The following is a 57,671-nucleotide window of genomic DNA, read 5'->3' as shown; positions in this document are numbered from 1 at the left end:
GTTGGAAAGCGCAAGGCGCAGATTGCCGCGATACGCCGGTCATTTGGCGATCTCGTGCTCAACGTCGATTCCGACACGGAAATCGCCAGCGATGTTGTCAGCAAGCTCGTACGCAAGATGCAGGATCCAGCCGTCGGCGCCGCCATGGGCCAATTGACGGCCAGCAACCGCAACGACAGCTGGCTGACCGGATTGATCGACATGGAGTACTGGTTGGCTTGCAACGAGGAGCGCGCGGCTCAGACGCGCTTTGGTGCGGTCATGTGCTGCTGTGGGCCGTGTGCCATGTACCGCCGTTCCGCGCTCATGTTGCTGCTCGACCAGTACGAGACGCAGTTTTTCCGGGGAAAGCCGAGCGACTTCGGTGAGGACCGCCATCTGACGATCCTCATGCTCAAGGCAGGATTTCGAACCGAGTACGTTCCGGACGCCATCGCCGCCACGGTGGTCCCGGACAAGCTCTTGCCGTATCTGCGGCAACAGCTCCGCTGGGCGCGGAGCACTTACCGCGACACGCTGCTCGGTTTGCACCTGCTCCCCGGCCTCGATCGGTACCTCACGCTCGATGTGCTCGGACAGAACCTCGGGCCGCTGCTGCTCGCCATCTCGTCGATTGCCGCGATCGCTCAGCTCGCGCTCACGGACAGCGTGCCCTGGTGGACCGGTCTGACTATCGTCGCGATGACCATGGTTCGATGCAGCGTGGCGGCCCTTCGCGCCGGCGAGCTTCGATTCCTCGGATTCGCACTGCACACCCCGATCAACATCTTCCTCCTGCTCCCAATGAAGGCCTACGCGCTCTGTACCTTGAGCAACAGCGACTGGCTCTCGCGCAAAGTAGCGAAATCAGACGATGGTAACCCCAAGGCCACGATAGAAGACGCGACAACTGGGCCAAGCCTTAACTCAGGATCGGGAACGCCTGGCTCAATTCGCAGGGCAGGTCGTTTGCACGCCTCCTCGCGGCTGATCGCGTCGGATGACGTTGCGGCCGAGGCTGACTAAGCAGTGTTTTAGGGGAGTTAACTCGTGAGTGTAGACAACACATATCAATTGTTAGAACGGGAGCTGGCTAACGACGACCCGTGGCGGCTTGACGACAATCCGTTCGAACGTAAGCGTCACACCCAACTGCTCCGGTTATCGCTGTCGAACGGCGCCGTCTCAAACGGCCTCGAGATCGGGTGCGCGGCCGGTGCATTCACAGAGAAGCTTGCTCCTCACTGCAAACGGCTCACGGTCATCGATGTTATGCCGCGAGCGATCGGTCGAGCGGTCCAGCGGACCAAGAGGTGGTCGCATATCAGCTGGGCGGCGACCGATATTCTGCAGTTCTCGACCGCTGAGTTGTTCGATCTGATCGTGGTCGCCGAAGTTCTTTACTATCTCGAAGACGTGACACGGATGCGTACCGCAATCGACAAGATGGTGAAGATGCTTGCTCCAGGTGGGCACCTGATCTTCGGATCCGCACGTGATGCCACCTGCAGGCGATGGGGGCATGTCGCTGGCGCCGAGACGGTCATCGCGATGTTGACTGAAGCGCTCGTTGAGGTCGAACGCGCGCAGTGCCAGGGGCAGTCAGCCGATGAAGACTGCTTGTTGGTCCGCTTTCGCAATCCGGAGCACTCTTCGGTCCGTCCCAACGGTCGAGCTTGAAAGGAGCCACTATGCGTATCTGCGGTATCAAGTTGACGCATGACGGGGCAGTCGCTCTGATCGAGGACGGCCGGCTGGTGTTTTGTGTCGAACAGGAGAAGCTGAACAACAATCCGCGCTATCAAACCATTGACAACCTGGATGCCGTTGTCAGCGCCTTGGCGAAGCACGGGCTGGATCCGAGCGATGTTGATCAGTTCGTCATTGATGGCTGGGATGGAGAGTTCGAATCGCAGTTTGAAGTCCTTAGTGGGCCGACGACCATCAAGCTCAAGGGCGCGCCGTATGTCGAACCGCAAGGCGATAGCCCCCTGACGTCCCGCGATCGCATCGGCCTCTTGCTTGACGGGAAGCTGTATCCTTATCAAAGCTATCCCCATGTCACTGGGCACGTAGCATCCGCATACTGCGCCAGCTCGTTTGCCAAATCTGCACAATCTGCTTTCTGCTTGGTGTGGGACGGCTGCATGTTTCCACGCCTCTACTATGTCGAGCCTCACGGCATCCGTTTCATCGAATGCCTGTTTCCGATGATAGGTCACGCCTATGCGACGGCAGGACATCACTTTGGACCTTACAGGCGGGCGGACCGGACCAGCTGGGATCTCGGTATAGCCGGCAAGCTGATGGCCTATATCGCGCTGGGATCGCCCGACGGAGATATCATCGAGACGTTTCAGGAACTCTATGAGGCGCACTTTGCCACGCAAGCTGACGGCGCTTGCCGTGAGCTTGCAGAAACCAACAGCTCAAGATCGCCACTTGAAGCTCTGCACGACTTCTTCGATGCGTGCGCACTGCGATTGACGGCCAAGCAAGCCGAAGACGTCCTTGCGTCATTTCACGTCTTTCTAGAGCGTCTGCTGGTTCGCACAATTTCCGATGTTGTGCAGCGACATTCGGATCTTGCGGGGGCGCGTAACCTCTGCATAGCCGGCGGCTGTGGCTTGAATATTAAGTGGAATAGTGCATTTCGTGGGACCGGCCTGTTCGATGTCGTGTGGGTGCCGCCCTTTCCGAACGACAGCGGCTCAGCCATCGGTGCTGCTTGCTCTGCACTGGCGGCACAGCAAGGCTTTAAAGCTCTGGAATGGTCGGTCTACAGTGGACCGGCCGTTCGTCCCAGCGAAGTCCCGCCCGAATGGGAGAGCGCGCCCTGCACAATGGGCGAACTTGCGGCAATTCTTGCGGGCGACAAGCCCGTCGTCTTCCTTACTGGGCGCGCCGAGCTCGGACCACGAGCTTTGGGCGGCAGAAGCATACTCGCAGCTGCGACCTGGGAAGGAATGAAAGATCATCTCAACGACATCAAACTTCGCGAGCATTTCAGGCCGGTTGCGCCGATATGCCTGGAGGATCGCGCGGCGGAGATTTTTAGCCCCGGAGTACCCGATCCGTACATGCTGTTCGATCACCAGACGCGACCGGAATGGCGGGACAAAATTCCGGCCGTCGTGCATCTCGATGGATCTGCCCGCCTACAGACGGTTTCCAGAACCTCTCCACATAAAGTGACCGAGCTTCTCATCGAGTACGAGAAGCTCACAGCCATTCCGCTGCTTTGCAATACCAGCGCCAATCTGCATGGACGCGGCTTCTTCCCGGATGCTGCCGCCGCGTGCGAGTGGGGACGCGTCGATCACGTATGGTGTGACGGCCTGCTTTGGACAAAAAGGCGCGCGACCCAGGAAGCGGCGCGAACAACGTCCGTCGCGATGGCGTAGCGAATGTCAACCGCGGCAGTCGACCTTTTCGAGGTGAGCAAGTCCTACAACGACAGGGTCGTCGTGGACGCTCTTTCGTTTACGGTCTCGCCGGGAGAGTGTTTCGGTCTGCTGGGACCAAACGGCGCGGGTAAAAGCACGCTTGCGCGTTTGATCCTGGGTGTTGCGTCGCCCGACGCAGGTAAGATATGCGTGCTTGGCGAGCCGGTGCCGACACATGCGCGCTTGGCGCGCCGGGGCATCGGGGTTGTCCCACAATTTGACAACCTTGATCTTCAGCTCACGGTGCGCGAGAATTTGCTCGTTTTCGGTCGCTATTTCGCGATGAGTGCGGCCGAGGTCAAAGCGGTCACGCCGTCATTGCTCGAATTCGCCCGCCTGGAGAACAAGGCGGATGCCCGGGTGGGCCAACTGTCCGGTGGCATGAAGCGGCGCCTGACGCTGGCTCGTGCCCTCATTAATGACCCGCAGCTCTTGGTGCTTGATGAACCGACGACCGGCCTTGATCCGCACGGCCGTCACCTGATCTGGGAACGCTTGCGCGCGCTATTAGCGCGCGGCAAAACGATTCTTCTCACCACCCATTTCATGGAAGAGGCGGAACGGTTGTGCGATCGCCTGTGCGTGCTTGAGCACGGCCGTAAGATCGCCGAAGGCCGGCCTCACGCGCTGATCGAGCAGCAGATCGGCTGCCAAGTCATCGAGATTTACGGTGGTAATCCGCATGAACTGCTGCCGCTGGTCAGACCCCAAGTGCAGCGCGCTGAGGTGAGCGGGGAGACGCTGTTCTGTTATGTCACGGATCCAGAACAGGTGCGCGTCCGGCTTGCCGACCGAACGGATCTCCGCCTTCTGCAGCGTCCTCCAAATCTGGAGGATGTCTTCTTACGGCTAACCGGGCGAGAGATGAAGGACTGAACGATGTGGCAACGTTTTGCGCCGGCCCTCCCTGCCAATCCATGGAACTGGATATCGGTATGGCGCCGCAATTTTCTGGTCTGGCGGAAAGTCGCTCTGGCGTCGATTCTTGGAAATCTGGCCGAGCCGATGAGCTCTCTGTTCGGTCTCGGTTTTGGCCTTGGAATGATCATAGGTGGCGTTGAGGGGACCTCATACATCTCGTTTCTGGCGGCTGGCATGGTCGCCGCAAGCGCGATGGTCTCCGCAACCTTCGAAACGATCTACGCGGCTTACGCGCGCATGCAGACAAACTGCACGTGGGACGCAGTACTCTGTACGCCCCTTACGCTCGGCGACATTGTTCTCGGTGAAGTGGCATGGGCAGCGAGCAAGGCCTTGCTTGCCGGGACGGCGATCACGATTGTTGCCGCCGGGCTGGGTTATGCGGAGTGGTCATCCATTCCCTACGCGCTACCCGCCATCGCCCTCACCGGCGTTACGTTCGCGAGCCTCGCAATGGTCGTTTCAGCCCTTGCACCGAGCCACGACTATTTCATCTTCTACCAGTCACTCATTCTCACGCCCATGATGTATTTGAGCGGGACGATCTTCCCAATGAGCCAGTTGCCAGGTTCGTTTCAACGCATAGCGGCCTTGTTGCCGCTGACTCATTCGGTCGATCTTATTCGTCCGGCAATGCTCGGTCGGCCGATCGAGAGCGTCGGCTTACATGTGGGCGCACTCTTCATCTACGCAGCGCTTCCCTTCCTCATCGCGGCCGCGCTGCTTCGGCAACGCCTGATGCGGTGAGTGGAACAAGACCTAAGGGAAGCATCGCATGCGCGAGATCAGATATCGGGGTAACGGACTTCCGATTCGCGTGCGACGCTTATGTGAGCCTCGGTACGCCAGCGAGGCCTGGTCGCCCCGCGGCGACGTGCGGCTTACTCGCCAAGCACGCGATAGGAAATAGGCCAACAGGCCTCTCAGGATGAATGGAGAACAACATGCTGTGTCTAGGACTGAGTGGCGGGCTCGACAGGGTCTATGAAAACCCGCTTGAACTACCGAACACGTTTCTGCACGACGGCGCCGCAGTACTTGTCAAGGACGGGCGCGTGATCGCTGCCGTCGAAGAGGAGCGCCTCAACCGGATCAAGCACTCGAATAAGCTCCCGAGCGGTGCGATCGAATACTGTCTTGCTACCGCGGGTGTGGAGCTGCGCGACGTCGATCGCATTGCGTTTTACGCCACCGAAGCCTATTGCAACGCGATGCTCGAACGGCTGTTCATCTCACAGCCTGAGATCTCAATTCCGCTAAATGCCAATTTGCTATTACGGCACCTTCTGGCGGCGGAGTTCGGCACCGAAATTGATCCCTCGCGGGTGTCATTCGTAGGCCACCATCAGGCCCATGCCGTGAGCGCTCTGGCGATGTCGGGTTTTGAAGAAAGCCTGGTTCTCGCGATCGACGGTTGTGGCGACTTCCTCTCGGGTCTCTTGGCGGTCGGGTCGGGCACCGAAATGACCGAGCTTATGACGTTTCCAGAGAATAACTCTCTCGGACTGTTCTATCTGGAGACGATCCGATACCTCGGCTACGGCCTGTTCGACGAGTATAAGGTTATGGGACTGGCTCCCTACGGGGATCCCGCACGCTATCGCGAGCTTTTTGCCCAATTCTATGAGCTCTCCGCAAACGGTGGCTACCGCGTTCACCTCGACCGTATCGGCCCGGCATTGCTGCGCAATATCGAGGTCCGGCGAAAGGGAATGCCGTTCACGCAACAGCATCGCGATGTGAGCGCATCGTTGCAGGAGGCGCTGGAACGGATCGTATTTCACATGCTTCGGCATTACCGTGAATCGACCGGAATGAAACGGTTGTGCCTGGCTGGCGGGGTGGCCCACAACTGCACTTTGAACGGAAAACTCCTGTATGCAGGCCTCTTCGAAGATATTTTCGTGCAGCCGGCTGCGCATGATGCCGGATGCGCATTGGGCGCGGCGCTGATGGTGTCGAACGAGGCCGGGCAGCCTGCGCCGCGTGAGCGACTCCAGGCGGTTTATTGGGGGCCAGATGTCGGCAGCGACGACAGCATCGAACAGGAACTTAAGCGCTGGGCCGGACACCTGGAGATTGAACGGACCGCTGACGTCGCCACGAGAGCAGCTGAGTGGATCGTTGATGGCGCCGTGATCGGGTGGGTACAGGGCCGGTCCGAGTTCGGCCCTCGTGCGCTCGGCAACCGCAGTATTCTTGCGGACCCGAGGCCCGCCGCAAACAAGGAGCGGATTAACGCGATGGTCAAGAAGCGCGAGAGTTATCGACCATTTGCACCATCGGTTCTGGAGGAGGATGCGAGCGCGTTCTTTGAGTTGCCGGATGGTCGCGCAGAATATCCCTTCATGAATTTCGTCGTTCGCGTGCGCGAATCCAAGCGTGCTTTGCTGGGGGCGATCACCCATATCGATGGTACGGCTCGGCTGCAAACGGTTTCCCGCACGAACAATGCCGCCTATTGGGAACTCATCAACGCGTTCAAGAGCCGGACAGGCGTCCCGATTCTACTTAATACGTCATTCAACAACAATGCCGAACCGATCGTAGATTCCGTTGCCGATGCGATTACGGCGTTTTTGTCCACCGAGCTGGATGGTCTTGTGGTCGGGTCCTTCCTCGTCAAGAAGCGGGCAACAACGCTCGAAAGCTGGACTGAACTCGCTGTATCACTGCCGCCCCATGTATCGCTTTACCGGGTTCGCGCTCATGCGGACCGAGAACGTCAGGAGACTGTCTGCGAGATCCGCATGGGCCACTCCAGCCATGACAGCGTGCGCCTCTCGCATGACCTATTCGACATGCTGATGCAAATAGAGAAGGAAGCTGTTCTTGCCGACCTTCTCGCAAGGGTCACCTCTGACAGGACTAGGCGCGAAGGACTCGTGAACGAACTGCGCGGGCTCTGGGATCAGCGCCGTATTCGGCTACATCCTGCCCGGTCGTAAAAGGTGAGCAATGCGGAAGAGGGCTCCGTGGAAGCCTTTTGCATGACCTGCCGATCGCGGTGCCGTGGAGGATAGGCTTGCGGGTTGATCGCCTTGTGTCCTGGTGAGCAGCGGTCCATTGGCGGGGACCGGAATCGCAGAAGAGTAGGTACGCCACACAAAGCTGATCTTGCGCAACGAGAAGGGTTTGATAATTTGACAAAGGAACGCTTTGTTATTTCTCGGAGGCGTACCGGCTTTGGTGATTGCCTCTGGTCGCTGGCGTCAGCCTGGTCGTACGCGCAGCGGACCGGGCGGACGCTCGTCATCGACTGGCGCGGTTCCTGTTACATCGACCAACCGTTCAGCAACGCCTTTCCGGTGTTCTTCGAGCCGGTTGAGGACATCGCTGGAGTGCCGGTGATTTGCGATGATCGGGTCAACCAGCTCTCGTTTCCCGGACCGTTCTTCCCGCGGTGGTGGAATAGGCCATCGATCGACTGCATCAATCGCCCGGATGAGCAGATCTTCCGAGAACGGGACGAACTGACCGAACTGTTCCAGTCAAGAGACGATAACGAAGCCAACACCATTGTCTGTGACGCTTGCCTGATGTGGCGTTGTGGCGAGGAAGCCGAACGACTGATCTTTCGGAACATCAAACTCAGGCCTGAAATTCGAGCACGGATCGACGCGTTCTTTGGGGAACACTTTAGCGGCCATAACATCATCGGCGTTCATGTTCGGCACGGCAATGGCGAAAATATCATGGAGCATGCGCCGTACTGGGCCGATTCGAAGCTCGCCCTTCGTCAGGTCTGCATGGCAATCCGCAAAGCCAAGGCTTTGCCATATCCGAAGCCTGTAAAGGTCTTCCTGTGCACGGACAGTGCACAGGTGCTCGAACACGTATCGGTTATGTTTCCCGATGTCTTCGCCGTACCAAAACGTTTCCAGGCCGATCGCGCAGGGCCGTTGCATAGTGCGGAAATGGGAATTGAAGGTGGAGCTTCCGCTCTCGTCGACATGTATCTTCTTGCGCGATGCGCTACCGTGATCCGCTTTCCCCCAACCAGCGCCTTCACGCGCTACGCCCGACTGCTCGTGCCACGCATTATTGAATTCGATCTGAGCAATCCGGAGCATCTGACCATGATCGATAACCCATACGAGCATTTCGCGGCTTCATGAAGTGCCGCGAGTCTGCTCGAGCCCGGGCAATGGTGGGCTAGATCATCTGCCTGATACTGCTGGCGTGGACACCATCGAGTTTCGCAACCTGTCGCAGAAATGGTGTATGGCGGCTTCCGTCCGCAAGCGATTGCTGACCGGCGCACTATTACGGATGCGGTGCGGCTGCTAAGGTGAATTCCGGCGAAGCGTAGGCCAATGCCGGCAAGCGCCGGCGGCCTTGCCCCGCAATGCTTCGGGCCGTCAGGTGTCGCGCGGAAGGTTATGGCTCGTCATCATCGGGTCCAAACCGGCATCGCTGCCAGACCTTGGTAAGCACGGCAACGCCGGTCTGGGCCGCCCGGAGAACTCTAGCGTAGCAGACGGTCACGTCAGAATGTCCCAGCACCAAGGAGGTACGTCCGCTAGATGGATCGCCCCTGTGGACTATCCTTTTGCGGTCGGTGCGTTTTCTTGACGACGGCCGTGTTCAACCTGCGGTTTTCGAGTCCTTTCGGCTGTAGCTGATGAACAGCACGATCGCAGGCCGTGGACAGCGGAACTGATTCGGATCTGCGCTCGCGATACAAGGGATGAAAAATCTCGGACGAACTGGCCATTGGTCCTGATCTCCGCCAAGGACAGTTGATCTATCTCCGCCAACCCCAAATGAGCCACAGACCACCCGTGGAGTGCGACGCAGTCAGCTCGCCCTGGAATCACCAGGCTCTCGGCTCGAAGACGTAGCGCGCGCATTGGGCGGCTCGCCCGGGGAGCTCGACGACAAGCATTGCTGCGGCGTTGCTGCTGTCGAAAAGCAAACAGGCCAGATGTTCGGAACCTGCCATTTGGGTCGCAACGGTTCGCCGCTTGTGCCCTGCATCGCTTTGGCCCGGATCCTGCAGCAGGTGCACATCCGAGGGAAGCGGACGGGAGCGGCGTGTGAATCTAGGTCTACCAGATGACAAAGCGGTCGCAGCTCAATCGCCGGAAACGGACCCTGGCAGTCCAGTTCACGCTCGCGCCGGTCGAGCGGGCCGCCCGCTGCGTGACCCGAAGACGCTGGTATTGACGGGGGCATCGCGCGGTATCGGTCGCGCTACCGGAAAATTGTTTTCGGAAGCCGGTTGGCGCGTCATTTCTTGCGCGCGCCAACCATTCGACGCGGCACGCTGCCCATGGGACTCAGAGGGCGACAGCTATATCAAAGTCGATCTGAGCGACCATCGGACGCTGCCGCGCGTGATTGCCGAGATCAAGGAGTGCCTTGCCGGCGCACCATTGCATGGACTGGTAAACAATGCCGGAAACTCACCAAAAACGCCGAACGGTACCCGGCTGACGTCGCTGGCGACCTCAGTCGATACTTGGATGAGCGTGTTCCACCTCAATCTAGTGGCGCCGATCCTGCTCGCCCAAGGTCTGTTCGATGAGCTGAAAGCGGCTTCAGGCGCGATCGTCAATGTGACTTCGATCGCCGGCTCGCGGGTGCATCCATTTGCAGGGACGGCATATGCGACTTCGAAAGCTGCGCTCGCTTGTCTCACGCGCGAAATGGCGCACGATTACGCCTCTCATGGCATTCGCGTCAATGCGGTCGCGCCCGGAGAAATCAAGACGGACATTTTGTCGCCTGCCACGGAAGCACATCTTGTGCCAAAGATCCCACTTCGCCGAGTGGGTACACCCGAAGAGGTCGCCAAGGTCATTTTCTTCCTATGTTCAGATGCGGCAAGTTATGTCACTGGCGCCGAAGTCCCGATCAATGGCGGACAACACTTGTGATGAATTCGCCCCTGGCGAAGCCCGGTTAATCTGAACCTCATGGATGGAACTCATTTTGGCCAGGGCGAATCCGCGCAGGGGGTTGGAAGAATAACGCAGCAAATCTAGTCACTGTAGGTGCTGCCGACGTGATGAAGAGGCGTCATCTCTCGCCCCGCCCTGAGAACCGGATGTCAGATCGAGGGGGCATGCAACACGGGTCCAACAAGTCCGATCAAGGTCATGGGAGGATCAAGAAAGGAACGGAGAAGTCGTTATGCTGGACAGCGTTTCCCTGCGCGAAACACTAAACTTAACCTCCGACGCGGACCGTTCCGGTTTTATTGTGCCGTCGCAAGAGAAATCGCTAAGCACGATCTTTGAAATAGCGCACACGCTGACCGGCCTATCCCGGCTCGAAACCAAGCTGACGAGATTCATCGAGCGTCTGCAATCGCTCGTGCAGATGCGCCGCGGCATCGTGTGCCTGTTCGATCATGACGGGGTGCCGGAGATCATCGTGGACGAGGCCCGGAGCGAAGGGCGCGATGAGCGCTGCGGGGTGTCCTTGCCGCGTGCAGCAATTGATCAAATTGTCGCGACGGGGCGGCCGCTCATTGTCGAGAACGTAGCGCTGCATTCGGCCTTCAGTCCTTCGGACGTCGAGATGCTAGATGCCGCTGGTAATAGGCCTGTTGCGTTCATCGGCGTTCCCATAGACATTGACGAGAAAGTTGTGGGTACGCTGAGCATTGACCGCATCGCGGACAACGGGACGCGCGCGCAGCTCGAGGACGACCTCCACCTGCTGACCATGGTCGCTCGCCTTCTGGGCCAGACGGCGAAGCTGCATTGCTTCATTGTGCGCGATCGCGGGCGCCTTATGGACGAGGAGTTCCGGCTGCAGAAGCAGCTGTCCGAACCCAAGCCTCATGGGCGGGAGCGTAAGAATGTTCAAGTCGACGGAATTATCGGCGACAGCCCGGCGCTGCGCGCGTTGCTTGAGAAGATCGAGGTGATCGCAAACTCCAACAGCACAGTTCTGCTGCGTGGCGAATCGGGTACCGGAAAAGAGCTGGTCGCGAAGGCGATTCACGAGCGTTCAGCGCGCGCCAAACGGCCTTTTATCAAGCTGAATTGCGCAGCCCTGACTGAGACAGTGCTAGAATCCGAATTGTTCGGTCACGAGAAGGGAGCATTTACGGGCGCCTTCAATATGCGCAAGGGTCGCTTCGAGCTCGCCGACAAGGGAACGTTGTTTCTGGATGAGATCGGTGAGATCTCGGCGTCGTTCCAGGCGAAGCTCCTGCGCGTGCTTCAGGAGCAGGAATTCGAGCGAGTGGGCGGCAATCAGACGGTCAAAGTCGACGTCCGCGTGATTGCAGCCACGAACAGGAATCTTGAAGAGGCGGTGGCGAGGAAGGAGTTTCGTGCGGATCTCTATTACCGCATCAGCGTGGTTCCTCTGCTACTGCCCCCGCTGCGCGAAAGACGCAGTGATATTCCGCTTCTCGCCGCTCGCTTCTTGAAGAACTTCAACAATGAAAACGGCCGTGCTCTGGTGTTCGATTCAAGTGCGATTGAGGTCCTCATGAGCTGCGAATTTCCCGGTAATGTCCGCGAGCTCGAGAACTGCGTGCAGCGGACCGCGACCCTCGCGCAAGGATCGTCGATCGTAAGACATGATTTTGCATGCTGCCAAGGGCAATGCCTGTCGGCCAAGCTATGGAGGTGTGGACCGGAGGAAATGGCGCGACAGCCGAGCCCGAATTTCTCATTGCCCGCGAGGCTGAGCATGCCGCCGCCAGAAGCTATAACAGCCGTTCCGCCGGTCAGTAGCGAGCTGACACCGCTAGGGCCCCCGGGGCAACCCGCAGTGGGTGCTGGGAAACTCGCCGATCGCGAGCGCGTCATCGCAGCCATGGAAAGATCCGGGTGGGTACAGGCGAAGGCGGCGCGCCTGCTTGGACTAACCCCGCGCCAGATTGGCTATGCCTTGCGAAGACACGGTATCGAGATCAAGCGCTTCTGAGCAAAGCGTCGGGCTCGCTCCTCGCTCGGCCGACTGGGACAGGAGAGCGTGGCAAGAGGCGATTGCCAGCTCTGATGCATACTGCGGATGCTAGCCTTATGCCTTGCTTGGGATACGCTCGCCGGTGAAGGATAGGACGTCTTCGCGCTGAAAACTGGCTTGGCGTGGAACCGGCGCGTGGTTGCGGCTCCGTTGCTCCCGTAACTCGGATCAGCTTAAGATCACGCCCATGCTCAAGCCGTCGCAATTGCGCCAACGGACTCGCCGTCAGTCTTTGCATGCCTTCCTCATCGGCGAAATGCCTAGGGTGGTATGACATTTGCTGCTCGTCGGGAGCCGGCTCAGCATCCTAGGAGAAGTACATGCACAGCATCGTCTGCATCAAACAGGTCCCCGACTCCGCTCAAATCCGCGTGCACCCAGTTACGAATACGATCATGCGCCAGGGCGTGCCGACCATCATCAACCCATATGATCTCTTCGCGCTGGAAGCTGCGCTCGAGCTACGAGATAGGTTCGGCGGCGAAATTACCGTCCTCACAATGGGGCCGCCATCGGCCGAAGACTCTCTCCGAAAGGCACTGACATTTGGTGCCGATCGAGCTGTCCTGCTCACCGATCGTAGCTTCGCGGGCTCCGATACGCTGGCGACGAGTTACGCGCTGGCGTGCGCGATTCGCAATATCGGGAGGGAATATGGCCCGCCGGATGTCATATTCACTGGCAAGCAGACGATCGACGGCGATACGGCGCAGGTGGGACCTGGCATTGCAAAGAGGCTCGGGGTCCAGCAGCTTACTTATGTTTCCACAATCAAAGCGTTGAACTTTAAAGTACGCACGATCGAGGCGGAACGGCGCTGCGAAGGGGGCGTCCAGGTGCTGCGTTCCAAGCTGCCGTGTCTCGTCAGCATGTTAGAGGCAACCAATCAAATTCGCCGCGGTGCAATGATAGATGCGTTGCGTGCCGCACGTGCTACAATCGTAAAATGGAGCGCCCAAAACGCCGGCGTGGATGACATGGCCAAATGCGGTCTGAGGGGGTCGCCGACAGTCGTCAAACGTGTTTTCGCGCCCTCCCCACGAGCGGAGAAGGCGACGTGGGTGGAGGCGGCCGAGCAGCCGGCGCAAGCATTGATCGACGCCATGTTCAATCGCAACCCTATGCTCGAAACGGAGCTCGCACAGCTCGCGCGCGGTGCCTCATCTGCGCAAGCTAGCGGTGCGTGAAGTCGCGGCTGATCGAGCGGAGCCGGCGATGGCCGGATCGTGGTCATGCATGGGCCCGTCGCTCGGTTGCACGAGGCTGCATCGATCTTGTCGGCCGTTCCTCGCCAAATACGATAAGAAGGGTGAGCATTCAACTTGCGTATCTGAGCGCCGAGAGGCAGGTATTGGATCAATCTACCAGACGTCTCGTTACGTTAACGTTTGGCGACCTGCGACACACCAATTCACTGGGGAATTCATGCAGTCTGAAGACGTGCCCGTTCAGTTTGTGTGGCAGCCGCACAGAATGCCCGCCAATTTCAGCGCGTGGACCTTGCGCGAGGGATCTATCCCTCGCGCGAGATCTGCCGTGTTTCACGTGACTGCAAAGTGCGAGCATTATCATCGCGCCGTTCGACCACAGAACGAAATCAAGGCTGGCGATAATGTTCAGCCATTCCCGGTCAACGCCAGCTCGTCCCATACTGCTCGAGATCGCGTAGGAAGAACCGTGACCGGCAGAGTGGCCCGCCCACCACCGTGAGATCACCGCAAGGGCAGTGACGCACCAAGTTCAGTTCGGTCTTGGCCCGTCAACGTCCCCGTGGGGGCGTGCTAATGCGTGGTAAATTGCGCGGTTACGGCCTTGTTAGACCGCGCGGGACGCGACGGCGTCGCAACTCTCTTGGTGCTTCCTGGATAAATCGTGAGTACGGCGATGATGCCGAGCAAAGCTGCAAACATCAACCAGAAACCGGGCGAAGCCTTGTCGTCGGTCCTATCGATCAACCAGGTCGATGCGAGCGGCGTAAACGTGCCAAAGAGAGCTGCGGCGAGTGCGAAGGCCAAAGAAAAGCACGTTGTGCGAACGTGCTTCGGCACGATTTCGACCAAAGCGCCCAACATGGCGCCGCTATAGGTCCCAAAGTAGAACGAGAACATCATCTCCACTACCAGCATCTTGCCAAAGCTTGGGTCGGTCACAAGCCAAGACAACGCCGGATATACAGTCACCAAGGCGAGGCCGGCAATGGTCAGTAAGACCGGCTTCCGGCCGATTTTGTCTGAAATCGCGCCACCGATTGGGTTCCAGATGAAGTTGGTCACGGCGACCATAAGCGTTACCAAGAGCGTGTTCTGCGACGACAGCTGCAATACGTGCTTGCCGAACGTAGGCGTGTACACGGTGACGAAATAGAAGGTCGTGGTCGTCAGCATCGCGATCATCATGCCAAGAAGGACAACGCGCCAGTTCGCAACCGTGGAGGCAAAGACCTCGCGGGCCGTTGGGTGGGTCTTCATGGCCAAGAATTCCGGAGTTTCGTCCAGCGTCCGGCGCAGGAAGAAGATAAGCGGAACGATCAAGCAGCCAAGCAAGAACGGGATCCGCCAGCCCCAGGCTGCAACCATTTCGGCCGGAAGTGCTTCGCTCAAAAAATATCCGATAAGAGCCGCGACAAAGATCGCAACCTGCTGGCTCGAGGACTGAAACGATGTGTAGAAACCGCGATTGCCCGGAGTGGCAATCTCGGAAAGGTAGACGGAAACGCCCCCAACTTCAACGCCGGCAGAAAAGCCCTGCAACAGCCGTCCGAACAGCACGATCACGGGTGCGGCAATGCCGATCGTCGCATAGCCGGGACAAAAGGCGATGATGATGGTGCCAATCGCCATGATCGAAAGCGTAATGATCAGGCCTTGCCGACGGCCAATCTGGTCGATATAGGCTCCAAGCACGATCGCGCCAACAGGTCGCATCAAGGCACCCAGCCAGAACACACCGAAGGTGTTAAGCAGCGACGCGGTTTCGCTTGCTGATGGAAAGAACGCGTTTCCGATGGCACTGGCGTAGAACCCGAACAAGAAGAAATCGAACTGCTCGAGGAAGTTGCCGCTCGTCGCACGTAAGATGTCGCCAATGCGCAATTTGGCATTTGACGCGTGCTCAATGGACGCTGGTGACATGGCGAGGTTCCTCTCGGTTTGAAATGGCCGGTTCCGAGAAAATCTCACGCCAGCCGAGTGCAGTGTCACGGCCGCGAATCTGCCATTAGGGCACTGTCGACCAACCCGTAAGCGCCTGACGTTTCCGGCATATTTTCGGCAATTGCCGCAATGTCGCATGGAGTTTTCGGCTTTATTCCGCTCGCGCAGCAGGAGTAGCTCTCAAGCTACTGAAACATCGGGCGATTCTAGGTGACAAGGTTGTTGTTTGCGGCGTGGCGGGTTTCTCATCGAGCGCATCGACCTGGAATGAACGGGAAGCACGCGATTCGTGGCATACGCCGCGCGGCGCGCGGGGAAGAGCTTCGTGAGACAGGTCGCGCTAGAACAACTCGCCAGAATGCGATTGGGGCTGAGCCGGACTAAACATGTCACCCGATGTCCAGCGATTTGGGTTGGACGGAAAAGGTTTGGTGAGCGTGCTGGCGATCAAGCCCGTCCGCTAGCGCCGATCGCCATGCTCGGCAAGTGCCACGTTGTCCTTCGAAGCGAGGCGCGCCTCGTACATCTGGCTTCCACGCCGCATGAAACACCTGGTTGTTCGTCACCAATTATAACCTGGTCCAAGCAATCGGAATGCCGCGATCGGTCATATGCGACTCCTTGTTTGCCGGAAGACGCGCCAGCCTCTTAACCCGATTGGCCGTAGATTTTGCGCAGGAGTCCCAGCTTCCCGACCATGAACCGGCACAACCAAATACGCCATGCGATGGCGTCGGGCCTGGAGCTGGGCGGCACATCACCGGGGCTTTGCGCGCCCTCGGTAATGACCCACGCCGATTCCAGGTGGCATTGCCTTGGCTTATTCGACGGTGACCGATTTCGCAAGATTTCGCGGTTGGTCGACGTCCGTGCCCATCAAGTTGGCCGTGTGATAGGCCAGGAGCTGCACCGGAATTGCATAGACAATGGGCGTAAATGTCGTCCCCATCTCCGGCAGCACGATCGTCGCGAGCGCATCCTTGGACACCTCCGCGGCTCCGCTAGCGTCCGTTATCAAGATAATCTTGCCGCCGCGTGCGGCGACCTCCTGCATGTTCGAGATGGTCTTTTCGAAGAGCCGGTCGCAAGGAGCGATGACAATTACGGGAACGCTCTCGTCGACCAAGGCGATGGGGCCGTGCTTGAGCTCTCCAGCCGCATAGCCCGCGGCGTGAATATAGGAGATTTCCTTCAGCTTCAGTGCCCCTTCCAGCGCCAGTGGAAACGACGTGCCGCGACCAAGATATAGCACGTCACGCGATTTGGCGATGTCGCGTGCGAGCTTCTCGATCTGCGGCTCGCTGGTAAGCGCCGCTGTAACTAGCCGGGGAATTTCAATCAGCGTTCGCACGAGATCGATCTCGTCGCTCTCCGACAATTCACCCCGCGCCTTGCCCGCGGCGACCGCAAGCGCCGCCAGGACGACCAGCTGGCATGTGAACGCCTTGGTCGAGGCAACGCCGATTTCAGGTCCGGCGAGTGTCTGCAACACTATCCCGCTTTCGCGCGCAATGGTCGAGCCTAGAACGTTCACGATTGAGAGCGTATGCAGGCCTTGAGACTTGGCGTAGCGCAGGGCGGCCAGCGTATCGGCCGTCTCGCCGGACTGCGAGATGAAGATAGCAAGATCTCCCCTGCGCATCGGTGCCTCACGATAGCGAAACTCGGAGGCGACATCGAGCTCGACCGGAATACGAGCCAGCCGCTCGAACCAGTATTTGGCGATATGGCCGGCATATCCTGCCGTACCGCAAGCCGTGATCGAGATATGTCCGATCGCATTGAAATCGAACGGAAGCTCCTGCGGCAGTGCGACGCTCTCGTTGGCGATATCGACGTAGTGCGCCAGCGTCTGCCCGATCACCTCTGGCTGTTCGTGGATTTCCTTCGCCATGAAGTGGCGGTAGTTTGCTTTGTCGACGAGAACCGACGACGTGGCAGATTTCACCACCTCCCGGCCGGCGACTGTGCCTTGTGCGTCGTAAATCATGGCGACGTTGCGGTTGAGCACAGCCCAATCGCCGTCCTCAAGATAGGTGATCAAGTCGGTAAGGTGCGCGAGCGCGATAGCATCCGATCCGAGATACATTTCGCCTTCGCCATGGCCGATCGCAAGCGGTGAGCCCTTCCGCGCGCCGATCATGAGGTCGTGGTGCCCCTTGAACAGGATTGCAAGCGCAAACGCGCCCACTAGCCGCGGCAGCGACGCTTTTACTGCGTCCTGCGGCGAGCAGCCATTTTTCAGATATGAGTCGATAAGATGCGCCACCACCTCGGTGTCTGTTTCAGAGGCGAAATAGGCGCCATGCTGCTTCAGCTCCGCGCGCAGCTCGCGGAAATTCTCGATAATGCCGTTATGGACGACTGCAACATTGTCCGTTGCGTGGGGATGAGCATTATGCTCGGTCGGCTTGCCATGGGTCGCCCAGCGCGTGTGCCCAATCCCGGCATGGCCTGAGACCGGATGGCGGCGAACGCGTGTCTCAAGGTTCCTCAGCTTGCCCTCGGCCCGCCGAAGCTCGATATAATTTCCTTTGAGCGTTCCGATGCCTGCTGAGTCGTAGCCGCGATATTCCAGTCGCTTAAGTGAATCGATGAGTCGATCCGCGACCGGACCGCGCCCCAGGATGCCGACAATCCCGCACATGCTAATCAGTTTACCTCAAGTTCATAACAGAGCGTGCCGCAAGGCGCGCCTGACCAATTCGCTCGCTCTAGCAATGGGCCAGTCTAGCCCGGGCCTGCCCTCGATCGGGGCACGCGTCACCCGGCGGTGCGCGAGCTCCAAGCAACACGTGGAGGCTTGTCGAATTCGCCGGACGATCCTAAAGCAACTTTCTGGGAACCGAACAATGAGCGCCATCGGCGGCTAGCAGCTGCATGGTTCTGTCCTTTTGTCCGATGTAGCCGATGCCACCAAGAAGGCCTGGTAGGCCTGCCGCATTCCATGTGTGAGCCATGTCCTCGCGCGCCAGCCGAGGCTCGCGAGACGGCTGACGTCGAGCAGCTTGCGCGGCGTGCCGTCGGGCCGGGAGCTATCGAAACTGATCTCGCCGATATAGCCGACGACTTCGGCGACGATGCGGGCAAACTCGGCGATGGCGATGTCCTCGCCGGTGCCGATGTTGATCAGGTCCGCGCCGGAATAGGTCTTCATCAGGTGCACGCAGGCATCGGCCATGTCGTCGACATAGAGGAACTCGCGCCGCGGCGTTCCCGTACCCCAGACAACCACATTCTTCGCGCCCGCCACTTTCGCCTCGTGAAAGCGCCGGATAAGGGCCGCGACCACGTGGCTATAATCGGGATGATAATTGTCGCCGGGGCCGTAGAGATTGGTCGGCATCACGCTGATGAAGTCGCTGCCATATTGGCTGCGATAGGCCTCCGCCATTTTGATGCCGGCGATCTTGGCAATCGCATAGGGCTCGTTGGTCGGTTCCAGCGGGCCGCTCAGCACTGAGTCCTCGCGTAGCGGTTGGGCGGCCAGCTTCGGATAAATGCAGGACGAGCCGAGGAACATCAGCTTCTCGGCACCGTTTTGATGCGCGGCATGGATCACATTGGCCGCGATCGCGATATTATCGTAGATGAACTGGGCGCGCAGCGTGGCGTTGGCGACGATGCCACCGACCTTGGCGGCGGCGAGGAATATGACTCGCGGCCGCGTCCTCGCAAACCAGTCGAACACGGCGGCCTGGTTGCAGAGATCGAGCTCACGCCGGTCCACCGTCACGAGATTCACGTCCTCGCGCGCCAGCCGGCGCATGAGCGCGCTGCCGACCATGCCGCGATGGCCGGCGACGTAGACGCTCTTGCCGTTGAGCTCAAACGAAGCGTTTGCCATTGGCCGCATCCCGTTTTGCCTCCGCCAGATCGCTCCCCACCATCTCTTCGACGAGCTCCGCAAAGGTCCGCTTCGGCTTCCAGCCGAGCACCTCCCGCGCCTTGCTGGCATCGCCGATGAGAAGATCGACCTCGGTCGGACGGAAATAGGTCGGATCGATCTTCACCACCGTCTTGCCGCTCCTGGCATCGATTCCGGTCTCGTCGACGCCTGCGCCGCGCCACTCGAGGCGACGGCCGACCTGCGCGAAGGACAGCTCGACCAGCTCGCGCACCGAGCGCGTCTCGCCGGTGGCGAGCACGAAATCGTCGGGCTTGTCGGCCTGCAGGATCATGTGCATGCCCTCGATGTAATCCCTGGCGTGACCCCAGTCGCGCTTGGCCTCGAGATTGCCGAGATAGAGCGTCTGCTCGAGCCCCACCTCGATGCGCGCCACGCCGCGCGTGATTTTGCGGGTGACAAATGTCTCGCCGCGAATTGGGCTCTCATGGTTGAACAGGATGCCGTTCGAGGCAAACATGCCGTAGGCTTCGCGGTAGTTCACCGTGATCCAGTAGCCGTAGAGCTTTGCGACGCCATAAGGCGAGCGCGGATAGAACGGCGTGGTCTCCTTCTGCGGGATCTCCTGGACCAGGCCGTAGAGCTCGGAGGTCGAGGCCTGGTAGAACCGCGTCTCCTTCTCCATGCCGAGGATGCGGATCGCTTCCAGGAGGCGCAGCACGCCAATGGCGTCGGCGTTGGCGGTGTATTCGGGGCTTTCGAAGCTGACGGCGACGTGGCTTTGGGCGGCGAGATTGTAGATCTCGGTCGGCCGGATCTGCTGCACCAGGCGGATCAGATTGGTCGAATCCGTCATGTCGCCGTAATGCATCAGGAACGGCACGTCGCCGACATGCGGATCCTGGTAGAGATGGTCGACGCGTGCGGTGTTGAACGAGGATGAGCGCCGCTTGATGCCGTGCACGACATAGCCGAGCGACAGCAGATGTTCGGCAAGATAGGCCCCGTCCTGTCCAGTCACGCCGGTGATGAGAGCGACCCGCCGTTTGTTTGCTTGGTTTGACAAATCGTCTCTCTGCGCATGTTAATGTCGTCCCGCGATCGACGACCTTTAGTCGCGTCGGCCTCCGATCCGGAAGCGTCACGCTCTCGAAGCACCGAATGTGGACGTGTATAGACATTGCATCGATCGCTCAACTGTACGGAGGTAAACGTTCCACATCGAAACGGTTTTGAAGGACTATACGAAAGTTTGCAATCCGGCGGGTTTCGTTCGCCTTCCTCGGCCGTCGCTCCATTGCTTCGGTGCGACCAGTGGAATTACGGCGCGGACAAGTGGTGAGCGACCCGCCGGGACCGAGAAGCCGTTCCACTGTCTTTGCTTGCTCAACTCGCGCGGCGAGCCAGGCCATAGGATGGCCGCCTCGGACATGCGACCTGCTCGAAAGGGCCGATCGTTGGGCTGCGAATAAGGCAGGCATGCAATCGGGCTCATCGAGCTGTCGATGCGTATATCGAGGAGGCGTTGATAATCTCCTAGGCCTGAACCCTCCTGAGATTGCTCAGCAAGCTGTGAGCCAGCTCATAATCCGACCAGCTTAAATCATTGCAGCCGGGCATGACGAAGACGTCGCGATAGGAGGATGCGTACCAAACATTGTGCCAAAGTGTATGCCTACAGCTGCTCCGTTTCGGCGCGAGCAAACTATTTGCAGGTTCGCGGTAGGTGGATCACGACCACCTGTATGGCCTCCAACTTCCATTCCACTCTGAGCAGCGAAAAAGGCAACCTCCGACATGAGCAAATCTCAAATCGGGCAATCGCCACGCGGCGACGCTGCTCCGATCTTCGCATCCGGTTCTCCTGCACTCGCCGTTTAATCGCAAGATCTTGCAATGAATCGCTGAGGCTACCTCACTGAGGCGTTTCGAGGCATCGCGGGCGTTCTGCAATCTGAGCTCCAAATGACACACTCCCAATTGGTCCCCGGAAGCTGTTGTACGGCCAGGCGCGGTCGCCAGCTGCATTGAAGACCTTACAACCTGACGCTACGTTCGATTCAAGCACTTATGTCGAGAGTCGCGCATTTGGCGCGGGATCTGACGCGAACCACCAATGAGTCCAATCTCCACTATCATTTTGCGTTGGCGTGGTGTTTCCAAGCGGGCGTTCTCAACCGAGAAGAATGCAGTGAAGCTTACTCGACGCGCTTGCGTTTGTTGCGATTGGTTTGTCGCATCTCAGACATTGACAGAGCGGGCGGCATTGACGGCAAATGAAGTGCTTTTGCGAAAGCCCGCCTACGGGATCTTACGTAGGGCATGTGTCGCATTCTCTTGATCTAAAAACTGCATCGTCTTTTGCATGAAGCAGAAGAAGCCATTCCCCGACGCCAAACATTGGCGAGGCCGTGCGGAAGCGACGCGAGTAAAAGCGGAGTCGCTCAAGGACAACACATCCAGACACAGGCTCCTCAAGGTCGCTAAGGAATATGATAAGCTGGCTCGCCTGGCGGAGAAGCGGCAGAGAAATGAGGTTGACTGGCAGTTCTGATCGCCGCCGGAACGCACGGTTGCATCGAAGGTCAAGGCGTCGTGATCGCAGCGCGGAAGCCTCTCCGTTGGACGGCTCTAGCGAAAACGCCCTCATACGGTAACGCCAATGAGCGAGGCTGCTCAATGAATGCGGTCCGCGCGTCCGAGCCGCTGCCCGTGAATCGATTATGTGAGTTGTGGTCCGCCACACAGATTTCGCATTGACGGTGTCTCAGGCGGCAAGCCGGCTAACCGCTGGACATGAGAAGGAATGAGATGAAAGCCCACCGTCAGACCGTCGCAAGGGCGAAATTACAAGCCTCTCACGCGACGAACTGGCGAAGCATTGGCGTCAATTTGCATCGTCTGCTGAAGCCGTCGACGTGTCTTTGGGTGACAAAGTAGCCGGTTCGCCGGATCACGCCACGCGAATTGGCTTCCGCCGCCAAATTTGGCCGTGAGGCGTTTCAGTCGAGCTCTGGCATCTTGGACCAAACACGGATAGCTCAACGCCATAACGTCGCGGCTTATTAAGGCGAGGCGGCGAGCAAAAGCTCCTGCTAGCGGGCTTCCGTAGCCAAACCATCGTAGATGTCTGCGCGGATCGTCTGCATGAGGCAAGTTCGCAACGAAGTCACGCATGACGAGAAACTTCAAGCGAAAATCGTAGTCGAAAGGCCAACCACAACAGAACTCTCCGGTGGACAATTCCGGACAGAACCGATGTTCTTCATCCAGATAAGTTCGGTGCAGATGATCAGGAGTATTTGGGGCTGCCGATGCCGGGGTGGCAGCCCCTCGATATATCAGTCGCACGACACGAGCGGTGCCGGCGTCAACTCTACCGGAACCACTCCGTTACAATCCGATCTCATCTCCGACAGCAGCGGGTTGCGCGACCCATGATCTGGCGGTCAGGCCATCGCGACATGCGTTGTCAATGCGACAGCACCACATGCAACAATCGCGACAATTGACGTTTACGCCCGCGCTTCCAGTATCTGCGGCTCTGCTCTTCGACTGGCCGTTCCTATGGCCCGATAGGATCGCTCAGATGAGGGCCCGACGCATCCGGGCCCGCGAACGAAACTCGTTCCGTTCGCATCAGCGCCGATTTCTCCGCGGGTCGTCTCACACCTCTTTGGCACTCTTCGCCTTCTGGGGAAGAGACTGCAATTCAACTCACGTTCGTTCCATGTGCTCTCTCTTTCGTTTCGTTGCCGCCAGTGTTATCTCGTATTTTGCTTCGGGCTCTGTCCTCGACGGGACGACTTCATCGTCTGGATTGGCTTCAGCGCCGATCTACACGCTTTCTATCGCGGCTCCTGCCGCTCTTCGTGCTCGGCCGCGTTGGGCGCAACGCCGGTTCCCGATCGACCCATAGCGCGAGCGAGGCGCCAAGCACGCTGATAGATTTACTGATGGGTTCAATCACAAGGACGGGAGAGGCAGACCGCAGCCATCACTTCGACGTCCGCAATCCGGGCGAGCCAGAGGTAACGGGGCTTGGTTATTCTCCGGCTTTCTCGACAGCGGCAGACCCTATAGATTCTCTGCGATCGCTTGTGACAGCAGTGAGATACCGAGCGAATAGCGAGATCGTTCGTGTGTGCGAATCGAGGGTGCTTCTGCCGCTGTGTCCCGCCAACCAATCGTCGAAGAGCTTCCTCCGGGCAGCCCCTAGATCCGCATTTTGGATCAGTGTGTCCCGCGTTGGGTAGAGTCTCTCCCGGAAAGCTGGCCGGCCTAGGAAGCTGCCATTTCGCCAAAGAGTGATGCGAGCCTCTTTCGCAAATTGCGGATGAGCTTCTGTGCCAAAGTGCGGGCGCTTCACGATCCTGGCCTCGATCGCAGCAAAAGGACCGATATTCAAGCGAATGGTCTCGGATGCGTACCGGCCGTTTTTGTTGTAGATGTTGGTTGGCAGTTGCCGCCAATTGCGCAGCGAGACGCTCGTTTGCAGTAGGTCGAGCCGGAAGAGGCAGATGGTATTGCCGCTTTCGCAATGGCGTGCTGCTCCACATGAGACGAGGTCCGTCTCGCCCCAGAACCGCGGAGCGGGAAACGAGGGGGCGAGTGGGGCGGGCCCTCTTAGCCTCCGGACCAAATCAGGGGCGACCTGTCCGACTTGATCGGCGGCGGTGGCCCGGTGGACATCCAGCTCTATCGTCAAAGGCCCGAAGTTGTCTTCATTAGTACCCAGAAGGCTGGAAAGGATATCGACGTGATGATAGCCGGAATGACAAAGCATTCCATAGCCATACCGATATGGATGATCTTGGCGGGAGAGAATCTCCTCTTCCGTGTTCCAGACTCCCTCGTGATGCTCGATGCCAATATAGGTGATGGGCGTGCCGAGCTTACGGGAGGCGTGGCGCGCATAACGTCCAATCAGGTCGTAGACTGCGTTGTATCGGCGCGGGGCCATCACGACGCAGCGCCCGCCACTCCGGTTAGAGATCGCCTTGAGTTCCGCCGCCTCCCCAACAACTCGGTCCACTGCAGGGCGCCCATTCGACCCCATTGGAAGCACAACCGGCTTGTCGACCAGACAATCAAGACCAAGTCCAAGTGCCGCGCGAAGGTAGTCCAGATGGGCCTTCGGTTCGGTCGAGACAATGACTTTAGAGCTTGGACTTGCCAACGCTCTGAGAGCGTCCTCCCCCTCGCCGGAGTACCAGATGCCCTGTGGTCGGAGATCGGGTACCCAAGAGATACTCATCGGCTTGCACGCGCGCGTCTTGAAAAAGGCATGCACAGCATTTTTCGTGCTCGCGAGCTCAATCACATGGAATCCCGAGGCTCGCCTGCTGGCGACGGCGCTCTCGATCAGAGGAATATACTTAGCCATGGCGTGAGGACCGAGCCCGACGAGTACAAGATCGTTCATGTCTTCTGATCTCCTCTCGCCTCGTCCCGATCAGAACTTCGGACGCCAACCGGTCAGAGTTTGGGTCGATCCGACCGCAACCGAAATGGCACTCCTTGCAGAACCGACCGTTCCGATCCAAGGCTCGTCGGTCATCCGCAGGCAAGCGCGCGATTTTCGATATTCTTCAGAAGGGCCACCTGCGAGGGGCAGTGGGCGCAGCCGCTGTCCGCCCGGTAGTGCTTCAGCGCCGGAGAGGTTCGCCAAGCCGTATCGAGATCGAATTCAGGGGATCGGATGTTGCCGACAAGGAACGCCTCGCTGTCCGGATCCCCAACGACGTAGGGACAGGGGTAGAGATCGCCATTTGCCGAGAGGTAGACAGAGGTGATGCCGCAGTCACATTTGGTGAATTTAACGTTCGGCCGCGGCTGGCTTGTATCAACAAAAATCGGAGGTGGCAGCTCAAGGCGGGCCGCGGTCTTTGCAGCCGTTGCGATCAGAGCCTGCTGCAACTCTCTGATCTCGTCAGCCGACCCTAGGAGCGCTTCCTCGTTGTCCAGGGCGACACCTGAGGCGAACATCGGCTTAATTCTGAAGGAACCAACGCCAATCGAGGACAGCAGTCGATACGCGTCCAGCGCTTCAGCGATGTTCTGTCGATTGGCCGTCATCCTGGCCTGCACCAAGACCCCGCAATTGGCTGCTTCGGACATCTGACGGAGTGCGGAATCGTAAACACCCGGCTTTCCGCGGAAGCGGTCCACAGTGTCCCGCTTTGCGCCGTCGAAGCTAAATTGAAGGGTGAGCTTCCCGGGATCATCGAAGATGGAGACCACATCAGAAATTGGAACTTGGCCAAGCCCCGCTGTATTTAATTGGACTTGCATCCCCCGTTTTTGTCCATGCGCGAGCACGGCTTCCGTTCGCGGAAACACGACTCTGAGAAGCGGCTCACCACCCGTCACTGAGACCTTTGTCAGGCCATACCGGTCGATAAGCAGATCGATAAAGTGTGTCATCTCATCGACCGACAACTGCGACGGCTCTAAACGTCTCTTGTACTCGTCTCGATACTGTTGGGGAACATAACAATGCTTGCAATGAAGGTTGCAATAAAACGATACGCAGAGTCTCAGATGGTCAAACACAATCGGAAGCCGCTTGTCGGGTGGCATCGGGTGCTCCTCGGTGGTCTGACCGCATCTTGAGCAAGGCTTGGGCCACTCCCAAGCAGAAGATTCTTGACGATTTTCTTTGGCACTATGTCATGCTCAAAACAAACCCGTCGCGTTCCGCGCAAGAGCCTCGTTTGCTTTCTGACAGAACAGAGTGATCGGGCGGGAATGCGATCACGACAGAGGCTTGGGTTGAAGCGCGACCGCCCGGACGATCGATGGCACACAAAGCAACCGGTGGTTCGTCACAGTGATTTTGGACGTTTTGATACCGAACCATTCGAGGATCGGCTAGCCTTCCAGCGGCACGAGGATTTCGATGCTTCTGGGGACGCCCGGTTGACGTCGGATGAAGCCATTTCCTTCGAGGGTGACGATCATCTGGCGGACCGAAGGCGGGCTGACGCGGAAATGGCGCTGGATGTCAGCTTCGGCGGGCGGCTGTCCGAACATGTATGAATAGATATGGATAAAAGCGAGGGAGTGCCCCTGCTTCTCGGTGAAGCGCGCGCCTGATTTTGGACTCATCGTTGGATTCGTCCCAGCCTCCAACAAGGAGGCAAAGCATGAATGTACGTTATCGTGTCGAATTGAGCCAAGCCGAGCGCGATGAACTGACGGCGATGCTCGGCGGCGGCAAGCACGCCGCCCGCAAGCTCGAGCGGGCGCAGATTTTGCTGGCGGCCGACGGGGGCCGCTGCGACGCGGAGATCGTCCGAACCGTCCGGGTCAGCCTTTCCACCGCCGGCCGGACCAAGCGCCGCTTCGTGGAAGGCAATCTGGAGCGGGCCTTGAGCGAGGAGCCGCGTCCGGGCGCCGAGCGCAAGCTGACCGGCAAGGAGGAGGCCCTGCTGGTGGCGACCGCATGCACCAAGCGCCCGTCAGCCGCAAACGCTGGACGCTGACGCGTTTGGTCGACACGATGGTCAAGCTCGCCGATCACGACAGTCTGTCGGGCGAGACCGTGCGTCGCCGGCTGGCCGAAAATGACGTCAAGCCGTGGCGCAGGGACATGTGGTGCATTCCCCATATAGATGGCGAATATGTCGCGTCGCATGGAAGATGTGCTCGATCACTATGCTGAAGCGCCTGATCCTGAGCGGCCCCTGGTCTGCTTCGACGAGACCCCGTCCAGCTGATCGGCGAGGTGCGCCAGCCGGTCCCGGCCCAACCGGGACGACGCGAGCGGTACGATTACGAGTATCGCCGCAACGGCACCCCAATCTCTTCGTCACCTTCGATCCATATCGAGGTTGGCGCAACGTCAAGGTCACCGACCGCCGCGCCGCCGTGGACTATGCCCACTGCATGCGTGAACTCGTCGACGTCCATTATCCAGGCGCCACCTGTATCCGTGTCGTGCAGGACAATTTGTCGATCCACAAGCCTGGGGCGCTGTATGAGGCCTTCGCGCCCGCCGAGGCCCGACGTATCCTGCGCCGCCTCGAATTCCACTTCACCCCCGAAGCACGCCAGTTGGCTCAACATGCTCGAGTGCGAGATCTCCGGGCTTCAGCGCCAGTGTCTCGGCCGCCGCATCGACGACCCCAAAAGGCTCCGAAACCAGATCGCCGCATGGCAACGGCGGCGAAACCAATCCGAGCTCGCATCAAATGGATGTTCACAACCGACAAAGCCCGCGCCAAACTCGGCCGCGCCTATCCAGTCACCGCCAAGGAGTCAACATCGCTGTGATGAACCATTAGTTGCCTGAGTTAGCGGCGCCGAGGAGTGTTGTTGCGCGTTCCTCGATGCTACGAGGAAATCCTGCGTGAGAGGCGGCTATGAGCCTGATATGAGCGCCATCCCGGCGCAACTCACCGATAATTCTCGTTTAATACCGGGCAAGAGTGTTGCTTTGCGGAGCTACGCACGATGGTGTCGTCTATATGATTGAGCGAAAGTCTTGGGGGGTTGTGGAAGTCGAAGGCAATAGCGGCCGCAACGGCGCGCCGGTCCGCCGCGACTGGGAACGTGCCGAGGCGGGAGAGCTTTACGCGCTGCCATTTGCCGACCTCCTATTTCACGGCCAGACCGTTCATCACGACAATTTCGATCCAAACCACGTCGAAACCGCAAGTTTGCTCAGCGTCAAGACCGGCGGTTGTCCTGAAGACTGCGCCTACTGCGCACAGGGCGTGCATTACGACACTGGCCTGAAGGCGACCCGCTTGATGGATCGCGCGGATGTGGTCGCCGCCGCGCAGCACGCCAAGGCCGCCGGGGCGACTCGCTTCTGCATGGCCGCGGCCTGGCGCAATCCAAAGGACCGCGATCTCGATCAGGTCTGCGACACGATTGCCGCTATTAAACGTGTTGTCATGGAGGCGTGCGTAACGCTCGGCATGCTCACGCCAAAGCAAGCCGCACGACTCGCCGACGCCGGCCTCGACTTTTACAATCACAACGTCGACTTCGCTGAGGTTGTCAAACCAATAAAGGTGCTGCGCGCAAGCGATCAGCGTAGGTGAAAAATGCAGATTGTCTTGATGAAGGGAACGATCCATTGCGCCTCGGTAACCGAAGCCGACCTCCACTATGAAGGCTCGATCTCGATTGATCGCGGGCTCCTGGACGCGGCCGGTATCCTGATCAACGAACGCGTCGAACTCTACAATCTTGAGACGGGGGCACGCTTTGCAACGTTTGTGACAGAAGCGCCACAAGGATCCGGCACCGTAGACGTGAACGGTGCGGCGGCCCGACTGGCGATGCCCGGAGATAAGATAAGTATCGTCGCATACGCGTCATTTGACGAGGGGGATGCAAGACTCTTCAGGCCGCGAATTGTGCTGGTTGATCGAGACAATCGCATCCTGCCGGTTTGAAGTCAAAACAGCCAACGCGGGAAGGCCCTGTTCTTCGCCGCCAGTTGGAGTTTTGCGGCGTCCATCGTTGCTCAGCGAGTGAAGAATGAGTTCCGTCATTGCCGCTAAATCGTCCAGCTATGTGGCAGGCTTGGATGCGCTTCAAGAAGACGATCGCCTGCGCGGTATCATGCCGCTCATCGGGACCGACTTTTCATCAAGCGATTATCTGGCTCTGGCGAATGCGCCGCGCATGAAAAAGGCCATTCTGACCGCGCTGGAATCCGGTACTCCGATCGGAGCCGGCGGATCACGGCTTCTGCGCGGCAACTACGAGGAGCGCGAATGCCTCGAGGCAGAAGCCGCGCGGTTCTTCGGGGCGCAGACCGCGCTCTTCTTCGGCTGTGGCTATTTTGCAAGTTTTCCAGTGCTGACAAGGCTGCTGCAACGGCACAACCTGCTTGTCCTTGAGTCTCTGGTTCACGCCAATACTCATGAAGGGGCGCGAACTCGCCGAGCCGCTTTCAGAATCTGCGCCCATAAGGACCCGCAGGCTATCGAGAGCGAAATTCGCGACCGGCGTGCCGCGGGCGGAGCGGGGCAGGTCTGGATCGTAGTCGAGAGCCTCTACAGCATGGATGGCGATTTCGCACCGCTTGAAGATCTGCTCGCGATTGTGGACCGGCACGATGTGTTCTTGGTCGGGGAGGAGGCGGATGCCACCGGTGTTTGTGGCGAGCAAGGACGAGGTCTCACAGCGCCCTATGAAGGACGCGAAACTCTCCTCGTTGTACATACCTGCGGCAAAGCGCTGGGAGCTGCCGGGTCGCTTGTCACCGCCTCTGGCGTGCTGCGCGACTTCATAATCAATCGCTGTCGCCTGCTTGTCTTCGCGACCGCTCCTTCGCCGTTAATGGCGGTGGCCGCATGGGAGACTCTGTCGATCCTGCAGGAGGAGCCGGAGCGCCAACGGCGGCTGGCGAAGCTTGTCGCGCTCACCCATTGGGAGACCGTTGCGCGAGGCGAGAGACGTCCTTCAAACTCGCTGATCCTGCCCTATATCGTTGGCGAGAATGCCCGCGCCCTGAGGCGAGCCCCCGCGCTACAGGCTCAAGGATTTGACATCCGAGGACTCAGACCGCCAACGGTGCCGGCCGGCACGGCCCGTTTACGAATTTCACTGACGCTCAACGTCGGAGAGGAAGAGGTACGTGCGATGCTCGATGCGCTCGCTGAGGAGACGAGGGACGGATCTTGATGAGTCAGCGGATCGTGGTGACCGGCACAGATACGGGGATAGGCAAAACTGTCTTTTCGGCAGGCCTTGCCCATCTCCTCGGCGCGAATTATTGGAAACCAATTCAGGCCGGTCTTGAAGGAGAGAGCGATAGCCAGCTGGTCGCACGACTGGGCGGTCTGTCGGCCGATCGGATCATTCCGGAGCGTTACCGCCTTACAACGCCCGCTTCCCCGCATCATTCCGCCGAAATAGACGCAATTCGCATCGATCCCGATTCGCTCGTGGTGCCGGATACCGGGGAGCGACTGCTCGTCATCGAAGGCGTCGGCGGACTGATGGTGCCGCTGACTTCCAGCGCACTTTACATCGACGTCTTCGAGCGGTGGCGGCTTCCCGTCGTGCTTTGCGCCCGCACGCAACTCGGGACCATCAATCATTCTCTGCTGTCGATAGAGGCCTTGCGAAAGCGCCAGATCGAACTTCTTGGGATCGCATTCATCGGGGAAAGAAATTCTGAAACTGAGAGCGCAATTTGTGACATCACGCGGGTGCGCTGGTTAGGACGGCTGCCCTGGATTTCTCCTCTGATGGCAGACAGTTTGCAGGCTGCCTTCAAGGGCTCGTTTATCCCCGGCGATTTCAAGCCTTGATGCCAAACAAGAGGTGGCCAATTTGGCATCCATTCACGCAGCATGCTCTTGACAACGAAGACCAAAGTTGTGCGTGGCGACGATGCTTATCTCTACACTGCGCCCATCGAATCAAAAATGAAATCTCATCCTGGTGGGTCGTCACTCACGGCCCCTTGCCAGCCGCAAATCGTGAGCGCGATTCAGAAGAACCGGTGCCTGCAAGCTGAACCAAATCATTTTCGCCGGCTACACGCACGATCCGGCTGAAGAGCTCGCTCGGCTCCTTTTGAACCTCGCACCCCGAGGCGTCGAACATCTTTTCTACCCGGATAGTAGTTCAGCCAGCGTGGAAGTCGCCGTGAAGATGGCACTCGGCTATCGGCACCATACAGGCGAACAGCGAACACGCATCGTTGTCATGCAACACTCCTATCAGGGCGACACCTTCGGGCGATGTCAGTTGGGGCCCGCGGTATCTTCAACGCAGCGTACGGCCATTTCCTGTTCGATGAGACCTCAATCCCGTTCCCTGCGAGCTGTCGTGAGCAGGCGACGCTTGATGCGCTTGAGTCAGCATGTCGAAACGAAAATCCCGCGGCTTTATCGTCGAGGCTCTGGTATCAGAGGCAGGCGGAATGTTGATGTACCCAGCTTTGAAGCTAAGAGAGATGAAGCGCATCTGCGAGGCGTCGGACATTCTGTTCATTGCCGATGAGGCATGACGGGCTAAGGCCGCACCGCAATATTCTTATGAGAGAGCCTTGCCATAAAAGGTGCGGCCGGCCGGGAGAGCGCGGGCTTCGCCGGCCGGTCCAGAGTGTCACCGTGCGTTCGTTTTCAATCCGATCGCGTCATTGCGATTGGGTACCCTTTGATCAGTATGGATGCCTGCGCGAAATCGCCACGAGGTGATGAAGGTATGCACCCATTGGTGCCGGCTTGTTGCGGAAGTTCCTTCGTCAATTTGATTTGAGGAGAGCGGCCTGGACGGCGGGTCTTATCAAGAGGCGAGGCACGCGAAGATGGTGGACACGTCATCCGCATTCTGGAGTGTGCGGCCAACCGTGCGAGCGCCGGTGCATCTTTCCTATCTCGCTCGCCTGGATCACGGTCGCTTCGGAATGTGCCTGCAGTCCGCCGAAGCCGCGGCTTTGAGCGCCATAAGCCAATCAACAGCCATACGGAATGGACATGCCGCCTTAACGTGGGCTTTGACACGTAGATCGGAGCCTCATAAGGACATTCACTGTATCGCCGCTTGCGTGCATCGTCTCCAGGCTGCCGTTTTGAGTCGCAGAATGTTTGGATGGTGGAGCCCCAGAACCACGTCGCAGAGGAACATCTTGAAAGAGTTTGTCTGCTGATCGCGCAATCATTGGAAACTTTGTGCTTTCCAGCTTCTCAGTGACGCGCCTTTTCGGCCTCCCTATTGATAGAGACCATTTGCTCTTCCAAGGGAAGGCCATTTCTAGAGACATGCGCTGCCGGGTCAGATCGAACATGAGTCACATTTCGCAGCTGTCAGTTGAGCGCGTCACGATTCCAGTTCTGCAACGGTTCAAAGAGGAAAGGCGCGCCATCGTCATGACCACGGCTTATGATGCGGTCACGGCACGTATCGCCGATCCTGTGGTCGACGTCATTCTTGTTGGCGATAGCGTCGGCAACGTATGCCTTGGGTTTGATGACACTTTACCGGTCAGCATGGCGATGATGAATCACCACCTGGAGGCGGTCGCGCGGACAAAGCCTCGGGCCATGCTTGTAGCTGACATGCCGTTTCTTAGCTTTCATCTCAGTACCGACGACACGATACGCAACGCTGGAGGCTTCCTGCAGCGTGGCGCCGACGCCGTCAAGCTTGAGGGAGGGGGTAAACGTGTCGAGATGATCCGAGCCTTGGTGAATTGCGAAATTCCCGTGATGGGCCATCTTGGTCTCACGCCACAAAGCGTCAACGCGATGGGTGGCTTCAAGGTACAAGGTCGGAACGCGGACGATGCCCTACGTCTGCTTGATGATGCGCACCAGCTACAGCAGGCGGGATGCTTTGCTGTTGTCCTCGAAGGTATTCCGGCTGAGCTCGCTGCACGAACGACTGAATCTCTGGCCATACCAACGATTGGGATCGGAGCGGGTCCAGGTTGCTCAGGCCAAGTTCTAGTGTTCCACGACGTGTTGGGGCTCTCAGGAAGCCGTTATCCAAAATTCGTGCGTGTTTATGTAGAGGGCCATCAGCTGCTGCAGGAGGGCCTCTCGCGCTGGGCAGCTGATGTCCGTAGCGGAGCATTCCCTGCGGCGCAGGAGTCATATCGGATTCCGGACGGCTTGCGCGGGGCGATCGTAAACTGGACGCCCTCCAAGACAAGCTAGTGCAATGTCCAACATGCGAACGAGCAAGTACGGTCGGGGAACTGCGCAGCGCCCCTGCAGAGGAGCGCCGGTCCGATAGCGAGGCGGGGTCCGCTGCGACGATAGGTTGCGCCGCACGATCGTCATCTCGCCCTGGCCGAAAGCTCCGTTATCACCGTTAGTGAGCGCCTGCCTCGCACCCGCCCCAGTTGAGACCAAATAAGGATCTCGGCAGATAGTCTCGTGACTTCCCAAACGGTGAGAGGCCGTGACGCGAAGCGGGTCGGGTTCGTCTCTGCGCCAGATCCCGGGAGACTTGTGCGGCTTTATTTGAGACCTCGTCGAACCGCCGAACCCGCCAAGCCTCTGCACGCTTGCATTTTCGCGGCCTTGCAAAGTACGTATGCAGCCTGTTCTATCGTGCAGCCATTGTCGCATGCATTGGACTAAAGGGTCCAACAACGCGCGGTCGTGCGCCGCATGGTCGTGAATCTAACTTCCGATCGAGATCGTCACCGTTTCGAAATGGTGAGGAGCCGACAGGCTCGCGATGAGCAATCGGATCGCCTCATCGAACAAGAACCGCTTGTTGGTTGCCGAGGGCCTGTTACTTCGGGCAGCTGCGGGCCTAGACGGAGATTCGAAAGACTGGGAGGTCTCGGGTTCAGTACGGCAGTCGAAGAACCATCTTGCTGAGTGTGAATGGTTTGCGTTCGATCTGCGTCGAAAACCGGCGGCTAGACGACTGGTACCGCGACGCTAATCTCACGACACTCGACCGTATAGGATGGACGGCAATGGGCTGAGTTCGCCGGTGCCATACAATCCGAGAGCAATACACGCTCGATGGGGTTGCTCTTATGCCGATCATCGCCTCGACGGCGGCACGCCGTTGCCGCCGGATCTGGTTCGAAAGCTATTCCAGCCGCGTCACAAGTCGATGCTATCGGTACCCTGCCGTACTCAAACGATCAATTGGATACAGCTAGTTCATTGCAGGTTTGGCTTGCGGGAGACCTGAGCGTGGTGGCATTCCAAGGACGAGCTGAGACAGATATGGAACGCCTCGAACGATCGAGCGGATCGTTAGGGCGATCGCAATGATCGCGGCCCCGAGCACACCCGCGATGATCACCCGGGTCGTGAGATCCCAAAGTTCTCCGAATTGTATGAAATCCATGAGACGGAACACGGTACCCTGGACCAGGTAGAGCAGCAGCGTGGCCTGGCCCAATTCCACAGCGATAAAGCGGGCCATTCGGTTTAAATGGCCAAAGCGCCAGCATTGCCGCAGGAGTTCGATAGCGACTGCTGACGCAGCTGCAGAGCCAACAAACATCAGAAGCACGTCTTTAGTTGACCGAAAGTCGCGAATTACCCCAAGATTATTGTAGATATAGGTGCTCTTGCCCCAAGCTAGAAAGCATACGCAGGTCACTATTGAAAGAAATACAATCAGGACCGGCTTGTGATGTCGCAATGCACTCGTCCGTCGTTCTCTCGATTGAGCAAGCAAGAAGCCGAAGCAGAAGAACGGGTAAGTGAATCTGATCAGCGGTGATATGGAGAATGTCAGAGGCGCGAGCGCGACCAGTATGGCTGAGCCAGTTATGACCCACGATCGGCGGGTAAGCCTGGTAGAAATCTTGATGAGAAGGTAGGAAATAAACGTGGCCCAGATGAACCAATAGGTGCCGGCGAGATCGTCTACAAATTCCAAAAGTCCGCTCGTTAGGCTGGTCGCGCGCCCCAACGCCGCTAACTTAGCTGTCTCCATTATCACCCACCAAAATAGCATCGGCAGCAAGAGCTGCTTCGCACGGTCGCTGGCGGCTCGAGTGAACGGCTTTTGAAGCAGCGATCGAGCAGAAAGATATCCGCTTATCGCCATAAAAAGTGGCATGTGAAACATATAGATCGATTTGTAGTACGGCGAATACCAAAACGCGTCGTCTCGGTAGATGACATACTGGATCAGGTGCCCAACAATCACCAAAACAATGAGTGCACCTTTCGCGAAATCTAAACTGAGATCTCGATCGTATGCCTCTGTCCTGCGCGAACTGGGGACGTTCGTTCCAGTCACGGGTCGCAATCTATCAAACATCTAGATATCTGTTGTTGACGAGCCGGCGGCCCGTTGTCCGCTTCTTCTGCCTCATTTTTGATCCAAACGAAAGGCGATGGCGGGAGTTTTTGGAAGAGGAATACGCTCAGCTTGTTAGGCCTTCCGAAAACTAGCTGTGGGCCGCGCATGTCTGAATGCCTCGGGGACCTTTGTGGCAAAGACAAGATATCCAGTCTGAGACACGGCTGTAGCGGCACGGGCGCGGCATACAACTTGCAGACGCGTTTGTGGGAGGAAGACTGTCACGCTCAGTCTCCCACTCGGCCCGACGCATCTCAGACCCGGCAGATGCGTCGGGCTTTGTCGGTTGGCCCAGCATAGTTGACACTTGGTCCGTCACTTTCGCTTGACGTCGAGGTGTTCACGCCAATAGGGGCTTCTGATAGCTGAGACGCGAGCACCCCCAACATTGGCGTTTTGGCAGCGTGCTACGGGCGCACGCCGATAGCGGTGCTCTGCAGTTCTGGAGCAAAAGCCGAGGACCGACCTTTCTGATTGGGAGGCTTGTTCGGTTTCGTGTAACTGACGCCGTCAACCACGCGTGCCTTGACGACTTTCGTCGCGCCATCTCTTAGTGCAGCTTGTGGCTTGGCGTGCATCCGCAAAGGCCTTAGTTGGATCGTACTCGCAGGATGATTGATAGCGAACCAGCTCGACCAGAGTCGCTCGCGATAGCGAGGTTTTATGGTCAAAGAGATGCTGCTCCCACTCAGTGTTGTGGACCAAGAAGGGCAGCAGCCGTTCTTCGCGCATCAGCCGACTCGGCGGATCACAGACAGCAGTGGCCTTGAGCGTCACCTCCATGATCACGGCTTCAGAATTCCCGAACGTTTCGGCGGCAAGAAGGGACTCGCGCCAGTGACTTGTGCGGCGATGCTGTCGCGCGCAACAGTTTCTCTCGTGTGCCTACAAATTAGCTTCCTCGGGCTGAATTCAACGTTTCGGTCAACGACTCCTCGAATATGTCTAGGCCTTGTCCCAACGTGTCTTGGTCGATCGTAAGTGCGGGCAAGAACTTCACAACCTGATCCGTCGGTCCGCATCGCTCGATAATCAAGCCCTTCGCAAACGCTTTACGTGACGTCGCCTCTGCGATCTCTGTCGTTTTGCAATCGAAGCCGCATACCATGCCCCGTCCACGAACGGCAAACTTGTTTCCGTGCTGATGCGCGATAGCATCGAGTCGACGTCGCATAAGTGCGCCCAAGCGTTGGACCTGGTGCGAGAACGTCTGGTTACGCCAATACAGGGTTAAGGCCGCTTTGCCAGAAACGAGTGCAAGATTGTTTCCTCGAAACGTTCCCGTGTGCTCGCCTGGTTCCCATGCGTCGAGCGCTTCTTTGATCAAGAGCATCGACAACGGCAAGCCGTACCCGCTCAGCGATTTCGACATCACAACAATGTCTGGCGACAAAGCAGCGAACTCGAAACTGAAGAACTCGCCTGTACGACCACAGCCCATTTGGATATCGTCAACTATGAAAATAGCTCCGACCTCTTTTGCCAAAGCCTGAATTGACTGCAACCATTCCTTACCGGCGACGTTGATGCCTCCCTCTCCTTGCACGGTTTCGACGAGAATGGCGGCTGGAAGATCAATACCGCTGCTCTCGTCCATTAATACCTTTCGCAGGTAATCCGCCGCGGAACCAAGATACCCATCATACGGCATGAAAGTTGTGCCAGTTAAGGGAATGCTGCTGGCTTTGCGGTAAAAGCGGTTACCGCTCGCAGCTATGGCTCCCAAGCTTTGGCCGTGATATCCATTTGTGAAAGAAATGACGTTGTGACGTCCTGTGATCTTACGCGAGAGCTTTAGAGCCGCTTCAACCGCGTTAGCTCCCGTAGGCCCCGTAAATTGAAAGCGGTAGGAAAGATTCCGTTCACGAAGGATGACAGAGCTAAAGGTCTCCATGAATTCGACCTTTGCTGGAGTGGCCATGTCCAAGCCGTGGACGACGCCGTCCGACTCCAGGTACTCGCTGATTGCTGCTTTGATCTCCTGATTGTTGTGGCCATAGTTTAGCGCTCCAGCGCCGGACAGAAAGTCAATGACCTTTCGGCCACCCTCTGTGAACATAATCGAGCCGCGGGCCCGACTGAAGACAGCAGGAAAGGAACGTGAGTACGACCGCACGTTGGACTCTAGCGTTTCGACGGTCTTCATTCTGCGCGGCCCGTGTATTCCAACCATGTGGTCGTCTCCTCGACAAGAAAATCTGCCCCGACGGATAAGCGCGGCCAACATCGTAAAGATGGACAAACGGTCATCGCGCGGTTCTACGCCTCTCGACGGCCTTTGGGTCGCGCGTAACGCGTCTGAAAATCAGCTCCAGCGATTTACCTGAGAACCATGCGGAACAAAGCTACTATGTCTAGTAGTGTTGTCCACATTTAGCGAACGCCACTGGCTAAAGTCGTCTTTCGCGGACAGGCTTGCTTAGCCGCGCGCAAAGAAGTTGCGCATGCCGTGCGGTTAGCTTGCGTTACGACAAATTCTGTAAAGGAGAAAGAATGGAATAAATTTCATCGTGACCCAGAAGGGTCCGATGCGCGCCCGTCGGTAGCAAAGGCATGGCTTGAGATCACATGACCGGCGGCATTGGAATAGTATTGCCGCTGCGACGGATGCGTAAGATTCGGGTGCTTCGGCCCGCCGAAGGACGCTGGGATCCAACGGACGAATCTCACGGTGCAAACTGTGGATCGTTCGGAAGTCCAACGTGGCCTGCAGCCTTTTGTGACTGCGGCGATCGTCTTGAAAGGATGCATGATTGGCCGTGATCGGCGCGTCATGCTCCCCCACACTCCGGCGCCGGACTTCGCTGGAGCACTCGCAAAAGTGTCGGGTGAACCCTTTTCGGCGAGGTCCTGCCTGGCAAGCCGCTGCTGTGGTACTTTCGACCTAAGCTCAGCATCGCTGTTGGTGCGCACCTTTGTTAGGTCGCCTCGTCTGATTACGCGATCATGTCAGAGGCGTTTTTGTCAGGAGCCCCACGCTGCGAGTGCTTCGATGAGATGCCGAAAGCACAACAACAGCGACAGGAATGCGGCAAGACGGAAAGGCGATGGTCGCCACCAGCACGAGGTAAGGACTGGCAGCGGCACATTGGGCGCCGCGCGGGCGCGGCGTGGTCCAGACTGCCTCCCCATCTTTCACGCATCCGTTCCGCCACGATGCTCGCGCAGCGCTTCATCGAGGCAGGCTATCAACTCAAGACCGACAAAGGGTTTGGCGAAAAAGCCAATTACGCCGACGCTCAACGCGCGGGCTCGCGTGCGATCATCCGCGAAGGCAGTAATCAAGATGAATGGCGCAGCGTGACCCTGGGCCCGCATCTGTTCCAAAAGTTCAAAGCCGCTCATGGTGGGCATCTGCACGTCTGCAATGACACAGGACGTGTCATTCAATTGAGACGACCGCAAGAAGTCCTCAGCCGATGCAAACGTATGAACGATGTGGCCCTGCGATTTCAGAAGGTTGTTCAGTGCGGCACGAATCGAAGGATCGTCGTCGACAACGGAAACAGTTGAATACCTGGACAAGACAACCCGTTCTAGTTGGGCGAAGGCGGTGGCAGAAGCATGACGGCCAACTGAAGGGTGCGCGTGTTCGATGAAATTGTAAAATCATACTTAGGTTTGTACCCTGGAACGGTCGGTCCCAATTCCCAGCCTCTCACTCATCCTGATCAAATCGGCTAGCGATCGAGCGCCCATCTTCTTCATCATGTGCCCGCGATAGATTTTTACTGTAATCTCGGCGAGCCCGAGTTCCGCGGCTACCTGTTTGTTCAATAGGCCAGCGGCGACCAGTTTCAAGACATCCTGCTCTCGTGGACTTAGGGCCTCAAACAAGGACTGCAGCCTCCCGACCACCTTGTCTACACCCCGCCTCTTCCGATCCTGTTCGATAGCTGCGACTACGCCATCGAGCAGTTCCTGATCGCGAAACGGCTTGCTGAGAAAATCGATTGCTCCACGCTTCATGGCTTTGACGGTCATCGGAATATCGCCATGAGCGGTGATGAAAATGATGGGAATGTGAATCTTCAGTTTGGCTAACTCACTCTGGAGCTCAAGCCCGCTCGATCCTGGCAGCCTGATGTCAAGCACGAGGCAGCTAGGAACATCAGGAAGCTCGCTCTGGAGCAGTTCCTGGGCCGATCCGTAAGCAACGACATCTAGACCGATCGAACGAAATAGGTTGACCAGCGATTCCCGCATTGAGAGGTCATCGTCGACGACGAGGACGCTCGGCCTCACCTCCGGCCCTTCGACATTTGCGGCTTCCTTCCGCGGTTCAGAGCGCTTGGTCACGATAAGAGCCTCACTTGTACGATTTACAGTAGAAATATCGTGTCACAACGACCTTTGATTGAGACATGCAGCCTTTCGCGTAGGCTAATCTTTGAAATTTTCCAGGTGCGTGACTGGTTAGCCATTCGCACCAGCGTTGCCCATTACAGGAAAGTCTAGCAAAAACCGCTCGAGTGGTCGAGAACTGCCTTTCGCGTCTCTCCGCCGTCGCGTTGGACCAGCCTGCGGCATCGATCAAATCAATGAACAGCCGGTCGAGAAGCACCGAATCCAGGACTTGCAGCGCTCGCTGCAGCGAACGACTCATTTTGCGGCTGAAGGATCAGAATGCCCGGCGCTTTGGTAGTTGAACGTGGGGGCGCGAATTGGCGCGATTGTGCCTGTGCATGCGCCGATCCCGCCGGCGTTGCGATCGGCAACTGGCGTAGACGATCGCACCCGCACTAAGGAAAATGGAAACCAGAACGAGCAGCAGCGGCATCAGCACATGAACTCTTTTTTCCGTCGTCAGAGCGCCTGTGAGTTGCGTCTTTGCGAGGTCGGGGAAAGCATCTTGCATCGACTTCGTACAACCTGACGCAAGGTGCGATTCAAGTCCTTTCCGTCATCATGTTTGTAGGAAATATGCTCGAACTCGAGCTGCTGCAGGGACGCTCACGTTTGTTCGTCTCGTTGCTTCCTTTACCAGGCTCGCCCCCAAGATCAGGCGGCGTAATCTGAATGGAGAGGCGGGATACACTCCATTCGGTGTCCGGCTGTGGACCAGTGCGGCAAAAGGCAGCATTTGCTCTGCTGCATCAGCCAAACAACCGCTGATCCCAGCGAAGAATCATTCTCCTAAGAACTGGCGGACATCAGAGTTCCGTGTCGGGCAGCCTGGAGATCGGCTCTTTGACCTACATAGGACCGACAAAACCCGGCCCGAGCGGTCAACCTGAAGCTATTGTCAGACCTACCAACAGCTCATCGATCCGCTAGGCGGGGTCATTAAAGGCGGCCCGACGCACTCCGTCGAGCAGAAAGTGCGTCGGGTTCGCCCCACATCGCCAGTACATCCGTGGTGATGTTGCCACCAATGAAGCAACCAGCGTGGCAAAACTGAGGCTCGCTCACCAACGTAGAGTAGGTCGTGACTTCCTGCGAATTCGTACCGGTCGGGAAGGGCTTGAACCGTTCGTAGCATCACGTTGTACGATGCCGGTGTAGATCTATCGAACTGGCAAACTCCGATCCGGCACAGTTCTGGTTGGCAAAGACTTGGATAAATGTTGTCACAGTGCGCGTGGCGAGAAGAAGACGTTCCGCTGTTCTTCATTTAATTGCCTTTTCCTTCACCGGTTTTGGGGTAGCTTACGCCTCGCTTGAACAGCGGTTTAACCAGCATGAACTTTCTCAGATCTATCGAAATCGCCTGGCCGGCAATCGCCCTCCTGAGAACCGAAGCGAGCGGCATTCCGATCGGTGAGAGCCTGTACGGACGCTTTGTGAGCATCAGGAGTGCCTTTGTCGCGGATCAGTTGCTCGAGCAATGGGAGCAGGAATGAAGAGGATAGTTTTGGCGCGGTTTCGTTCACAGTGACTTGCAGATCTGCCCTTGATGCTGTGGTTCGGAGTCGATGACTGCGTGGCGCCTTCCAACAACGGAGCCAGGAGTGAATGTCGATCTCGAAAGCAGCACCGCGCATGTCGGCGGATTTCTAGCCTGAGCGCTGTTGCGGCGCTCAGGCCGATGCAGCCGTCAGAAGCCGGCGTCCAATGGCCTCGCGCGTTGCGCCGATCATGGGCAAAACCGATCAGCGTTCACATGTCATTGCCTGCTTGAGCGGTAGCAGCGACCTGGGGCCCTGCTGCAGGTCGGGCAGTGCGCCGCTGGCGGTCGGGTAACGGCTACGAGCCGTTCCATAAAAAGGGAAACTCGCCTCTACACCGCGCCAGTCGGGAGCGCCCGCCGCCGATGCTGTGCAGGCCCGGCCTGCGCGCCGGATTGGGCTGGATTGACACGATCGGGCTGCCAGGTATTGGGGGGTGTAAGTTGCATCTTGTGTGCAGCGGTCCAGTCTTTGGCGGCCTTGATCGGTACTCGCGCCCTTTGCGAAGTCCCTTCACAAGCTCGCCCCATATGTGTCAGATTTTGGCTCAATCCTTATTGACTGGGCGGGCAAATGCCGCGGGACCCCCTCAGCCGAACTCTGTTCGGCTCAAATGTCGACAGTGACATCCAGGACATCCAGCCCCTATGGGAGGACGGTGATCGGGCGTTCTGCCGTGCGTGCCGTCGGCAAACCCACGGCAGCAGCGCTGTCGTGCTTATTGTGCGGCCCACCGCAGAACACCCAGCGACGCTTGACCGCCTCGCCCACGAGTGTGAGCTGAGGGAGGAGCTAGACGAGGCATGGGCGGTGCGGCCGTTGGAACTTATTCGGGAAGCTGGTCGGACTATGCTTGTCCTGGAGGATCCATGCGGCGAGCCACTGCTAAATTTACTCGGGATCCGTATGGAGCCCAAGCCGTTCCTGCGCCTCGCTGTTGGTATCACGAGGGCCGTGGGCAAGCTTCACCGGAGCGGCTTGGTCCACAAGGACCTGAAACCCGCTCACATTCTGGTCAATTGTCCTGACGAACAGGTGCGACTCACTGGGTTTGGTCTGGCTTCCCGTCTTTCCCGCGAGCGCGTGCCGCCTGGGCCTGCCGAGTTCATCGCGGGCTCGCTGCCCTACATGGCGCCCGAACAGACCGGACGCATGAATCGCTCCGTCGACTGTCGCAGTGATCTCTATTCACTTGGCGTGACATTCTATCAGATGCTGACCGGCGCGCTGCCGTTCACCGGCTCAGATCCCTTGGAGTGGATCCATTGTCATATTGCAAGAAAAGCAACACCGCCTGTCGAGAAATCGCAAAACCTCCCGGAGCCAATCTCTCAGATTGTGATGAAACTCCTCGCGAAGACCGCCGAGGAACGCTACCAGACTGCCGCTGGCCTTGAGCACGATCTGCAACACTGTCTGGCAGCATGGGCCAACCACGGTCGCATCGACACATTTGAGCTCGGCGCAGACGACACACCTGATCGGCTGCTCATCCCCGAGAAGCTCTATGGCAGAGCCCGCGAGATCGAGACCTTGCTTGGCTCTTTCGATCGCGCGGTGAAGAGCGGCGCGCCGGGGTTGGTGCTGGTTGCCGGCTACTCCGGCATAGGTAAGTCCTCGCTTGTCCAGGAGCTACACAAAGTACTCGTGCCCTCGCGCGGGCTGTTGGCATCAGGCAAATTCGACCAACTGAAGCGCGATGTTCCCTATGCGACACTGGTGCAGACCTTTCAGAGTCTTGTGCGTCCTCTTCTCAGCAAAAGTGAGGGCGAACTCGCGACTTGGCGGCAGGCGCTCCGGGCGGCGCTCGGCGCGAATGGACGGCTGATGATCGACTTGATCCCCGATCTCAGCCTGATCATTGGCGAGCAGCCCGCGCCTGCTGAGCTTCCAGCCCGGCAAGCGCAAAATCGCTTCCAGCTCGTGCTTCGCCGCTTTATCGGTGCTTTCGCCCGGCGAACCCATCCATTGGTGCTCTTCCTCGACGATTTGCAGTGGCACGATGCCGCAACGCTCGACCTGATCGAGGATCTTCTGACTCAGTCGGACCTGCACCTGCTGCTAATTGGAGCTTACCGCAGCAACGAAGTTGATGCAGGCCATCCACTCAAACGCAAGCTCGAGTCCATCAGGAGAGCCGACGTAAATCTAGAGAAGATCACGCTGTCGCCGCTCACTGCAGACGATGTCGCGCAGTTGGTCGCGGATACCCTTCGCTGCGGACCAAAACGCGCTGCCCCGCTTGCAAAGCTGGTGCATCAGAAGACGATGGGCAATCCGTTCTTCGCCATTCAATTTTTGTCTGAACTGGCCGAAGAGCAGCTGTTGACGTTCGATCACGAGTCGGCGCGCTGGCGTTGGGATCTTAAGCGCATTCACGCAAAAGCGTACACCGAGAACGTCGTCGATCTGATGCTCGGCAAGCTCATCCGGCTGCCCGAAGAGACGCAGGACGCGCTGCAACAGCTGGCCTGTTTCGGCAACATGGCCGAGACGGCAGAGCTTGCGATCGTGCTCGAAACGTCACAGGGACAGGTGCATGCGAGGCTATGGCCGGCGATCCGGCAGGAACTGGTCTCGCGCCAGGGAACAGTGTACCGCTTTGTACACGATCGCGTTCAAGAGGCGGCTTACTTGCTGGTGCCGGAATCCTCGCGCGCTCCTGCCCATTTGCGGATCGGTCGGATGCTTGCGGCACATGTCCCTGCGCACAAACGTGAAGAGGCTATCTTCGATGTTGTCAGTCAACTCAATCGAGGTGTCGCGCTAATCGCTTCCGGTCAGGAGCGAGAGCAGCTCGCGGAGTTAAATTTAATCGCAGGGCAGCGTGCCAGGGCGTCGGCGGCCTACGCCTCGGCACTGACATATTTCACTGTCGGTGCTACGCTGCTCGCGCGGGATTCGTGGCAAAGGCGCCAGGAACTTGCATTCGCACTGGAAACCAGTCGGGCCGAATGTGAATTCTTGGTAGGCCGGCTGGACATTGCAGAGAGCCTCCTCTCCGCGCTGTGGAAGCACGCTTTGAATGCGCCCCAACGATCAACGGTCGCATGTTTGCGGGTCGATCTTTACTTGGCGCTCGGTCAGCACGGCCGGGCAGTGGCCATAGGTCTCGAATATCTTCACGACGTCGGGATCGAGTGGTCGCCGCATCCGAAGGACGAGGAGACACTAGTCGAATATCAGCGGATGTGGTCACAGCTGCCGGACGCGATCGAGGATCTTGCTAGTTTGCCTGGAATGACAGACCAGACCTCGCTTGCCACGCTGGCCGTCTTGACGCGGATTCTTCCGGCCGCTGGATTCACGGACGTGAATTTATCCGCTCTGGTCATCTGCAGAGCCGTCAGCATCAGCCTCGAATACGGCAACACTGATGCTTCTTGCACTCACTACGCATGGCTGGGCCGAATCTCGGCCGGCCGCTTCGGTGACTACCAAGCGGCAGATAAGTTTGGTCGTCTTGCGTGCGATCTGGTTGATCGCGTTGAGTTCTCTCGCTTTCGGGCTCCGGTCTATTTGGCCGTCGGAGGCAACGTGATCCCGTGGACGAAGCCCCTAAGGGACGGACGAGTTTTGATCCGGCGAGCGCTCGAAGCTGCGGTCAGCATCGGCGATTTCATCTATGAGGCGTACAGCTTGGTTCATCTAACCGCAAATATGATGATGGCAGGAGATCCCCTGAAAGAGGTGCAGAACGAGATAGAGAAAAGCCTTGCTACGATACGGAACAGAAAGGTCAAGTTTGCTGCTGATGCCATGACTGCACAGCTCGCAATTATTAGAACCATGCGCGGCCTCACGCGCTCATTCGGTACCTTCGATGATCAGCAGTTTGACGAGCTGGACATCGAGCGATCATTTGAACGCAGTCCGGAGCTATCACCGAGCGAAACCGTCTACTGGATCCGCAAACTTCAGGCGCGGTTTCTGGCCGGCGATTATCCTGCAGCTATTGGTGCTCGCTCGAAGGCAGAGCCCGGATTGTGGACCATCCCGACAGAGTTCTTGATCGCGGAGTTTCACTTCTATGGCGCGCTGTCTCACTCGTGTTACTGCGACGGGCTGTGTGAAAGCGAACAACAGCAACATCGAAAAATGATTGATGTCCATCACAGACAGCTGCAGATATGGGCCACAAATTGCCCCGAAAACTTTGACAATCGGGCATCCTTGGTCGGGGCTGAAATTGCGAGGCTGGAATGCCGGGATGCAGACGCAATGCGACTGTACGAACGCTCAATCCAGACCGCAGGGCGTAACGGTTTCGCCCATCACGCGGGGGTCGCTGGTGAACTTGCAGCGCGCTTTTATGCAACGCGCGGTTTTGACAGGATCTCCCGGGTTTACCTGCAGGACGCCCGGCATGGCTACCTTCGTTGGGGAGCAGATGGTAAGGTGCGTCAACTCGACGAGCTACATCCCCATCTCAACCATGAGGAGACCACTCTTGCCGTGAATGGCATGAGGATCGGAGCTCCGGTTGAGCATCTTGATCTGGCGACGGTGACAAAAGTGTCGCAGGCGATTTCCGGCGAGATTGTGCTTCAAAAACTAATCGACACGCTTATGCGGACTGCCATTGAGCAGGCTGGCGCCGAGCGAGGTTTGTTGATTCTGCTGGATGGAGGCGAGCCACGGATCGAGGCGGAAGCCACAACAGTAGCGGATGCGCTGCTTGTAAAGGTGGATGAACAGCCTGTGACTCCGATGGCTCTTCCCGAGTCCGTGCTGCATTTCGTCCTACGTGTCCGCGAAAACGTCATTCTCGAAGATGCTGCCGCCCAGCCTTCATTTGCGGAAGACCCGTATATCCGCGAGCGCAAATCGCGTTCTATTCTTTGCCTGCCACTGATCACGCAAGGCAAGCTGATCGGCGTACTTTATCTGGAGAATAATCTCGCCCCGCGCATATTCTCGGCTGCCCGCAACTCGGTGCTGAAAATGCTTGCCTCCCAAGCTGCAACAGCGCTGGAAAACAGCCGGTTGTACAGCGAAGTGCAGCAACGGGAGGCGAAAATCCGGCGCTTACTCGACGCTAACGTCATCGGAATCTTTATCATCGGCAAAGGGGGCGAGATCATCGAGGCAAATCAAGCCTTCCTCGCGATGGTTGGATACGACCAAGGGGATCTTCTCGCAGGGCGAGTGAACGGTCTCGACCTGACGCCTCCAGAATGGCACGAGCGCACAATGGATGCTCGGACAGAAGCAAAAAGGACCGGAGCTGTTCAGCAGTTCGAGAAAGAGTATATTCGGAAGGATGGCAGCCGCGTGCCGGTGCTAATTGGCCTCGCCGTATTCGATGAGCGACAGGACCACGGTGTTGGCTTCGTCCTCGATCTGACAGAGCGAAAGAGAGTGGAAGCGGAGGCCCGTGAAAGCGAACGACGTTATCGCGAAACTCTGATGGGCCTTGCACACGCCAATCGGATCACGACAATGGGACAGCTGGCCGCCTCGATCGCCCATGAGGTCAACCAGCCGATTGCGGCGATCAGCAGCAATGCGGGGGCAGGGCTAAATTGGCTCGCTGCTCAACCCCCAAACCTGGAAGAAATTCGGCAGACCTTCGGTTTAATTGTCCGTGACAGCATGCGCGCTGGAGACGTGATCCGCCGGATCCGCGCTCTTATGAACAAGGCTCCGATACAAACGGAGCTTCTTGCAATTGACGAAGTGATCTTAGAGGTGCTGTCCTTAGTTGGCGCGGAACTCGCAAAACATGATGTGTGGGTGCGAACCCGACGACCTGAGGCGTTGCCGCTCGTTCGAGCAGATCGCGTTCAGGTGCGGCAGGTGATTCTCAATCTGATCACGAACGCCATCGAGGCAATGAGCGAGATCAACGAAGGCGAGCGCGAATTACTGATCGCTACGCGGACTGATGGCTCGAATAATGTATTGGTCTCTTTTCGGGATACGGGTCCAGGACTCGATCCAAACAGCGCAGACCGCGTGTTCGAGGCGTTTTACACCACGAAATCCGAAGGCATGGGCATGGGTCTGGCCATTTGCCATTCTATTATTGAGGCGCACGGGGGCCGAATGTGGGCCGGCGCCAATGATCCTCGCGGAGCCGTCTTTCAGTTCAGCATGCCCGTTGCGCCGGAGGGCGTGGATCGGGCGGAACAAGTCACTGGAGCGTCTTAGGTCGAGTGCGTCGTCGAGCAGGGGGCTCCGGGAGCTCCGATCATCTTGACAGAAGTAAGCTGCGCGACGTTGATAACAGAGACATTCGCGTTTCATGCTGCCCGTCGGGAGAGTTGGCGCGACCGCAGATTATCGCGAACTGTCAGAAACTCTACAATCCGACCACAATGTCAGATTCCAGACGCTTCGCTGGCTCTTTGCAAACCTCTAGAGAATTGCGAAGCCATCAAGCGCAATCAGAACGACTCCTGCAGACGCAATGTTCGAGATGCGCATGCGAACCGTCCCATGGGCTGCCACTGGTACATCGTTTTTCTTCTCCGGAGTTGGCCTCGTAGCCTTGGGCGCCACGGCTGCCGCTCGCGATAGACGGCGCGCGTTCGATGGCATCATGCACTCTTCTGTGCTGCGTAAGGCACCTGACGCAAGCAGAAACCCACCGGCGCAGCACGTCGTTGTGCAGACGGAGGGCAGTCGAGGAAGTCGAGAAAATCCACGTGGCGCCGGGTTCGTTTACAACAAGCCGTTCGGGTTCGTCATCCTTCGGAATGAGGTGAGCCGCACGACGCCTTCGTCAGGGTCGCTGTTGGATAAGCCCTCGATGACGCCGGCGCGATCCGCCGTATTGCAATTCCGGCTCATCTTCCGCGTGCCATCGAAGAACCCAGCGAAAGTCGCCATGGCCTCGCCTGTCGCGCGGCGATCAGGATGGAAGAGCGCGTCAATCAAGGTGAGAGAGTTTCGCCGGGCTCGTGACGAAGGGAGGGCGTAGCCCGACCGGAGTTACGAGCCCGGCGTCGGCGCGATCCGCTAGGGACCGCGCCGACTGGTGATCGCGGCCGGCAGGTTATGCAAGTGGTTCTTCCGCCAAGAGGAATCACTCGCTTGCCCGGCCGACACATCACAGATCACCAAATGAGGCTCTACATGAAGAACCGTCAGACCGACAGCCCGCCAGTGGCGGCGGCCAAGGCATCATTCAGTGCGGCGACCGCTTATCGGATCGAGAGAGATCCCCGACTTCCGTCGCAAAAGAAGGCTCCCCGCGGCCGGCGACGACCGGACCCGTTGAGCGAGGTGTTCGAGACCGAGACGTCCCGATCCTGAAGTCGGCACCTGGCTTACGCCCGGTCGCGGTCTTCGAGGAGATGCTCCGACGTCATCCTGATCTCGGCACCGGTATCCGTCGTACCGTGGAACGTCGTATCCGTGCCTGGCGGGCGATCCATGGCGAGGAGCAGGAGGTAATCTTCCGCCAGATCCATGAGCCTGGCCAGCTCGGCCTCTCCGACTTCACAGACATGGGCGAGTTGGGTGTTACGATCGCGGGCGCACCGCTGGATCATCGTCTCTATCACTTCCGTTTGGCCTATTGCGGCTTCGAGCACGCTCACGTCGTGCTTGGCGGCGAGAGCTTCGTTGCCCTGGCCGAAGGCCTGCAGAATGCCCTCTGGTCGCTCGGTGGGGCGCCGCGGGAGCATCGGACCGACAGCCTGTCGGCCGCATTCTGCAATCTCGATCGCGATGCACGGGATGATCTGACGCAGCGATACGAGGCCCTTTGTGCCCATTACGGCATGCGGCCTTCCCGCAACAATCGAGGCGTAGCCCACGAGAATGGCTCGATCGAAGGGCCCCACGGTCATCTTAAGCGAGCAATCGCGGACGCCTTGCTGCTGCGCGGAACTGTCGACTTCGACGATCTTGCCACCTATCGCGGCTTCATCGATGAGATCGTCAGCCGCCGCAATGCCCGCAACGCCAAGCGGATCGATAGCGAGCGCGTGGTATTGCAGGAGCTGCCCGATCGCCGCACCTCCGACTACGAAGAGGTGATCGTCCGCGTGACGTCTTCGGGCGGCTTCACCCTGCGCAAGGTGTTCTACACGGTCCCATCGCGCCTGATCGGTCACCGGCTGCGGGTACGGCTCTACGACGATCACCTCGACGTGTTCGTCGGTGGCACGCATCTCCTTACCTTGCCGCGCGGGCGGCCGCATCCCAACGGCAAGTACGACCAGGTCGTCGATTATCGGCACGTGATCCATTCCCTGCGGCGCAAGCCAATGGCGCTGCTCAATCTGGTCTATCGGGACAGGCTGTTCCCGCGCGAGGGCTATCGAAGAACCTTCGACCGATTGCGCGAGCGCTTACCGGACAAGAAGGCCTGCCGGATCATGGTCGATCTCCTCGCGCTCGCTCATGAGCGCGGCTGCGAGGCCGAGCTCGCCGATCAGCTCACGGCCGACCTTGACGCCGGCCGACTTCCCGAACTCAACCGGCTGCGCGCTCACTTCGCTCCTGACCCCGCCCACCTGCCGAACGTCGTGGTGCAGCTCGCGCCGCTTGCCACCTACGAATGCCTCATTGGTACCGCCGAGACCGGAGGTGCCGCATGAGCGTGGCCAACACCGTTGATACCGTGCGCCTCAATCTGTTGCTCAACGAGCTCCGCCTGCCGGCCATCAAGGTGCTGTGGGCGCAACTTGCCGAGCAATCCGACAAGGAAGGTTGGCCGGCGGCCCGCTTCCTGGCCACCATGGCCGAGCACGAGATCGCCGAACGCGGTCGCCGGCGCACCGAACGTCATCTCGTCGAGGCCAGGCTGCCAGCCGGGAAGACCTTCGACAGCTTCGACTTCGAGGCCGTGCCGATGATCTCGAAGGCGCAGGTGATGGCGCTCGCCGCCGGTGACAGCTGGCTGGGCAAGGGCGCCAATTTGCTCCTGTTCGGGCCGCCCGGCGGCGGCAAGAGCCACTTGGCGGCAGCTATCGGCCTGGCCCTCATCGAGAACGGATGGCGCGTCCTCTTCACCCGCACCACCGATCTCGTGCAAAAGCTCCAACTGGCTCGCCGCGAGCTTAACCTCGAGGCCGCCATCAACCGCCTTGATCGCTTCGATCTCCTGATCCTAGATGATCTTGCCTACGTCACCAAGGACCAGGCCGAGACTAGCGTGCTGTTCGAACTCATCAGCGCACGCTACGAGCAGCGCTCGATGCTGATCACCGCCAATCAGCCGTTCGGCGAATGGAACAAGGTCTTCCCGGACCCTGCCATGACGCTCGCCGCCATCGATCGTCTCGTTCACCACGCCACCATCGTTGAGATGAACGTCGAGAGCTATCGCAGACGCACCGCGCTCGACCGAAAACGCGGTCCGGGACGGCCGACTTCGCACGCGACACCCAAAACCGTCGCTGATTGACGCTCCGCGACAATCAGAGTTCAACAAAACTCTTGCGCGCGACAATCTGCGCGGCAATCATTACTTCGCCGCGACACTGACTCGCCATCCAGTTTGCCGCGCCTTCCCATCCAGATCGACGCGCTACACTCGCCAGTCGGCGTCAGCTTCCACTGCAGATTCGAACGCGCCAAGCGCGCACAAATGGTGCCCATGGAGCCTTTGCTCGTCGAGTACTACGGGCAGCATCGCTCCAACACGCCCTTCGTGAGTGGCGGTGACCCCGTGGCTAACCGTGCCTCGCGCCCTTTCCGATGAAGGTCGGCGATGTCGACGGCTCGGAAGGCGGGCGGCGTGTACATGGGCGAAGCTCCCCGGCAGCCCGGCCGACAGCCGGGCGACTCCTGATTTGAACTGGGGTGCGTCTCATGCCGTATCACAGAAAGAGCCAATCTGGGTACTTTCATTCCTCCGCGCGTGCTCGCGCTGAGGGCAGCTAACTGATGATGTGTCAACGGGGGATCGACGAGAGCGCTTGCAAGCTGTTCCAGCCGTCGTCTTCGAGCCGTGCCCGTTACGGCCAGCCGTGGGATAGCATCTTGCTTTCATTCTGACCAAGCTCTCGAAGCATCGACCGCTGCTTTCATCGGCCGTGAGTGGTTCAATGGCTACCCAGATCCGTCGCAGCTGGTACGGAGCCTGCGGCTGCACACTTCGGCTGTTGTTTAGCACGGTTCCAATATTCCGTTGCTGCCTTATTGAGGCCGATGTGATGGCGTTAACGCCCCATGCTGATGGCCCATTCCAGTTCAGCATTTCAGTTCGATAGTTCAGTTTCTCGCATGGATTTCCGGGTAGCAGAGAGAGCATATGTCTATGAAAGACACGATGGAGCACATCAAGCGTTCGTTGCGCGTGCTCGGCGGACTTGCTGTCGCCCTCGGCATCTCTTCCGTGCTCGGGTCGAACAATGCGCGATCGGAAGCCCTCAAGGGCTTTGGCTCTGCAGCGACGGGCGGCCTCGGAGGCGAGATAGTTCAGGTCAGATCAACCGAAGCTCTGAATCATGAGTTATGTCGTTCGTACAGCTTCGGGCAGTGCAATGACAATAGTCCGCGCGAGATCCAGGTAATCGGAACCATAGACTTTACCGGTACGGAAGGGCGAGGCGAGGGGCAGGGATGCCAATACGGCCGCACTTGTTCGGCACCTTACAAGCGTGAGTCCCTTCTCCTTATGGATGGCAACGACGCGCATTGCGATCGCAAGGAGAAGACGTTGGTCGGCTTCGACAGGGCCGGCAAGCGCCCGCTGGAAATTGGCTCAAACAAAACAGTGATCGGTGTTGGCCCGAGCGCTACAATCAAAGGGAAGGGACTGCGCCTGAATGGGGTCAGCAACGTCGTCATTCGCAACCTGACCATCAGTGATGTCAATCAAGGCGTGATATTTGCGGGCGATGCTATTGCAATTGCACGAGCCGACCTGGTTTGGATCGATCACAACCGATTTCATAATATCGGGCGACAGATGATTGCCGGCGGCTTTGGCCCTACGACGAATATCGCGATTTCCTGGAACGACTTCGATGGTAGCGATACCTATTCCTCCTATTGCAACGGGGAGCACTATTGGAATCTCCTGTTTCTTGGTGTCCCGCAGACGATCACCATCGCAAATAACTATTTCCATGAGATCTCGGGGCGGGCGCCGCACATCGACGGGGCCCAGGCCATTGTTCATCTCGTTAACAACTACTTCCACAACACGAATGCGCAACAGAGCGGCGGATTCTTCCATGCGGTGGATGCTGGATCATCTGTGCAGGCACTGATCGAGGGTAATTACTTTTACAACATTGAAACACCCGTAAAGGCTGGTAGTGGACATATCTTTGGCTTCTTTGACAAATCCAGCGGGACCGCGCAGGACATCTGCCTTACCGTGCTCGGACGTCGCTGCATCGAGAACATCGCGACCCCAGTGCCGCGGATCAATGGCTTTCGCCTAGATGAAACCGTAATTCGGTCGTTTGGGGCTCTTCCAAAACCATCTATTCCTCTTCCATTTCGAGCGGATGATGTTCCGGCTGTGATCACGGCCGGGGCAGGCCCCGGACACCTTGGGAGCCGGTGATGGCTCGTTCGCAGACGCGGCTCGAGACATGGCCGATTGCCGCAAACAGTTGAGTGGAAGGCGCATACTGGACGAGAACGGCACGCACGGCTGGCTGCCCGACGTTCCACGAGGACCGTACGCCCTTTCTCTTCGAGTGCCGAGCGGTACAATTCCTGTCGATTATGCGCCCTATGCTTTTCCCCGCCGACCCAGGGCTCGCCTCAAATGCTTACGTCCGGTTTTTCACGGGTTCGGGTTGGAAAGAGGAGGGGGCAGCATTTCGAATTATCATCCGATCAGCTAGCTGACGGACCTTCACAGCTTCGTTTTCCGACTGGCATGGTGCTTGCTCGAGAGTACCGTAGCGCGATGTGGGTCGCCTTCGAAACCAAGTGACATGCGCCCTCGTCCGTTTGAAGAATCCGCAACGCTTGGAGAAGTTCGCAATGAGAGAAACGGCTTCGACTGATAGTGTCATTCCACCGACCGACGTCGTCAAGCGCGCAGCGCGCATCGGTGTTGAAATCGGAAATGTCAAGCTCTCGGGTGATTTACCGAGCCAAACCGTCGCTGCGATCAACAGCTTGCTGCTCGAACACAAGGTGATCTTTTTCCGCGATCAGGGGCATCTTGATGACGCGGAGCAGGAGCGCTTTGCCGCTTGTTTGGGAAGGCTGGTGCCGCATCCGACGCTCGGTACCATCAATGGAACGACCTCGATCATCGAGCTTGATTCCGCGCGCGGAGGTAGTCGGGCTGATGTATGGCACGCCGATGGAACGTTTCTCGCGGCCTATCCCAAACTTGCGGTTTTGCGAGCCGTTGTGATCCCAGCATCCGGTGGCGATACGATTTGGTCGAACGCTGTGTCCGCCTATCTGCATCTGCCACGACCGCTCCAACGGCTTGCCGACGAACTCTGGACCGTTCACAGCAACGCCTTCGACTACGCCGGGACCTGCCGTGTTCGCGAAATCGACCAGAAACATTTTGATGAGGTCTTTACCAAAACGATCTATGAGACCGAGCATCCGGTGGTCCGTGTACATCCCGAGACCGGCGAGCGCGCGCTGGTTCTCGGCGATCTGGTGCAAAGGTTTATCGATATCCCAAAACGCGACGGCCAGAAGCTGTTTGATCTATTCCAGTCCCATATCACGGCGCCCGAGAATACCGTACGCTGGAGCTGGAAAGACGGCGATGTCGCGATTTGGGATAACCGCGCAACGCAGCATTATGCGGTCAACGATTACGGTGACCAGCATCGCGTCGTCCATCGTGCCACAATCGATGGTGACGCGCCCGTCAGCGTCGATGGTCGATGCAGTGTAACGCGCGTCAAGACGACGAAGCACCCGTCCACGAAGGTTGCCTAGCAGTGTGCGGCAAATTCACATAATGCACCGGTCCTATCGCATGTTCGCACGAGTTAATGTTTGCGAAGAGCCGTTAAATCGGGCACGACGCCACGCGCAATTAGATGGTAGGAGCTAACGCGCCGCAGAGGCGGGAGGCGACCTCCTTGCTGAAGTGAGATGCTAAAGCTCATCTCGGCCTGGCGAAGATGATTCAGGCATCAAGCGGCGCAAATCCGGCCGCGTCCGGTTGAGTTGGCCGCGGAAGGGGAGACGTTCGCGGGTCGGACCAAAGAGTTTTCCTCAGACCGCCCCCTTGGCCGAGCGCGAAATTGTACTGACCTTCGACGATGGCCCCGGCCGCCGCACACGGAAAACGTCTGACAGCGCCGCGCGCAGGAGTACGTCCGGGCCACATTCTTCCTGGTCGGCAAGTCGTCGGCCCAATTCCCGCGCTCGCGCGGCGGCTGGCCGCAAAAGGCCACACCATGTCGCACCACGGATGGTCGCATTCGATGGCGTCGAAGATCAGCTTCGAGAAGGCGAAAGAGGACATCGACCGCGGGATTGCGGCTGACGAAATGGCGCTCCATGGCATATCGACAATTGCGCCCTCGACGCCGTTCCTCCGCTTCCGCAATTTCGACTCGACGCCTAAGACGCTCGATCTGCTCCAGGATCGGGGCATTGTCGTGTTTGGAGCGGACTTGTGGGCCAGCGACTGGGAGGAAAGACCCCAGGCCAGGAGTTGAAGCTCATCATCAACCGATTCAACGCTGAGGGGAGGGGCATCATTCTGTTTCACGACGCAAAGGCACATACCGCCGCGATGATGCCCGCCTTCCTACGGTAGCCGCACGACAAAGGCCATCACGTCGTTCACATCGTTCCGACGGCGCAGCTGCAGAGGAATGCCGATACGCATTGATACGGAAATGTCACGGCGGCCGCAGAATGGAGTAATCCCGAATGAACTAAACCTTCGTTCATACTAGCCGGCGCAGTGATGGAGGCGAATCGCGCCTCAGCCGTTTCGGGCCCGTGTCACAGGAAGGCTGGGAACCGCAAAGCGACGTAGTAGCTTATTTCGACGTCTGCATCATTCTTTGCCGTTTGCGCGCTGGCAGGAGTGCTAGGCGCGCTTTGCCCGGCACCTCCATCGTGCAGCAGTACGTGTTCTGGAATGGCAGTAGCCCGCCGCGTCATCGGTAACCTAAGCTTTCTTCTGCTGAAATGCCGACACCGTCTTACGCTGTAACCCGTGTCCGCAAGCATTAGAACAGTCTTCCAACAGCAGATTCGAAGGGAATGATAGAGACGATCTCGCACGATACGGCCTGACGATACTCTCGGAAAGCATTGAACCGAAATGCGATGGCTCGCCGAGAACCCGGCTTTGTCAGGGGGCATATTCGATTCGAAGAACACGAGAGAAGCTGGCCTCAATCGCGAGCTGAACGACCAAATTGCACCCGTCATCGGATGTCCGAGATGTTCTACGTCGCGGCAACAAATGGCGCGTCAGACGAGAAATTAGAGAGAACTGATTGTCTGAACATAAGAAAAACAGTTTGTCTTGGACTCGCGCGTTGGACAGGTTTCTGAGAGCATTGATTTCGGGCAATGCTGCTGGTCAGCGACGCTCATGACCCTCGCGCGCAGCCATCGCAATGGGGCCGCTGAACGTCATTGCTCGGAATTGGACCGGAAACATCGCTGGTCGGCCTGCCGCTCGAGCTGCTGTAAAGTGGGGAAAGTAGGTCCAAATCCGTGTTCGCACGCGGTCAGCCACACTGCTGCAACGTACGAGTTTGGACACGATGTGGGGCGATACGCAGGTCCAAATTTCGAGAGCGCTCCGTGCGACTATTACAATGTTCGACAAGTTATCTTTCGATTTTCTGAGATATTTGTGGCTGGGAGCGACACGAAGACGCTATCACCTCAGTGTGACCTGAGGCGTCATCTGACCGTCAACCGTGCGGCATATCTGTTCGAATCGGGTGCTACGGCAGCCCCTGCGCCGATGCGCCGCCGGACGAGGTCGTATGTTGGTTCAACGTGGAAGAGGTTATGACATGGTGACCACGCGTGAAGTCTCTGTCGATGACGCCACAACGGTGACCCACATGGTTGCTGCTCTGCTTGCCGAACTTGAGGGCGGACAAAAGCAGGGCGGACTAGATACCCAGCTTGTTGTCGACCTACTGGCCATGAAAGAGCGCATCTATGGGTTTCTGGCATTCATGGAGGGACGCCCGGTCGGCCTCATTATGTTGTCGGAAAGCGCCGCCCTTTTTGCGGGCGGAACCTACGGCATTATCACCGAACTCTACGTGGTGCCGGAGCAGCGCTCGATTGGGGTCGCGATGCGTCTCATTGAGGCTGCGGTGGGCCTGGGTACGCTAAAGGGCTGGGGCCAGCTTGAGGTGGGGGCGCCGAGGCAGCCCATATGGAGCCGTAGTCCCTGCTCAGCATTGTACTTGAAGGCCGGCTTTGCAGAAATCGGCCCACGCCTCAAGTTGCCGTTACGGGGCTTAGCTAGTCATCGTGCGAAACGTAGTGCAGCGGGGAGATCGCGGTTAGCTCCTCGGCGGCAACGCGCGCCAAGCCGCTGTATCCCGGATTCGTCTTCGACATTTGCGTGAGCGTCGATGTGCCGGCACCCTGTTGGCTCGCGATGGATTTGGTGATGCCGGATTTGAGTCCGCCCGCCAAATCGGAGAGCACCGGCGCATCTCAAAGCCCTCATTCTGAGTGAACTGATCCGCGCGCCCAGCTCGAAGGGACATGAACGCTGCGCCGCGCAGGGCCAGCCTCTGCGCGGCGATGAAACATCTGTACCTGGCCAGTCTCCCAGGGCGTACGGATCGGACGGCTTACGAAAGGCTCACGAGCTCGCCCCATCCGTTGACCTGTTCTTGGCCGATTTAGTATTCTTCGCGCTCACTTGCGCTGGCGTCGCACTGACGAGCTGTTCGTACACGAGTATATGTCGCGCCCTCGGTGTTGATCAAAAAGACCCGTGCATTGGGGCGATCGGATCTTCCACGTAAATCGCGAGACCACTTCCTGAATCTCGGCAGAGCTACCGGCGACCTGTCTTGCTGGGCTGGTAAACCCGAGGTACCCCGCAACTACGTCCCACGTCGAATGACATGCGTCGGGCCGTGCTCCGCCTCGGCAAGCGGATAGGCTGGTTGGCCGCTAGAAAGGGCGTTCAATAAGGATACTGAACGCAGGCGTGAGCTTGCCGCGGTGAATTACGTTTCCTTGTGACCCTTCGCAGCTTGGGCGCTGCCAGTGCCGATTGTGGCCGCGCTGTTTATTGGACTTCACGTGGCAAGTGGCAAAGCCGTCGTCATCCAGAGTCGCCAACTGCAGGATAATTTATCGACCCACTCGGCCGGCGCCCTGAATCAGACTACGGCTCGAGTTCCACTACACCCAAGCACGCAAGCTGGCTCAACATGGTCGAGATCGAGATCGGCGTCCTGCGCGGTCAGTGCCTGGATCGCAGGATCGACAATCCCAAACGACTGCGCCGCGAAATCACAGCCTGGGAGCGAGGGCGAAATGCCGCCCGCTCACGCATTAAATGGATGTTCACAACAGACAACCCGCGCCAAATGGGTCGCGCCTATCCCGCCACTTCCAAAGAGTCAAAACCTCTGTGCCGCGGCATTAGTGCGATCCTTCCTCAATTGCCGCGCTAGGGGCTTTGTTCAATCTACCAACAAAATTGCAGGGTTTGGTGGCCTCAACTGAGCTGGTCCCGTTTGTCTGAACAGAATCTCCGCGTCGATAAGTGGAGCCTCTGCCGGGGTTAGGCCGCCGCGCGGAGCGGCGGAAGGTTGAAGTAGGCTTGATCCGGGGTCATGTCGTCAAGACTCGAATGCGGACGTCGTCCGTTGTAAAAATCGAGATA

General features: G+C 58.3%; 36 protein-coding genes and 4 pseudogenes (1 of these 40 running past the window's edge). 27 read left to right on the top strand and 13 right to left on the bottom strand.

From position 1 onward, the window contains the following. The 10 genes from nodC to ABID58_RS33485 all read left to right on the top strand — a co-directional run. Positions 1-1,005, top strand: the 3' portion of a protein-coding gene (gene nodC / locus ABID58_RS33530) for a chitooligosaccharide synthase NodC (protein WP_354037193.1). It extends 351 nt beyond the left edge of the window; 1,005 of the gene's 1,356 nt are visible here — the last part of the coding sequence; its start codon lies beyond the left edge, outside the window; its stop codon occupies positions 1,003-1,005. Positions 1,006-1,029: 24 nt separating this feature from the next. Continuing rightward, on the top strand, positions 1,030-1,659 hold the full coding sequence (gene nodS, locus ABID58_RS33525) for a nodulation methyltransferase NodS (protein WP_354037192.1): 630 nt from the start codon (positions 1,030-1,032) through the stop codon (positions 1,657-1,659). Positions 1,660-1,670: 11 nt separating this feature from the next. Then, positions 1,671-3,383: a nodulation protein NodU gene (gene nodU, locus ABID58_RS33520; RefSeq protein WP_354037190.1), complete on the top strand. Its 1,713-nt coding sequence runs from the start codon at positions 1,671-1,673 to the stop codon at positions 3,381-3,383. Positions 3,384-3,386: 3 nt separating this feature from the next. Then, positions 3,387-4,301, top strand: coding sequence for a nodulation factor ABC transporter ATP-binding protein NodI (nodI, locus tag ABID58_RS33515; RefSeq protein WP_148774889.1), 915 nt, complete (start codon positions 3,387-3,389; stop codon positions 4,299-4,301). A gap of 3 nt (positions 4,302-4,304) precedes the next feature. Further along, on the top strand, positions 4,305-5,093 hold the full coding sequence (locus ABID58_RS33510; protein ID WP_148774890.1) for an ABC transporter permease: 789 nt from the start codon (positions 4,305-4,307) through the stop codon (positions 5,091-5,093). Between the two features lie 197 nt (positions 5,094-5,290). Further along, complete coding sequence (locus tag ABID58_RS33505; protein WP_354037206.1) at positions 5,291-7,294, top strand: carbamoyltransferase family protein; 2,004 nt, start codon at positions 5,291-5,293, stop codon at positions 7,292-7,294. Positions 7,295-7,489: 195 nt separating this feature from the next. Further along, entirely contained in the window at positions 7,490-8,464 is a 975-nt protein-coding gene (locus tag ABID58_RS33500; RefSeq protein WP_354037188.1) for a nodulation protein NodZ, read from the top strand. Between the two features lie 921 nt (positions 8,465-9,385). Further along, positions 9,386-10,228 (top strand): SDR family NAD(P)-dependent oxidoreductase, encoded by an 843-nt coding sequence (locus tag ABID58_RS33495; RefSeq protein WP_354037185.1) that lies wholly within the window; start codon positions 9,386-9,388, stop codon positions 10,226-10,228. A gap of 256 nt (positions 10,229-10,484) precedes the next feature. Continuing rightward, the gene (gene nifA, locus ABID58_RS33490; protein WP_354037183.1) at positions 10,485-12,239 is read left to right on the top strand and encodes a nif-specific transcriptional activator NifA; all 1,755 of its coding nucleotides are present in this window, start codon (positions 10,485-10,487) and stop codon (positions 12,237-12,239) included. 362 nt (positions 12,240-12,601) lie between these two features. Further along, positions 12,602-13,468 carry an electron transfer flavoprotein subunit beta/FixA family protein gene (locus ABID58_RS33485; RefSeq protein ID WP_354037181.1) on the top strand — a complete coding sequence of 289 codons (867 nt, stop codon included), beginning with the start codon at positions 12,602-12,604 and terminating at the stop codon, positions 13,466-13,468. 594 nt (positions 13,469-14,062) lie between these two features. Here ABID58_RS33485 and ABID58_RS33480 read toward each other — a convergent pair. From ABID58_RS33480 to ABID58_RS33450, 7 genes are all read right to left on the bottom strand, one after another. Further along, entirely contained in the window at positions 14,063-15,412 is a 1,350-nt protein-coding gene (locus tag ABID58_RS33480; RefSeq protein WP_354037180.1) for an MFS transporter, read from the bottom strand. 841 nt (positions 15,413-16,253) lie between these two features. After that, on the bottom strand, positions 16,254-18,080 hold the full coding sequence (glmS, locus tag ABID58_RS33475) for a glutamine--fructose-6-phosphate transaminase (isomerizing) (RefSeq protein WP_354037178.1): 1,827 nt from the start codon (positions 18,078-18,080) through the stop codon (positions 16,254-16,256). Between the two features lie 222 nt (positions 18,081-18,302). After that, on the bottom strand, positions 18,303-19,280 hold the full coding sequence (gene fcl, locus ABID58_RS33470) for a GDP-L-fucose synthase (protein WP_354037176.1): 978 nt from the start codon (positions 19,278-19,280) through the stop codon (positions 18,303-18,305). Then, entirely contained in the window at positions 19,261-20,346 is a 1,086-nt protein-coding gene (gene gmd, locus ABID58_RS33465) for a GDP-mannose 4,6-dehydratase (protein WP_354037175.1), read from the bottom strand. Before gmd ends, fcl begins: the two co-directional genes overlap by 20 nt. A 2,979-nt stretch (positions 20,347-23,325) precedes the next feature. After that, positions 23,326-24,705, bottom strand: coding sequence for a Gfo/Idh/MocA family oxidoreductase (locus tag ABID58_RS33460; RefSeq protein ID WP_354037173.1), 1,380 nt, complete (start codon positions 24,703-24,705; stop codon positions 23,326-23,328). 131 nt (positions 24,706-24,836) lie between these two features. Continuing rightward, positions 24,837-25,862, bottom strand: coding sequence for a radical SAM protein (locus tag ABID58_RS33455; RefSeq protein WP_354037172.1), 1,026 nt, complete (start codon positions 25,860-25,862; stop codon positions 24,837-24,839). Positions 25,863-26,153: 291 nt separating this feature from the next. Further along, positions 26,154-26,390 (bottom strand): LexA family protein, encoded by a 237-nt coding sequence (locus ABID58_RS33450; RefSeq protein WP_354037171.1) that lies wholly within the window; start codon positions 26,388-26,390, stop codon positions 26,154-26,156. A 38-nt stretch (positions 26,391-26,428) separates the two neighbouring features. Between ABID58_RS33450 and ABID58_RS33445 the strand changes: the two genes are divergently transcribed. The 9 genes and pseudogenes from ABID58_RS33445 (at position 26,429) to panB (ending at position 32,914) form a co-directional block, all read left to right on the top strand. After that, on the top strand, positions 26,429-26,767 hold the full coding sequence (locus ABID58_RS33445) for a helix-turn-helix domain-containing protein (RefSeq protein ID WP_354037170.1): 339 nt from the start codon (positions 26,429-26,431) through the stop codon (positions 26,765-26,767). A 157-nt stretch (positions 26,768-26,924) separates the two neighbouring features. After that, a complete protein-coding gene (locus ABID58_RS33440) occupies positions 26,925-27,557 on the top strand; it encodes a transposase (protein WP_354037169.1) in 633 nt (210 codons plus the stop codon). 194 nt (positions 27,558-27,751) lie between these two features. After that, positions 27,752-28,276, top strand: a pseudogene (locus ABID58_RS33435) (radical SAM protein); the annotation flags it as partial. A 60-nt stretch (positions 28,277-28,336) separates the two neighbouring features. Further along, positions 28,337-28,690 (top strand): aspartate 1-decarboxylase, encoded by a 354-nt coding sequence (gene panD / locus ABID58_RS33430; RefSeq protein ID WP_354037167.1) that lies wholly within the window; start codon positions 28,337-28,339, stop codon positions 28,688-28,690. A gap of 85 nt (positions 28,691-28,775) precedes the next feature. Then, on the top strand, positions 28,776-29,927 hold the full coding sequence (locus tag ABID58_RS33425; RefSeq protein WP_354037166.1) for an 8-amino-7-oxononanoate synthase: 1,152 nt from the start codon (positions 28,776-28,778) through the stop codon (positions 29,925-29,927). Continuing rightward, complete coding sequence (gene bioD / locus ABID58_RS33420; protein WP_354037164.1) at positions 29,927-30,559, top strand: dethiobiotin synthase; 633 nt, start codon at positions 29,927-29,929, stop codon at positions 30,557-30,559. The genes ABID58_RS33425 and bioD overlap by 1 nt, the downstream gene beginning before the upstream one ends. Positions 30,560-30,764: 205 nt before the next feature. Beyond that, positions 30,765-30,935, top strand: a pseudogene (locus tag ABID58_RS37450) (adenosylmethionine--8-amino-7-oxononanoate transaminase); the annotation flags it as partial. Between the two features lie 181 nt (positions 30,936-31,116). Continuing rightward, on the top strand, positions 31,117-31,263 hold the full coding sequence (locus ABID58_RS37445) for a hypothetical protein (protein ID WP_430648052.1): 147 nt from the start codon (positions 31,117-31,119) through the stop codon (positions 31,261-31,263). A gap of 778 nt (positions 31,264-32,041) precedes the next feature. Further along, the gene (gene panB / locus ABID58_RS33410; RefSeq protein WP_354037162.1) at positions 32,042-32,914 is read left to right on the top strand and encodes a 3-methyl-2-oxobutanoate hydroxymethyltransferase; all 873 of its coding nucleotides are present in this window, start codon (positions 32,042-32,044) and stop codon (positions 32,912-32,914) included. A gap of 964 nt (positions 32,915-33,878) precedes the next feature. On the opposite strand, the gene nolL is transcribed toward panB, so the two are convergent. From nolL to ABID58_RS33385, 5 genes are all read right to left on the bottom strand, one after another. Continuing rightward, positions 33,879-35,000 carry a nodulation factor fucose acetyltransferase NolL gene (nolL, locus tag ABID58_RS33405; RefSeq protein WP_354037160.1) on the bottom strand — a complete coding sequence of 374 codons (1,122 nt, stop codon included), beginning with the start codon at positions 34,998-35,000 and terminating at the stop codon, positions 33,879-33,881. Between the two features lie 552 nt (positions 35,001-35,552). Further along, positions 35,553-35,825, bottom strand: a complete 273-nt coding sequence (locus ABID58_RS33400) for a hypothetical protein (RefSeq protein ID WP_354037158.1) — start codon at positions 35,823-35,825, stop codon at positions 35,553-35,555. A gap of 109 nt (positions 35,826-35,934) precedes the next feature. Beyond that, positions 35,935-37,188: a diaminobutyrate--2-oxoglutarate transaminase gene (ectB, locus tag ABID58_RS33395; protein WP_085399795.1), complete on the bottom strand. Its 1,254-nt coding sequence runs from the start codon at positions 37,186-37,188 to the stop codon at positions 35,935-35,937. A gap of 989 nt (positions 37,189-38,177) precedes the next feature. Further along, entirely contained in the window at positions 38,178-38,522 is a 345-nt protein-coding gene (locus tag ABID58_RS33390) for a response regulator transcription factor (RefSeq protein ID WP_502916449.1), read from the bottom strand. 135 nt (positions 38,523-38,657) lie between these two features. Further along, positions 38,658-39,341 (bottom strand): response regulator transcription factor, encoded by a 684-nt coding sequence (locus tag ABID58_RS33385; protein ID WP_148774907.1) that lies wholly within the window; start codon positions 39,339-39,341, stop codon positions 38,658-38,660. Positions 39,342-41,503: 2,162 nt separating this feature from the next. On the opposite strand from ABID58_RS33385, the gene ABID58_RS33380 reads away from it, so the two are divergent. Further along, the gene (locus tag ABID58_RS33380) at positions 41,504-47,083 is read left to right on the top strand and encodes a trifunctional serine/threonine-protein kinase/ATP-binding protein/sensor histidine kinase (protein ID WP_354037154.1); all 5,580 of its coding nucleotides are present in this window, start codon (positions 41,504-41,506) and stop codon (positions 47,081-47,083) included. A gap of 513 nt (positions 47,084-47,596) precedes the next feature. On the opposite strand, the gene ABID58_RS33375 is transcribed toward ABID58_RS33380, so the two are convergent. Next, positions 47,597-47,812: a hypothetical protein gene (locus ABID58_RS33375; protein WP_354037153.1), complete on the bottom strand. Its 216-nt coding sequence runs from the start codon at positions 47,810-47,812 to the stop codon at positions 47,597-47,599. 156 nt (positions 47,813-47,968) lie between these two features. Here ABID58_RS33375 and istA point away from each other — a divergent pair. From istA to ABID58_RS33340, 7 genes and pseudogenes are all read left to right on the top strand, one after another. Then, a pseudogene (gene istA / locus ABID58_RS33370) lies at positions 47,969-49,482 on the top strand (IS21 family transposase). Next, positions 49,479-50,291, top strand: a complete 813-nt coding sequence (gene istB, locus ABID58_RS33365; protein ID WP_354037152.1) for an IS21-like element helper ATPase IstB — start codon at positions 49,479-49,481, stop codon at positions 50,289-50,291. The pseudogene istA and the gene istB overlap by 4 nt, the downstream one beginning before the upstream one ends. A gap of 855 nt (positions 50,292-51,146) precedes the next feature. Next, positions 51,147-52,406 carry a pectate lyase family protein gene (locus tag ABID58_RS33360; RefSeq protein WP_354037151.1) on the top strand — a complete coding sequence of 420 codons (1,260 nt, stop codon included), beginning with the start codon at positions 51,147-51,149 and terminating at the stop codon, positions 52,404-52,406. Between the two features lie 428 nt (positions 52,407-52,834). Continuing rightward, positions 52,835-53,764, top strand: coding sequence for a TauD/TfdA dioxygenase family protein (locus ABID58_RS33355; protein WP_354037149.1), 930 nt, complete (start codon positions 52,835-52,837; stop codon positions 53,762-53,764). Between the two features lie 329 nt (positions 53,765-54,093). Further along, the gene (locus tag ABID58_RS33350) at positions 54,094-54,495 is read left to right on the top strand and encodes a hypothetical protein (RefSeq protein WP_354037148.1); all 402 of its coding nucleotides are present in this window, start codon (positions 54,094-54,096) and stop codon (positions 54,493-54,495) included. A gap of 1,326 nt (positions 54,496-55,821) precedes the next feature. Further along, positions 55,822-56,391 carry a GNAT family N-acetyltransferase gene (locus ABID58_RS33345; protein WP_354037146.1) on the top strand — a complete coding sequence of 190 codons (570 nt, stop codon included), beginning with the start codon at positions 55,822-55,824 and terminating at the stop codon, positions 56,389-56,391. A gap of 724 nt (positions 56,392-57,115) precedes the next feature. Further along, positions 57,116-57,459, top strand: a pseudogene (locus tag ABID58_RS33340) (transposase); the annotation flags it as partial. Between the last annotated feature and the right edge of the window lie 212 nt (positions 57,460-57,671).

The organism is Bradyrhizobium sp. S3.2.6 (genome assembly GCF_040546885.1).
Lineage (GTDB): Bacteria > Pseudomonadota > Alphaproteobacteria > Rhizobiales > Xanthobacteraceae > Bradyrhizobium > Bradyrhizobium cytisi.
The sequence above is the reverse complement of the archived record's forward strand: the minus strand, read 5'-3'. Positions and strand labels throughout refer to the sequence as shown.

Coding starts and splice junctions, on each gene's coding strand:
- ABID58_RS33355 (WP_354037149.1), top strand. CDS start 52,835: ATGAGAGAAACGGCTTCGACTGATAGTGTCATTCCACCGACCGACGTC.
- ABID58_RS33450 (WP_354037171.1), bottom strand. CDS start 26,390: ATGAGTCCAAAATCAGGCGCGCGCTTCACCGAGAAGCAGGGGCACTCC.
- ABID58_RS33400 (WP_354037158.1), bottom strand. CDS start 35,825: ATGGAGGTGACGCTCAAGGCCACTGCTGTCTGTGATCCGCCGAGTCGG.
- ABID58_RS33485 (WP_354037181.1), top strand. CDS start 12,602: ATGCACAGCATCGTCTGCATCAAACAGGTCCCCGACTCCGCTCAAATC.
- fcl (WP_354037176.1), bottom strand. CDS start 19,280: ATGGCAAACGCTTCGTTTGAGCTCAACGGCAAGAGCGTCTACGTCGCC.
- glmS (WP_354037178.1), bottom strand. CDS start 18,080: ATGTGCGGGATTGTCGGCATCCTGGGGCGCGGTCCGGTCGCGGATCGA.
- ABID58_RS33380 (WP_354037154.1), top strand. CDS start 41,504: ATGCCGCGGGACCCCCTCAGCCGAACTCTGTTCGGCTCAAATGTCGAC.
- nolL (WP_354037160.1), bottom strand. CDS start 35,000: ATGTTTGATAGATTGCGACCCGTGACTGGAACGAACGTCCCCAGTTCG.
- panD (WP_354037167.1), top strand. CDS start 28,337: ATGCAGATTGTCTTGATGAAGGGAACGATCCATTGCGCCTCGGTAACC.
- ABID58_RS33350 (WP_354037148.1), top strand. CDS start 54,094: ATGGCCCCGGCCGCCGCACACGGAAAACGTCTGACAGCGCCGCGCGCA.
- ABID58_RS33510 (WP_148774890.1), top strand. CDS start 4,305: ATGTGGCAACGTTTTGCGCCGGCCCTCCCTGCCAATCCATGGAACTGG.
- istB (WP_354037152.1), top strand. CDS start 49,479: ATGAGCGTGGCCAACACCGTTGATACCGTGCGCCTCAATCTGTTGCTC.
- ABID58_RS33455 (WP_354037172.1), bottom strand. CDS start 25,862: ATGCCACCCGACAAGCGGCTTCCGATTGTGTTTGACCATCTGAGACTC.
- ABID58_RS33480 (WP_354037180.1), bottom strand. CDS start 15,412: ATGTCACCAGCGTCCATTGAGCACGCGTCAAATGCCAAATTGCGCATT.
- bioD (WP_354037164.1), top strand. CDS start 29,927: ATGAGTCAGCGGATCGTGGTGACCGGCACAGATACGGGGATAGGCAAA.
- nodI (WP_148774889.1), top strand. CDS start 3,387: ATGTCAACCGCGGCAGTCGACCTTTTCGAGGTGAGCAAGTCCTACAAC.
- panB (WP_354037162.1), top strand. CDS start 32,042: ATGAGTCACATTTCGCAGCTGTCAGTTGAGCGCGTCACGATTCCAGTT.
- ABID58_RS33345 (WP_354037146.1), top strand. CDS start 55,822: ATGGTGACCACGCGTGAAGTCTCTGTCGATGACGCCACAACGGTGACC.
- ABID58_RS33505 (WP_354037206.1), top strand. CDS start 5,291: ATGCTGTGTCTAGGACTGAGTGGCGGGCTCGACAGGGTCTATGAAAAC.
- ABID58_RS33460 (WP_354037173.1), bottom strand. CDS start 24,705: ATGAACGATCTTGTACTCGTCGGGCTCGGTCCTCACGCCATGGCTAAG.
- nodU (WP_354037190.1), top strand. CDS start 1,671: ATGCGTATCTGCGGTATCAAGTTGACGCATGACGGGGCAGTCGCTCTG.
- ABID58_RS33425 (WP_354037166.1), top strand. CDS start 28,776: ATGAGTTCCGTCATTGCCGCTAAATCGTCCAGCTATGTGGCAGGCTTG.
- ABID58_RS37445 (WP_430648052.1), top strand. CDS start 31,117: ATGTCGAAACGAAAATCCCGCGGCTTTATCGTCGAGGCTCTGGTATCA.
- ABID58_RS33445 (WP_354037170.1), top strand. CDS start 26,429: ATGAATGTACGTTATCGTGTCGAATTGAGCCAAGCCGAGCGCGATGAA.
- ectB (WP_085399795.1), bottom strand. CDS start 37,188: ATGAAGACCGTCGAAACGCTAGAGTCCAACGTGCGGTCGTACTCACGT.
- ABID58_RS33360 (WP_354037151.1), top strand. CDS start 51,147: ATGAAAGACACGATGGAGCACATCAAGCGTTCGTTGCGCGTGCTCGGC.
- ABID58_RS33440 (WP_354037169.1), top strand. CDS start 26,925: ATGTGCTCGATCACTATGCTGAAGCGCCTGATCCTGAGCGGCCCCTGG.
- nifA (WP_354037183.1), top strand. CDS start 10,485: ATGCTGGACAGCGTTTCCCTGCGCGAAACACTAAACTTAACCTCCGAC.